At 63.6% G+C, this 57,671-nt stretch carries 48 protein-coding genes (2 of these 48 only partly in view); 16 read left to right on the top strand and 32 right to left on the bottom strand.

Annotation, left to right across the window (positions count from 1 at the left end):
• From J7E82_RS04270 to J7E82_RS04250, 5 genes are all read right to left on the bottom strand, one after another.
• A protein-coding gene (locus J7E82_RS04270) for an LCP family protein (RefSeq protein WP_251041411.1) crosses the window boundary here: on the bottom strand, nucleotides 1–612 show its beginning. The gene continues 849 nt to the left of window position 1, outside the view; 612 of the gene's 1,461 nt are visible here — the first part of the coding sequence; the start codon lies at nucleotides 610–612; its stop codon lies off the left edge, out of view.
• Between the two features lie 240 nt (nucleotides 613–852).
• Nucleotides 853–1,815 carry a GTPase Era gene (gene era, locus J7E82_RS04265; protein ID WP_308113611.1) on the bottom strand — a complete coding sequence of 321 codons (963 nt, stop codon included), beginning with the start codon at nucleotides 1,813–1,815 and terminating at the stop codon, nucleotides 853–855.
• The gene (locus J7E82_RS04260) at nucleotides 1,799–3,133 is read right to left on the bottom strand and encodes a hemolysin family protein (protein WP_214860735.1); all 1,335 of its coding nucleotides are present in this window, start codon (nucleotides 3,131–3,133) and stop codon (nucleotides 1,799–1,801) included. Before J7E82_RS04260 ends, era begins: the two co-directional genes overlap by 17 nt.
• Nucleotides 3,130–3,603, bottom strand: coding sequence for an rRNA maturation RNase YbeY (gene ybeY, locus J7E82_RS04255; protein WP_214860733.1), 474 nt, complete (start codon nucleotides 3,601–3,603; stop codon nucleotides 3,130–3,132). Before ybeY ends, J7E82_RS04260 begins: the two co-directional genes overlap by 4 nt.
• Nucleotides 3,600–4,691, bottom strand: coding sequence for a PhoH family protein (locus J7E82_RS04250; RefSeq protein ID WP_214860727.1), 1,092 nt, complete (start codon nucleotides 4,689–4,691; stop codon nucleotides 3,600–3,602). Before J7E82_RS04250 ends, ybeY begins: the two co-directional genes overlap by 4 nt.
• A gap of 282 nt (nucleotides 4,692–4,973) precedes the next feature.
• Between J7E82_RS04250 and J7E82_RS04245 the strand changes: the two genes are divergently transcribed.
• Nucleotides 4,974–5,951, top strand: a complete 978-nt coding sequence (locus J7E82_RS04245) for a GerMN domain-containing protein (protein WP_251041410.1) — start codon at nucleotides 4,974–4,976, stop codon at nucleotides 5,949–5,951.
• Between the two features lie 78 nt (nucleotides 5,952–6,029).
• Here J7E82_RS04245 and J7E82_RS04240 read toward each other — a convergent pair whose 3' ends face one another.
• The 3 genes from J7E82_RS04240 to hrcA are packed head-to-tail and all read right to left on the bottom strand — an operon-like array spanning nucleotide 6,030 to nucleotide 8,998.
• Nucleotides 6,030–6,803, bottom strand: coding sequence for a 16S rRNA (uracil(1498)-N(3))-methyltransferase (locus J7E82_RS04240; protein ID WP_214860725.1), 774 nt, complete (start codon nucleotides 6,801–6,803; stop codon nucleotides 6,030–6,032).
• Between the two features lie 2 nt (nucleotides 6,804–6,805).
• A complete protein-coding gene (gene dnaJ / locus J7E82_RS04235) occupies nucleotides 6,806–7,933 on the bottom strand; it encodes a molecular chaperone DnaJ (protein WP_214860724.1) in 1,128 nt (375 codons plus the stop codon).
• A gap of 51 nt (nucleotides 7,934–7,984) precedes the next feature.
• Nucleotides 7,985–8,998, bottom strand: coding sequence for a heat-inducible transcriptional repressor HrcA (hrcA, locus tag J7E82_RS04230; protein ID WP_214860722.1), 1,014 nt, complete (start codon nucleotides 8,996–8,998; stop codon nucleotides 7,985–7,987).
• A 138-nt stretch (nucleotides 8,999–9,136) separates the two neighbouring features.
• Between hrcA and J7E82_RS04225 the strand changes: the two genes are divergently transcribed.
• Together J7E82_RS04225 and J7E82_RS04220 are read left to right on the top strand one after the other, a co-directional pair.
• Nucleotides 9,137–10,000, top strand: coding sequence for a DUF3097 domain-containing protein (locus tag J7E82_RS04225; protein WP_214860720.1), 864 nt, complete (start codon nucleotides 9,137–9,139; stop codon nucleotides 9,998–10,000).
• 76 nt (nucleotides 10,001–10,076) lie between these two features.
• The gene (locus J7E82_RS04220; RefSeq protein ID WP_214860718.1) at nucleotides 10,077–10,490 is read left to right on the top strand and encodes a DUF4870 domain-containing protein; all 414 of its coding nucleotides are present in this window, start codon (nucleotides 10,077–10,079) and stop codon (nucleotides 10,488–10,490) included.
• Nucleotide 10,491: 1 nt separating this feature from the next.
• Here the strand turns inward: J7E82_RS04220 and hemW are convergent, their stop codons facing one another.
• Both hemW and lepA read right to left on the bottom strand, forming a co-directional pair.
• Nucleotides 10,492–11,721 (bottom strand): radical SAM family heme chaperone HemW, encoded by a 1,230-nt coding sequence (hemW, locus tag J7E82_RS04215; protein ID WP_214860716.1) that lies wholly within the window; start codon nucleotides 11,719–11,721, stop codon nucleotides 10,492–10,494.
• 36 nt (nucleotides 11,722–11,757) lie between these two features.
• Entirely contained in the window at nucleotides 11,758–13,611 is a 1,854-nt protein-coding gene (lepA, locus tag J7E82_RS04210; RefSeq protein ID WP_214860714.1) for a translation elongation factor 4, read from the bottom strand.
• 173 nt (nucleotides 13,612–13,784) lie between these two features.
• Here lepA and J7E82_RS04205 point away from each other — a divergent pair, with 173 nt between their 5' ends.
• Nucleotides 13,785–14,300, top strand: a complete 516-nt coding sequence (locus J7E82_RS04205; RefSeq protein ID WP_214860706.1) for a type II toxin-antitoxin system PemK/MazF family toxin — start codon at nucleotides 13,785–13,787, stop codon at nucleotides 14,298–14,300.
• 168 nt (nucleotides 14,301–14,468) lie between these two features.
• Nucleotides 14,469–14,729: a 30S ribosomal protein S20 gene (gene rpsT / locus J7E82_RS04200; protein ID WP_214860705.1), complete on the top strand. Its 261-nt coding sequence runs from the start codon at nucleotides 14,469–14,471 to the stop codon at nucleotides 14,727–14,729.
• 66 nt (nucleotides 14,730–14,795) lie between these two features.
• Here the strand turns inward: rpsT and holA are convergent, their stop codons facing one another.
• The gene (holA, locus tag J7E82_RS04195; protein ID WP_214860703.1) at nucleotides 14,796–15,812 is read right to left on the bottom strand and encodes a DNA polymerase III subunit delta; all 1,017 of its coding nucleotides are present in this window, start codon (nucleotides 15,810–15,812) and stop codon (nucleotides 14,796–14,798) included.
• Nucleotides 15,813–15,983: 171 nt separating this feature from the next.
• Between holA and J7E82_RS04190 the strand changes: the two genes are divergently transcribed.
• Entirely contained in the window at nucleotides 15,984–16,694 is a 711-nt protein-coding gene (locus tag J7E82_RS04190; protein ID WP_214860702.1) for a response regulator transcription factor, read from the top strand.
• Here the strand turns inward: J7E82_RS04190 and J7E82_RS04185 are convergent.
• Nucleotides 16,642–18,120 (bottom strand): cell wall metabolism sensor histidine kinase WalK, encoded by a 1,479-nt coding sequence (locus J7E82_RS04185; RefSeq protein WP_214860700.1) that lies wholly within the window; start codon nucleotides 18,118–18,120, stop codon nucleotides 16,642–16,644. The genes J7E82_RS04190 and J7E82_RS04185 overlap by 53 nt on opposite strands.
• A 224-nt stretch (nucleotides 18,121–18,344) precedes the next feature.
• Here J7E82_RS04185 and J7E82_RS04180 point away from each other — a divergent pair, with 224 nt between their 5' ends.
• Together J7E82_RS04180 and J7E82_RS04175 are read left to right on the top strand one after the other, a co-directional pair.
• Nucleotides 18,345–18,704 (top strand): hypothetical protein, encoded by a 360-nt coding sequence (locus J7E82_RS04180; RefSeq protein WP_214860698.1) that lies wholly within the window; start codon nucleotides 18,345–18,347, stop codon nucleotides 18,702–18,704.
• An 87-nt stretch (nucleotides 18,705–18,791) separates the two neighbouring features.
• Nucleotides 18,792–19,499: a hypothetical protein gene (locus J7E82_RS04175; protein WP_214860696.1), complete on the top strand. Its 708-nt coding sequence runs from the start codon at nucleotides 18,792–18,794 to the stop codon at nucleotides 19,497–19,499.
• Here the strand turns inward: J7E82_RS04175 and J7E82_RS04170 are convergent.
• From J7E82_RS04170 to leuS, 4 genes are all read right to left on the bottom strand, one after another.
• Nucleotides 19,412–21,061, bottom strand: a complete 1,650-nt coding sequence (locus J7E82_RS04170; protein WP_214860694.1) for a ComEC/Rec2 family competence protein — start codon at nucleotides 21,059–21,061, stop codon at nucleotides 19,412–19,414. The genes J7E82_RS04175 and J7E82_RS04170 overlap by 88 nt on opposite strands.
• 114 nt (nucleotides 21,062–21,175) lie before the next feature.
• A complete protein-coding gene (locus J7E82_RS04165) occupies nucleotides 21,176–22,084 on the bottom strand; it encodes a helix-hairpin-helix domain-containing protein (RefSeq protein ID WP_214860692.1) in 909 nt (302 codons plus the stop codon).
• A gap of 139 nt (nucleotides 22,085–22,223) precedes the next feature.
• Entirely contained in the window at nucleotides 22,224–23,225 is a 1,002-nt protein-coding gene (locus J7E82_RS04160) for a DegV family protein (RefSeq protein WP_214860688.1), read from the bottom strand.
• A gap of 54 nt (nucleotides 23,226–23,279) precedes the next feature.
• Entirely contained in the window at nucleotides 23,280–25,811 is a 2,532-nt protein-coding gene (gene leuS / locus J7E82_RS04155) for a leucine--tRNA ligase (protein ID WP_214860827.1), read from the bottom strand.
• A gap of 398 nt (nucleotides 25,812–26,209) precedes the next feature.
• Here leuS and J7E82_RS04150 point away from each other — a divergent pair, with 398 nt between their 5' ends.
• From J7E82_RS04150 to J7E82_RS04140, 3 genes are read left to right on the top strand one after another with little or no spacing between them, the layout of a single operon-like run.
• Nucleotides 26,210–29,377 (top strand): efflux RND transporter permease subunit, encoded by a 3,168-nt coding sequence (locus J7E82_RS04150; protein ID WP_214860681.1) that lies wholly within the window; start codon nucleotides 26,210–26,212, stop codon nucleotides 29,375–29,377.
• Nucleotides 29,374–29,847 (top strand): hypothetical protein, encoded by a 474-nt coding sequence (locus J7E82_RS04145; RefSeq protein WP_214860679.1) that lies wholly within the window; start codon nucleotides 29,374–29,376, stop codon nucleotides 29,845–29,847. Before J7E82_RS04150 ends, J7E82_RS04145 begins: the two co-directional genes overlap by 4 nt.
• Before the next feature lies 1 nt (nucleotide 29,848).
• Nucleotides 29,849–32,989 carry an efflux RND transporter permease subunit gene (locus J7E82_RS04140; RefSeq protein ID WP_214860677.1) on the top strand — a complete coding sequence of 1,047 codons (3,141 nt, stop codon included), beginning with the start codon at nucleotides 29,849–29,851 and terminating at the stop codon, nucleotides 32,987–32,989.
• A gap of 93 nt (nucleotides 32,990–33,082) precedes the next feature.
• On the opposite strand, the gene glpK is transcribed toward J7E82_RS04140, so the two are convergent.
• The 3 genes from glpK to J7E82_RS04125 form a co-directional block, all read right to left on the bottom strand.
• Nucleotides 33,083–34,597, bottom strand: coding sequence for a glycerol kinase GlpK (glpK, locus tag J7E82_RS04135; protein WP_214860675.1), 1,515 nt, complete (start codon nucleotides 34,595–34,597; stop codon nucleotides 33,083–33,085).
• 111 nt (nucleotides 34,598–34,708) lie between these two features.
• Nucleotides 34,709–35,458 carry an MIP/aquaporin family protein gene (locus J7E82_RS04130; protein WP_214860674.1) on the bottom strand — a complete coding sequence of 250 codons (750 nt, stop codon included), beginning with the start codon at nucleotides 35,456–35,458 and terminating at the stop codon, nucleotides 34,709–34,711.
• A gap of 97 nt (nucleotides 35,459–35,555) precedes the next feature.
• Complete coding sequence (locus tag J7E82_RS04125; RefSeq protein WP_374223587.1) at nucleotides 35,556–37,331, bottom strand: glycerol-3-phosphate dehydrogenase/oxidase; 1,776 nt, start codon at nucleotides 37,329–37,331, stop codon at nucleotides 35,556–35,558.
• Nucleotides 37,332–37,451: 120 nt separating this feature from the next.
• Here J7E82_RS04125 and J7E82_RS04120 point away from each other — a divergent pair, with 120 nt between their 5' ends.
• From J7E82_RS04120 to J7E82_RS04105, 4 genes are read left to right on the top strand one after another with little or no spacing between them, the layout of a single operon-like run.
• Nucleotides 37,452–38,408 carry a sugar-binding transcriptional regulator gene (locus J7E82_RS04120; RefSeq protein WP_214860671.1) on the top strand — a complete coding sequence of 319 codons (957 nt, stop codon included), beginning with the start codon at nucleotides 37,452–37,454 and terminating at the stop codon, nucleotides 38,406–38,408.
• Between the two features lie 57 nt (nucleotides 38,409–38,465).
• Nucleotides 38,466–39,344: an aldo/keto reductase gene (locus J7E82_RS04115; protein ID WP_214860669.1), complete on the top strand. Its 879-nt coding sequence runs from the start codon at nucleotides 38,466–38,468 to the stop codon at nucleotides 39,342–39,344.
• 10 nt (nucleotides 39,345–39,354) lie between these two features.
• Complete coding sequence (locus tag J7E82_RS04110) at nucleotides 39,355–40,299, top strand: alpha/beta fold hydrolase (RefSeq protein ID WP_214860667.1); 945 nt, start codon at nucleotides 39,355–39,357, stop codon at nucleotides 40,297–40,299.
• Nucleotides 40,296–41,378 carry a glycosyltransferase family 1 protein gene (locus tag J7E82_RS04105; RefSeq protein ID WP_214860665.1) on the top strand — a complete coding sequence of 361 codons (1,083 nt, stop codon included), beginning with the start codon at nucleotides 40,296–40,298 and terminating at the stop codon, nucleotides 41,376–41,378. The genes J7E82_RS04110 and J7E82_RS04105 overlap by 4 nt, the downstream gene beginning before the upstream one ends.
• Before the next feature lie 16 nt (nucleotides 41,379–41,394).
• Here J7E82_RS04105 and J7E82_RS04100 read toward each other — a convergent pair whose 3' ends face one another.
• From J7E82_RS04100 to pyrR, 13 genes are all read right to left on the bottom strand, one after another.
• On the bottom strand, nucleotides 41,395–43,569 hold the full coding sequence (locus J7E82_RS04100) for a primosomal protein N' (protein ID WP_214860663.1): 2,175 nt from the start codon (nucleotides 43,567–43,569) through the stop codon (nucleotides 41,395–41,397).
• A 19-nt stretch (nucleotides 43,570–43,588) separates the two neighbouring features.
• On the bottom strand, nucleotides 43,589–44,821 hold the full coding sequence (gene metK, locus J7E82_RS04095; RefSeq protein ID WP_214860660.1) for a methionine adenosyltransferase: 1,233 nt from the start codon (nucleotides 44,819–44,821) through the stop codon (nucleotides 43,589–43,591).
• 95 nt (nucleotides 44,822–44,916) lie between these two features.
• Nucleotides 44,917–46,209, bottom strand: a complete 1,293-nt coding sequence (locus tag J7E82_RS04090; RefSeq protein WP_214860658.1) for a phosphopantothenate--cysteine ligase family flavoprotein — start codon at nucleotides 46,207–46,209, stop codon at nucleotides 44,917–44,919.
• Between the two features lie 26 nt (nucleotides 46,210–46,235).
• Complete coding sequence (gene rpoZ / locus J7E82_RS04085) at nucleotides 46,236–46,496, bottom strand: DNA-directed RNA polymerase subunit omega (protein ID WP_017197559.1); 261 nt, start codon at nucleotides 46,494–46,496, stop codon at nucleotides 46,236–46,238.
• Between the two features lie 14 nt (nucleotides 46,497–46,510).
• Nucleotides 46,511–47,107, bottom strand: a complete 597-nt coding sequence (gene gmk, locus J7E82_RS04080) for a guanylate kinase (RefSeq protein WP_214860656.1) — start codon at nucleotides 47,105–47,107, stop codon at nucleotides 46,511–46,513.
• Nucleotides 47,108–47,137: 30 nt separating this feature from the next.
• The gene (gene mihF, locus J7E82_RS04075) at nucleotides 47,138–47,455 is read right to left on the bottom strand and encodes an integration host factor, actinobacterial type (RefSeq protein WP_214860654.1); all 318 of its coding nucleotides are present in this window, start codon (nucleotides 47,453–47,455) and stop codon (nucleotides 47,138–47,140) included.
• A 136-nt stretch (nucleotides 47,456–47,591) separates the two neighbouring features.
• Nucleotides 47,592–48,485 (bottom strand): orotidine-5'-phosphate decarboxylase, encoded by an 894-nt coding sequence (gene pyrF, locus J7E82_RS04070; protein WP_214860651.1) that lies wholly within the window; start codon nucleotides 48,483–48,485, stop codon nucleotides 47,592–47,594.
• Nucleotides 48,478–51,804, bottom strand: a complete 3,327-nt coding sequence (gene carB / locus J7E82_RS04065; RefSeq protein ID WP_214860649.1) for a carbamoyl-phosphate synthase large subunit — start codon at nucleotides 51,802–51,804, stop codon at nucleotides 48,478–48,480. Before carB ends, pyrF begins: the two co-directional genes overlap by 8 nt.
• Complete coding sequence (gene carA, locus J7E82_RS04060; RefSeq protein WP_251041431.1) at nucleotides 51,804–53,003, bottom strand: glutamine-hydrolyzing carbamoyl-phosphate synthase small subunit; 1,200 nt, start codon at nucleotides 53,001–53,003, stop codon at nucleotides 51,804–51,806. Before carA ends, carB begins: the two co-directional genes overlap by 1 nt.
• A 94-nt stretch (nucleotides 53,004–53,097) precedes the next feature.
• A complete protein-coding gene (locus J7E82_RS04055; protein WP_214860645.1) occupies nucleotides 53,098–53,616 on the bottom strand; it encodes a hypothetical protein in 519 nt (172 codons plus the stop codon).
• Entirely contained in the window at nucleotides 53,616–54,971 is a 1,356-nt protein-coding gene (locus tag J7E82_RS04050) for a dihydroorotase (RefSeq protein WP_214860643.1), read from the bottom strand. The genes J7E82_RS04055 and J7E82_RS04050 overlap by 1 nt, the downstream gene beginning before the upstream one ends.
• Entirely contained in the window at nucleotides 54,971–56,029 is a 1,059-nt protein-coding gene (locus J7E82_RS04045) for an aspartate carbamoyltransferase catalytic subunit (RefSeq protein ID WP_214860637.1), read from the bottom strand. Before J7E82_RS04045 ends, J7E82_RS04050 begins: the two co-directional genes overlap by 1 nt.
• Nucleotides 56,026–56,610, bottom strand: a complete 585-nt coding sequence (gene pyrR, locus J7E82_RS04040; protein ID WP_214860635.1) for a bifunctional pyr operon transcriptional regulator/uracil phosphoribosyltransferase PyrR — start codon at nucleotides 56,608–56,610, stop codon at nucleotides 56,026–56,028. Before pyrR ends, J7E82_RS04045 begins: the two co-directional genes overlap by 4 nt.
• 208 nt (nucleotides 56,611–56,818) lie before the next feature.
• On the opposite strand from pyrR, the gene J7E82_RS04035 reads away from it, so the two are divergent.
• Nucleotides 56,819–57,671, top strand: the 5' portion of a protein-coding gene (locus J7E82_RS04035) for a PrsW family intramembrane metalloprotease (protein WP_214860633.1). It continues 404 nt past the right edge of the window; only the first 853 of its 1,257 coding nucleotides appear in the window; its start codon is at nucleotides 56,819–56,821; its stop codon lies beyond the right edge, outside the window.

Here is a 57,671-nt window from a genome sequence, read left to right as displayed (position 1 = left end):
GCCTTTGGGAAGGCGCAGTCCGGAATCCGGATCAAAGACGGCGTCGCTGATGCAGACGTCGACGCCGCCGACCGTGGAGGAAAGCTCCTTCACGGCGTTGAAGTCCGCCATCATGAAGTGGTCGATTTTCATCCCGGTCAGCTCATTGATCGTATCCACAGCGCACCCGATGCCTGCCTCGGCCATTGCAGTATTGATCATCACGCCGCTGCGGGCCGGATACGTCTGCCCACTCTCATGGTCGATGCACTTTGGAATGTCGACCAACAGGTCACGTGGGAAGCTGACGACGCTGACCCGCTTATTGTCCTTCGATATGTCCAGGAGCATCATGACGTCCGACTGGCCATAGCCCGTAGAGTCCTCGGCCGAACCGTACTGGGAGTTCTTGCCGTCACGAGTGTCGGAGCCAAGAATCAGGATCTGCAGCCGGTCAGTCCTGTCATTAGTGTTCTCCAACTTCTCGCTTCCGGCGGACAGGGGTGCCTTCGAGATGTTCAGCTGGAGACGAATCACCCAGAAGGCTGCGAACGCGAGGCCGGCGACAACGAGCATGCAGGACGCCCAGGTGGTGACCTTGAGCCAGACTGGCCATCCCTTGATCCCGTTCATGTGACGGGCGGGCTCCATGCCACTCAGCTCCGAATGGCGTGCCGGTGCCCCGCTGGAGCCTGCGCCTGTTCCAGTCGCGCCGGCATCACTTCGTCGCACCACTCGGTAGACCTTTCCTCGAAAAACACGGTTCCGGCCATTTTAGGCGTCGAAACTGGGAGAACCCTCATTGGCCACTTCAACCGCTTGCTGAAGCACTGATTGAAGGCAGAGCTTGCCCTGAAAGGGCCTATTACGGGACTAGAAACCGAGTTTGACGAGCTGCTTGGGGTCCCGCTGCCAGTCCTTGGCAACCTTTACATGGAGGTCAAGGTAAATGCGGGTGCCCAGGAGTGCCTCAATGCCCTTCCTCGCGTTGGTCCCGACTTCCCGGAGGCGGCTGCCGCCCTTGCCAATGATGATGGCCTTCTGCGAGGGCCTTTCCACGTAGAGGTTCACGCGGACATCAAGCAGGGGATTGTCTTCGGTTCGGCCTTCGCGAGGCACGATCTCCTCGACGACGACGGCCAGCGAGTGGGGAAGCTCGTCCCGCACGCCTTCGAGGGCCGCCTCGCGGATTAGTTCGGCAACCATGACGGCTTCGGGTTCATCCGTGAGTTCGCCATCCGGATACAACGGCGGCGACGGCGGCATGTGCTTGATGAGGACATCGGCCACGGTGGAGACCTGGAATCCATCGCTGGCGGAAACCGGGACCACATCACTGAAGCCCTCGCCGCCCATAACCTCCCGCCCGAGTTCGTCGACGGCGATGAGCTGCTCTGTCAGCGCCTGGCGGTCCACGAGGTCGGTCTTGGTGACGATGGCGATGATCGGCTTTCGGCCGACGCCGGCGAGCTGGGCTGCAATGAACCTGTCGCCGGGTCCGATCTTTTCGTTTGCCGGCAGGCAAAATCCGATGGCATCCACTTCGGCGAGTGTGTCTGCAACGAGGTCGTTCAGGCGCTTTCCGAGGAGGGTGCGGGGGCGGTGGAGGCCAGGGGTGTCCACCAGGATCAGCTGGGCATCCTCGCGGTGGACGATGCCACGGATAGTGTGCCGCGTGGTTTGGGGTTTTGCGGAAGTGATCGCCACCTTCTGGCCAACGAGGGCGTTGGTGAGCGTCGACTTGCCTGCATTCGGCCTGCCGACCAGCACCGAAAAACCGGCGCGGAAGCCGCCGAAGTCCTCTTCGGCGTCGTGCTTCTTATTCTGCTTGCTCACGTGGAACTCCCTGTTGCGTTGTGTCTGCCTCGTCAAGAAGCTCTTCAAAGTCAGTGTCTTCCTTTGGAATGGCTGCCGCAATAATATGGCTGACCCGGTTCCGACGACCCTCCAGCCTATCGGCTTTTAGCGAGACGCCGCTGACTTCAACCGTGCTCCCGACGATCGGGACGCGACCCAGCGCCTTCGCCAGGAGCCCGCCCACTGTGTCCACCTCGTCGTCGTCGAGGTCGATATCGAACAGCTCCCCGAGGTCATCGATGCTCATACGGGCGCTGACCCGGTAACTGCCGTCACCGAGTTCAATTACTTCGGCTCCCGCGGAATCGTACTCGTCTACGATTTCTCCCACGAGTTCCTCGATGAGGTCCTCCAGCGTCACCAGCCCGGCCGTGCCGCCGTATTCATCAATCACAATGGCGACGTGCGTGGATTCCTTCTGCAGTTCGCGCAGCAGGTCGCTGACTGGTTTGGACTCTGGAACGTAGCGGGCCTCACGTGCCAGGGAGTCCACGTCATGGCGACGGTGGTTGTGTGGATCCAGACGGTGCAAAACTGCCGCCGCGTCCTTGAGGTAAAGGATGCCCCGAACGTCGTCGGCGTTCTCTCCGATGACGGGAATACGGGAGTATCCGGAGCGCAGGAAGAGCGCCATGGCCTGTTCAAGGGTGGAGCCGCTTTCAATGCAGACCATGTCGGTCCGGGGAACCATGACCGAACGAACCATGGTGTCGCCGAAATCGAAGACGGACTGGATGAGTTCGGCCTCGTTGTCCTCGATCATGTCCGACTCTGTCGCCCGGTCAACAAGCTCGCGGAATTCCTCTTCACTGAAGAACGCCTCGTCGCCACCCGGGGCGCCAGGCGCCACGGCCCGGCCAAGCGAGACGAGCCAGCTGGGAACGGGTCCCAGAATCCAGCAAAGGAACCGGATGAGGGGAGCCGTCGCGCGGACCACTCCGCCGGAGTGGACACGTCCGATTTGCCGGGGTGACACCCCCACCAGGACGAAGCCGATGACGGCCATGATCAAGGTGGCGGCGAGTCCGGCAAGCCAGACGTTGTCCAGGAGGCTGTGCAGCAGGACGGCGACGGCGACTGCGGCGGCCATCTCGAACCAGACCCGCCAAAAACGCAGCGCACGAACGTGGGCTACGGGTTGTTCGAGGATGCGGCGCAGTGCGGTGCCACGGCTCCTCAGGATCGCCTGTTCGGCTTCATGGCGCGGCAGGAGGTTGAAAGCAGCTTCCGCCGCGGTCAAGAGGGCTACGAAGCCCAGGAAGACCATGGCCATAACGACCAGGATCGCCGGGGTCACTGCATGGTCTCCATGGGGGCATCCTTGCCGAGGAAGGCCGAAAGGAGCTCGCGCTGCAGTCCGAACATCTCCTCTTTTTCTTCAGGCTCAGCGTGGTCAAAGCCGAGCAGGTGAAGGATCCCGTGGGTTGTCAGCAGGAGCATCTCGTCCTGCGTTGAGTGTCCTGCATTCCTGGCCTGGACTTCCGCCACCTGCGGGCAGATGGCAATATCGCCGAGCATCCCTTGGGGGGTGGGTTTGCCGGGTGTACCGGGGGTCAGCTCGTCCATCGGAACAGACAGCACATCGGTGGCACCCGGTTCATCCATGAGTTCGATATGGAGTTTTTCCATGGCCGGCTCATCGACGAGCAGGATGGACAGCTCCGCCTGGGGATGGATGTAGAGGCGTTCAAAAATGAAGCGGGACAGCGTCACCAGCTGCGTCTCATCCACCCGGACGCCGGATTCGTTGTTGACCTCAATGCTCACTGGTGATCCCCCCGCTTTTCCCGTGCCACCGCTGAATGCTTCGCGCGCAGCCGTTGCTTGTCGTCCCACGTGCTGTAGGCCGACACAATGTCCGCCACCAGCCTATGCCGCACGACGTCGGCGGCGTCCAGCATGGAGAAGTTCACCCCATCGATGCCCTCGAGGATGTCATGGACTATGCGCAAGCCCGAACGGGTACCAAACGGAAGGTCGACCTGCGTGACATCACCCGTGACCACCATCTTGGAACCGAAACCCAGGCGCGTGAGGAACATCTTCATTTGTTCCGGCGTGGTGTTCTGGGCCTCGTCGAGAATAATGAAGGCGTCATTGAGGGTACGCCCGCGCATGTAGGCCAACGGTGCAACCTCGATGGTTCCTGCGGCCATAAGCCTCGGTATGGACTCCGGGTCCATCATGTCGTGCAGGGCGTCATACAGCGGGCGAAGGTAAGGGTCGATCTTGTCGCTGAGGGTTCCTGGCAGGAAACCCAGCCGCTCCCCCGCTTCGACGGCGGGCCGGGTAAGGATGATCCTATTGACTTCCTTGAGCTGCAGGGCCTGCACCGCCTTGGCCACGGCAAGGTAAGTCTTGCCGGTGCCAGCCGGGCCTATTCCAAAGATGACCGTATTGTCATCGATGGCGTCCACGTAGTTCTTCTGGTTCAGCGTCTTGGGCCGGATGGTGCGACCCCTGCTGGACAGGATGTTATGGGTCAGGACATCGACAGGATTCTGCAGCGATTGGGTGCGGAGGAGAAGAACGAGCTGCTGGAGCACATCGGTGGTAATGATTGTGCCCTTGGCCACCAGGCCCCGGATCTCTTCAAGGAGCCGCATGATGCGGGGGACGTCCGCAGGCGGACCGCTGAGGGACAGTTCATTGCCGCGGACATGGAAGTCGACGCCGGGAAACTGCTCCTCGATAAACCGCAGCGCCTCATCGTGGCTGCCAAGCGACTGAACCATTTGATCGGAGCTGTCGAAGACGACTACTTCCGTTCGAACTCCCGGAATGCTATGCGGAAATTCGCCCGCGCCAGCCTCCCCCGCTGTGGCCTTGGGCCTTGAATTCACTGATTCAGTCATGGTGTTGGCCGATTGGCCTGCGCTCCTCCGGTCGGACTTAGGAATGCTATCCATCCTACGCCAGCGCGCCCGGCCCGGAACCCTCACGAGGCAGCCGGAAACCAGCCGGGTTCCCGCATTTTGGTATCAACTCCATATCGGCCTCATATCAATACTGTTGCAGTTCCAGCGCTCTCCCGGATTGCCGCTCAGGCTGCCCAAAGCGTGTGTCAAGCTGGCAATACGCGAACCGAAGAACGCCCACGGAACCGCTGCAGTGACGTCCCCCAACCTTCGTCAACGATGCAACGCCAACCAAGCAAGGAAACCAGCACCATCGAGCAGTCAATCAACCAGGCCCCGGCACGGCGCACCCGGATTCGCTCTGGCGTGCTCGCTGCCTGCTGCGCTGTGGCCATGGCATTGACGGGCTGCATCGCGGACAGCGGACCCCGGACCGGAGCGTCTCCGAATCCCACCCCAACAGTTGCAGCAGGTGGCCCCACAGTCTCTGCCAGTAACGCCCCCCTGGAAACGACCCCGGCCTCCAATCGCGTCCCGGTGTACTGGATTGGCCGAAGCGACGGCAAGGCCTATCTCTACCGCGAGTTCCGTGAGTCCTCGGGCCAGGAAAATCCCGTGACCATCGCGCTGCGAACCATGATGTCGCAGAAGCCGCTTGATCCGGATTACTTCACGCCCTGGCAGGAACCTGAAAGCCTTGCGACCTCTGTTTCCGGCAAGAACGTGATCACGGTTGACGTGTCCAAGGGCGCGTTCAACAGCAACCTCGACGCCGACATGGCACAGCGTGCCGTGCAGCAGCTTGTCTACACTGCGTCGGCCGCCGCTGCGAGTTCCGGCCTGATCGATTCCGGCCAGCAGATCCAGGTGGTCATTCTGGTAGACGGACACACCGGGTTCGAGGCGTTTGGCCATGTCCAGCTGGGCGAACCCATGGCAAGGGACGTTTCGCTGGTTGCGCCTGTCTGGATCATCGATCCGCAGGAAGGCGTATCGCTGCCTGCCGGGGCGGTGAAAATCAACGGCCGAAGCGTCGCTCCGTCGGTCCCTGTGCGATGGCAGATCCTCCGCGAAGACGGGAACGGCGAAAAAAACGTCTTCCTCAACGGCCAGGCCTTGCCGTCGACTGAAGCAGGGCAGGGCGGAGCTTTTTCCTTCACGGTTGGCCTGGCGAGCGGCAAGTACGTGCTGCGCATGGGCATGCTGGAGGGTGAATCGGAACGCGAATCCGATACCAGGACGTTCAGCGTCCGGTAACAAAACCGTTCAGCGTCCGGTAACAATACCGTTCAGCGTCCTGTAACAATACCGTTCAGCGTCCGCTAGCTATACCCGCTACCAGCGGCCCAGCACGTCACTGGCCAGTACGACGGCGGCGGGTCCCGCCGTCGACGACCGCAGCACATGGGAGCCCAGCAGTGCTGTGACCGCCCCGGCGTCGCACAGCCTGGTTACTTCCCTAGGTGAGATGCCGCCTTCAGGACCCACAATCAGAAGCACTTCGCGCGGGAGTTCCGCTTCCGCCGCAAGTGCCCCGTCCCAGGCCTGCAGGATATCGCGCAGTCTCGTCTTGGCTGCCTCATGCAGGATGATCGCCAGGCCTGCGACCTCCACGGCCTTGGCCAGTCCGGAGCTGTCGACGGCGTTCCGCACCTCCGGAATCCATGCGCGGCGGGCCTGCTTGGCCGCCGCCGTCACGACTGACTGCCATTTGGCATGTGCCTTGGCCGCACGCTCACCCTTCCAGCGAACAATGGAGCGTTCGGCCTGCCACGGAATCACGGCATCAACACCGAGCTCCGTGGCGGTTTCGATGGCCAGTTCGTCGCGATCGCCCTTGGCCAGGGCCTGGACGAGCACCAGCCGGACGCTGGGCTGCGGCTCCTCTACCAGTTCGGAGGCAAGCACAGTAAGACTTCCTCCATTGGCGTGGGAGACCGTACCCGTCAGGCGTTTTCCGGCGCCGTCTGCGATGTCCACCGCCTCGCCGGGAGCCAGCCGCTTAACGGTGATGGCGTGGCGCGCCTCAATGCCCTCAAGGACAAATTCGGCGCCGGGCGCCAGATCGTCGAGCGCGCCGACAGGGGCGAAGAAGACGGGATTGCTCACCGCTACAGGTTACCGAGCTTGTCCCGGAGCTTGGCGAACATGCCGCCGCTGGCAACCAGCTTTCCTTCCGTGAACTGCTCGCCGCGCAGCTTCGCCAGCTGCCTCAGGAGGTCTTCCTGGGCCGGGTCCAGCTTGCCGGGAGTCTCGACATGGAGGTGCACTTTGAGGTCGCCGCGCCCGTAGCCGCGCAGGTGGGTAACGCCCAGTCCCCTAAGCGTGATCACCTCTCCAGACTGCGTGCCCGCCTTGACGTCGATTTCCTGGATACCGTCAAAGGTCTCCAGGGTCAGTTCGGTGCCCAGGGCGGCCGCAGTCATAGGTACGCTGAGCGTGGCGTGCAAGTCATCGCCGTCGCGAATGTATGTGGGATCGTTGTTGACGCGGATCTCGACGTAAAGGTCGCCCGTGGGTCCGCCGGCCGGGCCTGCTTCGCCCTGGCCCGACAGCTGGATGCGGGTACCGGTTGCGACGCCGGCGGGGACCTTGATGGTCAACGACCGACGGCTCCGGATGCGCCCCTGGCCGTTGCACTCGTTGCAAGGATCCTTGATGATAGTGCCGAATCCTTCGCAGGAGCCGCACGGTGCAGCCGTCATGACCTGGCCCAGGATGGAACGAACGGCCCGCTGTACCTGGCCGCTGCCGCCACAAATATCGCAGCGCACCGGGTGGGTGCCCTCGCGGCAGCAGGAGCCGTTGCAGGTGGGGCATACGACGCCGGTGTCGACCTCGAGCTTCTTGTTGGCGCCGAAAACGGCATCCCGAAGGTCGATGCGGACGCTGATCAGTGCGTCCTGGCCGCGGCGGGTCCTGGAGGCGGGTCCTGCCGATCCGCCACCGCCGCCAAAGAAGGTGTCGAAGATGTCTTGGAAGGCGAACCCCTGCCCTGCGTATCCGCCGCCGAACCCGTTGTCGGTGCCGTTCTCGTTGCCTGTGGTGTCATAGACCCGGCGTTTTTGCGGATCCGACAGGACCTCATAGGCGTGGGTGACCGCTTTGAAGCGTTCCGCGGCATCGTCTCCGTCGTTGACGTCCGGGTGCAGGGAGCGCGCTAGCTTTCGGTACGCCTTCTTGATCTCCTCGCCGGTGGCTTCCGGGGAGACTCCCAAAACGTCATAGTGGCTGCTCAAAATGCGTATCTCTTCCTGTTGTTACTGCCGTGGGCCGGGCTGCTGGGCAGCTCAGCCGGCCAGAATGCGTGACAAGTAGCGTGCGACGGCGCGAACGGCCGCCATGGTAGTGGGATAGTCCATGCGGGTGGGCCCGAGGATGCCGATCTTGGCGCTGGCGCCCGGCCCGTAGCCGGTGGCTACCACGGAGGCCTCGGACAGTCCGTCGTAGGGGTTTTCCCGGCCAATGCTGACTGCAACCCCCCGTGAATCCTCCGCCATTTCGGTCAGGAGTCGCAGCATGACCACCTGCTCTTCAAGGGCTTCCAGCACCGGACCTATGCTCAGCGGGAAATCGACATTCGAGCGGGCCAGGTTGGCTGTTCCCGCCATGACCATGCGTTCGTCCCTGCTGTTGGCCGCCAGCAGCTCGAGCCCGTGGGCCAGAGCCTTGGCGATGCCGCGAACAGCTGGCGGACAGAGGGCCACGATCGACGGCAGGACCTGGGGCAGCAGGTTGAGCTGCGAGCCGGCTGCTCCTCCGAGGAAGCGGGTACGGAGCGATTTCAGGGTGTCGTCGCTGACGTCACTTCCGACGTCGATGACTTTCTGCTCCACGCGTCCGGTGTCCGCAATCAGGACAACGAGAACCCGCCGGGGCGCGAGCAGGACGAATTCGATGTGGCGGACCAGGGCGCGATTCAGGTGCGGGTACTGCACAACCGCCACCTGGTTGGTCAGCTGGGACAGCAGCCTGACTGTCCGCTCAAGGATGTCGTCGAGGTCGCCGGCTCCTTCGAGCAACGAGTGGATGGCCCGCTTTTCCGGGGCGGACAGCGGCTTCACTGCGGAGATGCGATCCACAAAGAGCCGGTACCCCTTATCCGTGGGGATGCGGCCCGCGCTGGTATGGGGCGCCGCAATCAACCCTTCCTCTTCCAGTGCTGCCATATCGTTACGGATAGTCGCACTGGACACGCCCAGATGGTGACGTTCCACGAGCGCCTTGGAGCCCACGGGTTCGCGGGAGTGGACATAGTCCTCCACGATTGCCCGCAATACCTCGAGCTTGCGCTGCTCGCTCACTGTCCACCTCCGATCCGCCAATCCTTAGCACTCAACATGCCTAAGTGCTAATAAGTCTATTATGGGCCACGCCGTTGCTAGCATTGAAACCCGGCTCCCGCCGGTCCTGATCCTTCGAGCAAAAGTGGTGGAAATATCTTGTCCTTCGAGAACTGGGGTCCGCAGGACATCTCCTCCCCCGCCCGGCAGCAGCCACTCCCCGAGGTTGCGGTTGAACGTGGGATGGTCCTGGAGGATGTCCAGTCAGGCTGGGTCGGGGCCGTGACACGGTTCGAGAAGTCCGGCGGCATGCATATCGTGGCGCTCGAGGACAGGCGCGGAAAGTCCCGCTCCTTCCCGCTCGGCTTCGGATTCCTGCTGGACGGCCGGCCGATCCGGCTCATAGCGCCGGCGCCGCGCTCCGCTGCCGGAAGCCCGAAGCAGGACAGGACGGCTTCCGGTTCCGTTCGGGTGGCCAGCCAGCGGGCCCAGACTGCCAAGGCTTCCCGGATCTGGGTCGAGGGAAAGCACGACGCCGAACTGGTTGAGAAGGTCTGGGGCGACGACCTCCGAGTTGAAGGAATCGTCGTCGAACCCCTCCACGGTATTGACGACCTCAAAGCGGCCATTGCCGCCTTCTCCCCCGGCCCGGCCAGGCGCCTCGGAATCCTCGTTGACCACCTGGTTCCCGGCTCGAAGGAATTCCGTATCGCCGAGGATGCGATGAAGCTGCCGGGGGCCGCGCGAAACGTGCTGATTGTCGGCCATCCCTATGTGGATGTGTGGCAGGCCATCCGGCCAAAGGTGCTTGGCATCGAACGCTGGCCGGAGGTACCGCATGGCGGGGATTGGAAAACCGGCATCCTGAAGGCATTCGGCTGGCCGCATTCCACCCCTGAGGACATCGGCCTCGGCTGGCAGAAGCTCCTGGGCGCCGTCCGCAGCTATGCGGACCTGGAGGCCTCGCTCCTCGGACGGGTGGAGGAGGTCATCGACTTCCTCACGGCGCCTGACCCTGCGTGACAGGTTGTTAATCGCGGACCCAGTATTCTTGGAACCGCACCACCGCACCATCAGGATAATCGTAAGGACAAGAACCGTGGCAGAAGATGCTCGTGAAGAACGGGACAACGCAGCCGGCCAGCCGCAGTACCATGGCGTACCTGCCAACGCCCTGCCATTGACCGCCAGCGAGGATCGGCAGTGGGCGACGCTGGCCCACTTTGGCGGGATCCTGGGCTGTGTGCCGTCCCTCCTGATCTACCTGATCTTCCGGGAGCGCGGACCGTTCACAGCCCAGGAGTCAAAGGAAGCTTTGAACTTCACGCTGCCGCCCACCATCGCGGCCGTAATCGCCAACATCCTTGTGATTGTCCCCGTAGTGGGTAACCTCTTCGCCGTCATCGCCACGGCCATCTGGATTGCCCTGACGTGCTTCGCCGTCTCCGCCGGGATCCATGTCAACCACGGCCAGCCCCACCGCTACCGCTACAACCTGCGCTGGATCAAATAGCTCAATCCGGAAGGATTCTCCGGACCACGGCGTCGGCAAGAAGCCGGCCCTTCAACGTGAGGACCAGTCGGCCATGGAAGGCCTGCACCGGCTCCACGAGTCCGTCCGCGATCAGCCCGGCGATGGCGTGCCGGCCGGCGACGTCGAGGGCATCCAATTGGAGCCCAGTGCCAAGCCGTGCCTCAAGCATGATTCGCTCCACTTCGCGGGTGGCGGGGTCCAGCGTTTCCCGCCCGGCAGCCGGTGACGCCCCGGCGGCAAGCCGTGAAGCATAGGCAGTGGGATGCTTAACGTTCCACCAGCGGACTCCACCGAAATGCGAATGGGCACCCGGCCCGATACCCCACCAGTCATCGCCGCGCCAGTAGGCAAGGTTGTGCCTGCACGCCTGTTCCGAAGTGCGCGACCAGTTGCTGACCTCATACCAGCCAAGGCCAGCATTGGTGATCAGCTCGTCGGCGAGCTCGTACTTGGCGGCATGGTCGTCGTCGTCGATACCGGGCACCTCCCCGCGGCGGATCTGGGCTGCAAGCTTGGTGCCGTCCTCAACGATCAATGCATAGGCACTGATGTGATCCGGATCGTAGGACAGGGCAGTTTCGAGGGACACACGCCAGTCGTCAAGGGATTCGCCGGGAGTTCCGTAGATGAGGTCCAGGCTCACGTTCAGGCCGGCGTCGCGCGCCCATTGCACCACCTGGGGTACCCTTTCGGGCAAGTGCGTCCGGTCCAGCACCTTCAAGACATGAGGTACGGCCGACTGCATCCCGAAAGAAACCCTGGTGAATCCGGCGTCGGCCAGCAGCTGCAGGGATTCCGGGGTCACGGAGTCGGGGTTGGCCTCGGTAGTCACTTCGGCGCCTGCCTCGATGCCCCATTGCCCAACGGCGGCCCGCAGGATAGCGGCGAGATCCTCCGCGGGCAGGAGGGTGGGCGTTCCGCCGCCGAAGAAGACCGTACTGAGCGGGCGTGCGTGGACGCCTGAAGCCTCAAGAGCGCGACCGGCGAACTTCACCTCCGAGATGGCCGTGGCCGCGTAGGCGTCCTGGGAGGCGCCACCACCGAGCTCCGTTGCCGTATACGTGTTGAAATCGCAATAGCCGCAGCGCACAGCGCAGAAGGGAATGTGGACGTACAGGCCGAAGTTGCGTGCCGCGACGTCGTCGAGCACCTGCGGAGGCAGCAATCCGTCCGCAGGTGCCGGGTCACCGAGGGGAAGGGCGCTAGGCATGTTCGTCGCCTGTGGCCCGTCCCGCATAGCGGTTCACTATTTCTTGGCCTTGTCCTTGGATTCGTCCGTGGTGAGCGCTGCGATGAAGGCTTCCTGGGGCACTTCCACCCGGCCCACCATCTTCATGCGCTTCTTGCCTTCCTTCTGCTTCTCGAGCAGTTTGCGCTTACGGGTGATGTCACCGCCGTAGCACTTGGCAAGGACGTCCTTGCGGATGGCGCGGATGTTTTCGCGGGCAATGATGCGTGAGCCGATCGCGGCCTGGATGGGGACTTCGAACTGCTGCCTCGGAATGAGTTCCCGCAGCTTGGAGGTCATCATGACGCCGTACGAATAGGCCTTGTCGCGGTGGGTGATGGCGCTGAACGCATCCACCTGTTCGCCCTGCAGCAGGATGTCGACTTTCACCAGATCGGCGACCTGATCGCCGTCGGCCTTCCAGTCCAGTGACGCGTAACCGCGGGTCTTTGACTTCAGCTGGTCGAAGAAGTCGAACACGATCTCGGCCAGCGGGATCCAGTAACGCATTTCCACGCGGTCCTCAGACAGGTAGTCCATCCCCCGCATTTGTCCGCGCCTGCCCTGGCAGAGTTCCATGATGGCGCCGACGAACTCGTTGGGAGCCAGGATGGTCGCAGCGACCATGGGTTCCCGGACCTCGCTGACCTTGCCTGTTGGGAATTCGGACGGGTTAGTGACCGTGGCCACGGACTTGTCCTCGAGCGTGACTTCGTACACGACGTTGGGAGCCGTGGAAATGAGGTCGAGGTTGAATTCACGTTCCAGGCGTTCACGCACGATTTCGAGGTGCAGCAGGCCGAGGAAGCCTACGCGGAAGCCAAAGCCAAGGGCTGCGGAGGTCTCGGGTTCGTAGACCAGGGCGGCATCGTTGAGCTTGAGCTTGTCCAGTGCCTCACGCAGGTTCGGGTAGTCCGTGCCGTCCAGCGGGTACAAGCCCGAGAAGACCATGGGCTTGGGATCCTGGTAGCCACCCAGGGACTTGGTGGCTGGCTTGGCAAGGTTGGTTACGGTGTCGCCGACCTTGGATTGCCGCACGTCCTTGACGCCCGTGATCAGGTAGCCCACTTCCCCGACGCCCAGGCCCTTGGACGGGACGGGTTCGGGAGAGCTCACGCCGATTTCGAGGAGTTCATGGCTGGCCTTGGTAGACATCATCTGGATCCGCTCGCGCGGGCTCAAGTGGCCGTCCACCACACGGACATACGTCACGACGCCGCGATAGGTGTCGTAGACGGAGTCGAAGATCATGGCCCGCGCCGGGGCGTCGGCGTCCCCGACGGGGTTTGGAATGTCCCGGACGATGCGGTCCAACAGGGCTTCTACTCCGACGCCGGTCTTGCCGGAAACCTTCAGGACATCCTCCGGGTCGCCGCCGATCAGGTTGGCGAGCTCTTCCGCGTACTTCTCCGGCTGGGCGGCCGGGAGGTCGATCTTGTTCAGCACCGGGATGATGGTCAGGTCGTTTTCCATGGCAAGGTACAGGTTCGCCAAGGTCTGGGCTTCGATACCCTGCGCCGCGTCCACAAGCAGGACAGCTCCCTCGCAGGCCGCCAGGGATCGTGACACTTCATAGGTGAAGTCGACGTGGCCGGGAGTGTCGATCATGTTCAGGGCATAGGCCGTGTTGTCGACCTCCCAGGGCATGCGCACGGCCTGGGATTTGATGGTGATGCCACGCTCACGCTCGATGTCCATGCGGTCCAGGTACTGGGCCTTCATGTCACGTGCCTGTACAACGCCGGTGAACTGCAGCATGCGATCTGCCAGCGTCGACTTACCGTGGTCGATGTGGGCAATAATGCAGAAGTTCCGGATGATGGCCGGATCTGTTGCGGCAGGCACCGGGGCGGTGCGGGCCATGGGAGACACGCAGTGGTCCTTACTGTCGACATTCACGCGGCCGGACTCCGGATCGGTTGCTCCGTCCGGTAAATGCCGCATATCTGAACCTATAGTCTCCCACGTTCAGAGCCCTGGCTGTACATTGCTGCCCGATCCCGACGCTGCCCGATCCCGACGCATTCGCACAGTACCGTAGAGCCATGCCATTGGACTTCAGTTCGTTCCGCAAACTGCTTCGCCGTTCCCTGCGCCTCCTGGAGAGCCCGCCTCGGCCGAGTAAGGTCCCTGCACGGGCAGGTGTCACGGGGCCGGGAGGAACATATCCCGGCGATTTCGCCGGGAGGACCTCCGTCAGGTACTCGCCGGAACTGGACGGCAATCCGGACCCGGGCGAAATCGTGTGGACTTGGGTGCCCTTCGAGGAGGACCACACCCAAGGCAAGGACAGGCCCGTCCTTCTTGTCGGCCATGACCAGTCGTGGCTGCTGGGCGTGATGCTCACCAGCAAGGATCACGACAACGGCCACAGCCGCAACGAGGACTACGTGGACATCGGCGCGGGGGCGTGGGATCCACAGCGACGCCCTAGCGAGGCAAAGCTGGACAGGATCATCAGGGTGGACCCATCAAGGGTGCGCCGGGAGGGGGCAATTTTGGATAAAGAGCACTTCCAGGTGGTCACCCGGCACCTCAAGGCGCGACACGGCTGGTCCTAGCCATCAAATCCTAAGCAGAGGCGCGCATCTGGTACGATTTATAGCTGTGTGTCCGTGCAGGTCGACGGCCACTGATGGTTGGCTGCCATAGGTATCCCCACGCCGCTCAGTCGATGGCCAACCTGAAAGCCCTCTAGACCATTTCCGCAATAAAAAGAGAGTTCACACGTGGCTAATATCAAGTCCCAGAAGAAGCGCATCCTGACCAACGAAAAGGCTCGCCTGCGCAACAACGCAGTCAAGTCCGAGCTGAAGACCGCCATCCGCGCAGTCACCACCGCCGTTGAGTCCTCTGACAAGGATGCCGCTGCTACTGCTCTTGTTGCTGCCAGCCGGAAGCTCGACAAGGCTGTAAGCAAGGGCGTTGTTCACAAGAACAACGCTGCAAACCGCAAGTCGGCGATCTCCAAGAAGGTCAACGCACTCTAAGGTTTCCAGTTCGCTTTGAACTGATCAATGTGGCCGGCACCCAGTGCCGGCCACATGCGTTTTAAGTCAGCCCCTGCGGGCGGAGTTTGCAATCACGGTCACTGCGTATTCGACGGCGTAAACCGGATCGCGGGATAGTCCTTTCACCTGGGCATCGGCCTCCGCGGTTGCCCGGATGGAGGCGATCAGCCCTTCCGGCGTCCAGCGCCTGACATCCCGTTGCGCCTGCTCAACCAGCCACGGCTGCATGCCAAGCTGCTTGGCGATCTGGGCCGAGGACCCCGAGGCCCCGGCAACCTTCGCCACCGTGCGTAGCTTGGCGGCAAGCGCGGCTACGAGTGGCACGGGATCGACGCCGGTATCCAGCGCGTGCCTGAGGCTGGACAAGGCGAGGGTTGCGTTACCTGCCATCGCAGCATCAGCAACCTTGAAGGCAGTGGCTTCCACCCTTTCCCCGTAGTACTTCTCCACAGTGGCGGAATCCACTGTGGTGCTTGCGTCCGCGATCAGCTGGCTGCAGGCAGCCGCAAGCTCGGACAGGCTTGCACCGACGGCGTTCACCAGGGCAGCAACCGCATCCGGCTCAATCCTGCGGCCCCCTGCCTTGAACTCGGCCACTACGAACGCAGTCTTTTCGGTGTCCTTCTTCAGCGGCTGGCAGTCCACCACCGGCCAGCCCGCCGCCTTGACGGCGTCGAGCAGTTTCTTTCCCCGCACTCCGCCCGCGTGGTGCAGGACCAGCACCACATCCTCTTGGGGCTGGCGGAGATAGGTCAATGCATCGGCGAGAAAGGCATCATTCATGGATTCGAGGCCTTCGACCTCGACGAGCTTGCCCTCGCCGAACAGCGAAGGAGCAACAGCCATGGCCAAGGCCCCGGCCTCGTAGCTGGCGGCATTGAGCTTAGTGACTTCGACGTCGGGAGTAGCGTCCCTGACCTGCCTCCGGATCCTGTCCATCGACCTGATTCCGAGGAATTCCTCTGGTCCCGTGATCAGGACCACTGGAGCAGGTGCAGCGTCCCGCCAGCCGGCGACACTCGCCGCGGAGCTTCTGGAGCGGGCGTTTTGGGCAGCTGCCACGGATGGTCCTCCCGGGATTCGATTTGTTGCTTTCCAGTCTCCCACGGGCACCACCCCGAAGGCGCACCGCAAGTAGCACAGCCCGACCCAGATGCTTACGCTCGTAGTGCATGGAAATGAGGTTCCTGTACCCGCCCCGGCGCCGGCGGGTATTAACAGGGAGGTACAGTCATGAAGGTTCTAATCGTCGAAGACGAAAAGATGCTGGCCGAAACGGTTCGCCGCGGGCTGTCCAATGAGGGATTCGTCGTGGATGTAGTAAACGACGGCGTCAGCGGCGTACGGGCAGCGAAAGAGAAGCGCTATGACGTGATCCTGCTGGATCTTATGCTGCCCCTGAAGAACGGCTACGACGTGCTGAAGGAGATCCGGGAACACCGGATCTGGACTCCCGTGTTGATGCTGACAGCAAAGGACGGCGAGTACGACCAGACGGATGCATTCGATCTCGGGGCCGACGACTACCTGACCAAGCCCTTCAGCTTCCTCGTTTTGGTCGCTCGGATCAGGGCATTGATGCGCCGTGGGGCCCCCGAGCGGCCGGTCGTCCTCTCCATAGGAACCTTGAGCCTGGATCCAGTGAGCCGCAATGTTCGCCGCGGTGATACCCCCCTGAGTCTCACAGCCAAGGAGTATGGGCTGCTGCATTACTTGATGCGCAGGCACGGCCAGGTGGTTTCCAAGTCCGAGATTCTCGATAATGTCTGGGATTCGGCCTTCGAGGGCGGGGATAACGTCATTGAGGTCTACATAGGCTACCTGCGGCGCAAGATCGATACACCCTTCGGGCTGCATACCCTCACGACTATCCGGGGAATGGGGTACATGCTCAACCCCGACCGCCCTGCGCCGGCGGGCTCCCCGGACCCTGCAGCAGAGTGAGCTGCTGGGGTTGGTCTTTCGCAGTGGATTTCATTTGACCGGGGAACGCCAGCTCGAACCGGCACCCGCCGCCAGGAGCCTCCCTTGACAGGATCCGGCCCCCGTGGGCGCTCATGATTGCGGATGTGATGGCCAGACCCAAGCCGCTGCCACCGCTTTCGCGGGATCGGCTTTCGTCAAGCCGTACGAAGCGTTCGAAGATTCGCTCCCGTTCGGCGATCGGCACGGGCGGACCATCGTTGTCGATAGTGAGTAGGATTCCGTCAGCTGAATTTCGCACCTGGATGTTAATCTGAGACTCCGCGTGCCGCACCGCGTTGTCCAGGACATTCCGGATTGCCTGGCTGAGGCGGCGGACGTCACCGGTGACCCGTGCAGGTTCAAGACGCGCTTCTATCTTATGGCTGGTCATCGAGCGTAGACGGCGGACCTCTTCATCCAGGACGTCATCCAGATCCACGTCTGCCATGTCCAGATTCAGGCCCCCGTCGTTGGTCTTTGCAAGGGTCAGAAGGTCCTCGACCAGGTAACGCATCCGCGCCGTCTCTCCGGCCAGAACCTCCTTCATCTCCTCCCACATAGCCCCCGACGAGTCAGCGGCCGCGATTTCCACGCCCGCACTGAGTGTTGCCAAGGGGCTGCGCAGTTCGTGACTTGCATCAGAGACAAAGCGTCGCTGCTCCCGGTCTGAAGCCTGTAGCCGGTCCAGCATCATGTTCATCGTCAGTGCCAAAGCCTGGATCTCGTCGGACGTCTGGGGCACCTCGACACGGCTGTCGAGCCTCTGGGCATTGATACCCGCGACCTGGCCCCGGATCCGCTCAACCTGGCGCAGCGACCGCCCCGCCAGTATCCAGACACCGACGCCGACCCCAGCCAGCAACAGTGGTGCGGCGCCAAGCATAAACCATGCCACGGTAGCAACCGTCTCGGACTGGACCTGCACCGTGGCCGCAACAGCGACGGTATAGACCTTCTCGTCCTCTCCGACACCCGTTGCAACAACGAACAGTTCATCGTCAAAAAGGCTATTCACCCCAGAAACATGCTGGAACAGCGTTTGCTTGGCATGCGGACGCAGTGTTGTGATCGGCGTCGCGGCCGTGGCAGGGACTGACGCGGCAAAGACCGATCCGTTGGGATCTATGATCTGGACGTACTGGCCGGGGCGGGCCGAGGACCTAACGTACCGGGCCGCTTCATCAAGGTCCTGTTCAGCAATTCGGGCAATCACGTCCTCTGCCTGCAGACGGGTAAGTGTTTCTGTTGACACCACCAGGGCTTTCTGAAGCAGCAGCAGGAGGATCAGTCCGCCTACGAGCAGCGCGGCCGCCACAACACCGATTGCCGTGGCAGTGGCGCGCTTGCGCACACCCCAACGGGTGCGCACCGTTGCAGGGTGAGGTGACACCTTAACGGCATCCATGCACCAAGGATGCGTCCTCGTTCCACCAGAAACAAACCCCTCGCCGATACTGCTCAGTTCGGTCACATGTGTTGACGTGGCGTCGGAAGAGAGGCTGTGCGTTGGCTGAGACAGGCTGTGCGGCGGCTGAGAATTGTCCGGTGAATGATGGTGGCCGAGAAGCCTTGAGAGCAAACTGGCTATATAGATCGGAAGTTGCTGGGGCGACAAAGCAGGAGACTCTCATGGGCAGGAAAATCCTTTTAATCGCCGGCGCCGCTTCGGTGGCTGTTGCCCTTGGCGGAGCATCTGTCGCTGCGGCCAGCAACACCCTTGGCGATGATCAGCCATCATTCCAGGTAGTGACGGTCGAGAGCGGGGATAACGACGACTCATCACAGCCGTTGAGCGCCGCCGACCGAGACAAGGCCGGACATGCTGCTCTAGCGCAAGTCGGCAGAGGCCGCGTCGGCGAAGTGGAGCGCGAGAATAATGGGGCGTCCGCCTTTGAAGTGGAGGTCGTCCTCGACGACGCAACCAACATCGACGTCGAACTCGGAGCGGATTTCCAGGTCCTGCATACAGGAGCTCCTGAGAGCGATTGATCCGACGACGCTATGGCCTAGGCCAAACCGCGGGGACCACCAACGACGTCGGCAATCCTTGCGGGAGCACTCCTTCAGGAGGGTTCCATGTACAACATCCGGATTGTCCGGTATAGCAGTGTCTGCTCCATACTGGGCGGTCTGCTGTGGTCCATGACGGCGGTTATCCACGCTCTGAGGACGTGGTGCATAGACATGAGCTGCTCCGCTGCCGGCCCACCGCCGGAAGGATGGGATTTCCTGGACACCATAACCGTATTCTCGATCGTTCTGATGGCGTCAGGCATTGCAGGATTGGTGGCCTTGTCACGCAATGAGGAACTGTTGAGCAGAACCGGCGCCGTTGGGGCCGCCCTGGGCACCGCCGGTCTTGGGACGCTAATTCTCGCCGCGCTCCTATCCTCGGCTTCCTTCCCCGGCCTTTCCTGGATGCCTCTCGCCATCCTCCCTGGTGCCTTGGTCGCGCTGGTGGGCTTCGCCCTGTTCGGGGTGGCCATAGCGTGGTCAGGACTCTTGCCCTACCGGCTGGAGGCCCAATTGATGGCGGCTTCACTTCTCCTTCTCGCGGCAGACGAGCAAACGGTCGCCATTCTCTTTGCCGCTCCCTTGGGGCTCGCGTGGGCAGCACTCGGACAAATGCTGTGGTTCTGGTCCGCGTCGGCGGAGACCATGCTCAGAGCTGCCTACGACGCAGAACTACCTGTCGCTCAAAATCGTTCTAGTCGTACGGATCGGTTGAGTGTTTCATCACCTTCGTTTGGAACGCCCGGCACATCCTTCCCAATCGGCAAGTGACTGACCCAGTGCGCGTGGAGGCGAAGCACCCGCAGCAACACGGCGGCCGGGTGTGTGATGGCCCAGACGAAGCCTAGGGTTAGGACGGACATGAGCGCCATGGCTCCTATTCCGGGTAAACCTTCGGCCCACGGGAGCATGGCGCCGGGCGAGCCGGCGAAGAACCTGGCGACGGCGGCAACGCAGCCGGCACAGAATCCGGCGACGGCGATAAGGACATGCCCCGCCCCATGCCACACCGGGAGCAATGGCAGCGCTGCGGTGCCGAGCAGCGTCACCGGAGCGACGAATGGCGCCGCGACGATGTTCGCGATGAGCGCGTAGCTGGAAAATCCCGGCTGGAGCGCCACTATGGCCGGAGAGCAGAAGAGCTGGGCAGAGAGCGGCACCGATACCGCCGCCGCGAGGGGCAGGGGCAGGATGTAGTTCAACCAGGAGGCAATCCGCGCGCCCAGCAGCACAATGCCCAACGTCGCCAGGACTGACAGGAGAAAGCCGTAGGTGGCCCCCAAGCGCGGGTCCAGAAGCAGGAGGCCGATCACTGCCAGGCAGAGGAACCCCAGGCTCCTGCCCCTGCGGCCCGAGGCAAGTGCCACCACCCCTATGGCGCCCATCAGGGCGGCACGCAGGACGCTTGGATCGGGCCCGACGATGAGCACGAAACAGCCAAGCCCTGACACTGCCGCGGAAGCCGCGAGGGGCCTCGCCAGCCGCAGCGTCCTGGCGAGGAGCAGCAGGCTACCCAGCACGAGGCTGCAATTGGCCCCGCTAACGGCGGTCAGATGCGTCATGCCCACAGGTTTCATCGCCGCCTCGAGATCCTCAGCCAGGCCCTCGATATCACCTGTGACCATGCCCGGAAGAAGGCCCGCGGCATCGGGCGGCAGCCAGGCGGAGGCTTCCCGGAGTGCTTCCCTGAGCTGGCTTGGAAGCGAAAGGGGACCAGCCGGCTGTTCTACGACGCCGGGCTTTGAGGAAGCCGAGAGAATGGCAGTTTCCGGCTGGCCAGGCCTGGACTCCTTGAGCCTCCCTGTGGCACGCAGGCGCTGACCGGGCATCGCCTCTGCCCAGGGCTGGCTGCCCATGACTGTCAGCCGTGCGTCCTCCCTGATATTGAGGCCTCCGGCCCGGACGTGCACGACTTGCACGGTCACGGCCCATCGTCCGTCTTCACCTGACTGGCCGCGCCCGCCCAGTGCCCGGGGCGTTCCCGTCACAACGACGTCCACCACGGCCTGGGCATGGTCGGCGGCGAGGTCCGCGGTGGGACTGTTCTCGCGCTCTACTCCGAGGACGACGTTATGCCCCGTAACGCCTGCAGCCAGCATGCACGCCAGCCCGAGCGTCGAGCGAAGGGAGTTGGCCGAACGTTTCATCGGCTTTCGTTTCGGGCGCGAGATATGCGGCCATCGTCGCTTGCTCGGCGTAGCCCAGTGGAGGAAGAAGATGCTGGCCACGATCAAGAAGCCACCCAGCACGAGCAGCCAGCCCGCGGGAAGATACGTGCCCGCGACGGCGCTGCCCCACGCGAGCAGCGCGGCCGGAACAAGCCTCAGGTCCATGCGTCGAAGCGGTTCTTCCCGTGCGGCGTTTTCTGACCTTCCGCCACTCCAGCGTTTCCGTAGGGTCTCGCCCAACTGCTCCACCAAGACCCTGCTCCCACTGCGGATGACCACCTAGACCACAACCAGCGGGAGCAGGGATTCCAACATTTTTGGCCCGACGCCCTCCACTGCATCCAGCTCCTCAACGCTCTTGAAGGGGCCCTGCTCCTTGCGCCAGTCGATGATTCTCTGCGCGAGGACCGGTCCTACGCGAGGAAGCGTGCCGAGCTCTTCAAGGCTTGCCGTGTTCAGGTTGACCTTTTTGCCCGAACCCCCGCTTGAGCCCTGGGAGCCGGTGCCGATCCCCGATCCGTCGGGCTTCCCGTTCGAAGTCCCAGTGCTATCCGGACTCTGGGCACCGGACAGGACTTCCCCCTGGTGGGGCACCTGGATTTTTGTGCCATCCTGCACCGGCTCGGCTAGGTTCAGGAGATTGAGGTCGGCAGAGCCAAGCGGCCCGCCCGCCGCGGAGATCGCCTCAAATACCCTGCTCCCCGCCGGGAGCTGGACAATTCCGGGTTTGGACACCGCACCGGCGATGTGGACTACAAGAGGCTTTGCGGCTCCTGCCTGGTTCGGCTCGCCCTGATGGCTGCTCTCTGGTTGACCTTCCTCGGTGTTTCGGCCGGGCGCTTCGGAGACGTCCCCCAAAGGCAACACGATGGGTTGGGACGCAAATCCCTGCCAGATAAGCCAGGCAAGAAACAGCACGACGGGCACGGCCACGAGGAGACCCACTCTGCGGGTGGTTCTCCAGCGGTAGCGTGCCTCAAGCGGGGAGGCTTCAGTCGGGGAGCCGGATTCGGCGGGGAAAGCCGCTCCCGCCAGCTCCCGTGCCTGAATGTTAGCCAGCGGCAGTAGGTGCTCCCCGCTGCCAGGGACCTCGTCCCCGCCTACGTCAGGAACTCCAAGAGTGGCAGTCAGCCGGTGGCGGGCAGACGCAGCCGCGCCGGCTGCTGCTCCCCTTGTCCGCCATGGCATGGGAACCACAATAGGAACTCGCGGGAACCGCGGACACCGCCGTAGAGGGCTATGTGGAAAGTCCGGTAAACCGGCCGGTGTGGAGGATAAGTGCCTGCCGAGGAATCAGTGCTGGCCAAGGAACTGTGTTCGAAGAAGATCAGTCCCCGAAGGCGCTGCTTCCGCCCACGATGACGGCGAGGACTCCAAGCCCGGCGTGGGCGGCAAGGACCGCAGGCAGCGCGCTGATCTGGGGGGCCGGACAGCCCGGGCAGCTCTCTGCGAGGCGGGCTGCGAGTTCCTCGGCGGCAGCAAGATTCCCGAAATGATGCACTGCCAGGCGAGCCTGTCCCCCGGTCCTCGATCCCACGTCGGCGGCGACGATCTCTTCAAGCCGGGCTATCGCCCGTGGTCCGGAACGGACCTTCTCCAACGGCACGATCCTGCCACCGTCGACCGCCAGGATGGGTTTGATCGCGAGGACCGTGCCAAGCAGCGAGGCCGCGGTGCCGATCCTTCCGCCCCTGCGCAGTTGCTCAAGGCTGGGAACGTAGAAGTAGACCCGTGTCTGCTTGAGTTGATCTTCCGCGAAGCTTCGAACCTCCGAGGCACCGCGCCCCTCAGCCGCAGCGGTCAAGGCACTCTGGACGCCCATTCCCTGGGCCATGCCGACGGTTCGCGAATCCAGCACTTCCACGGGGATGCCCACTCGACCTGCGGCCAATCGTGCCGCGTCAGCCGTCCCTGACAGTTCACCGGAGATGTGGATGGACACAATGGCCTCGAAACCCCGTTCTTGAACGCCGAGGTAGGCCTGCTCAAACTGGCCGGGAGAGGGCCGGGAGGTCTTCACCGGAATACCCGATGCCAGCGCTATGGCAAGCCTCTCGGCGATATCGTCCTCGCCCTCGCCATAGATTTCCTCGCCCACCATGACAGGCATGGGAACCACGCTGAGGCGTCCATCGGCGGCCAGGGACTTCACCCAATCGACCGGCAGTGCTGCGGCGGAATCAGTCACCACAGCCACACGCACGACGGCGGCGGGACCGGCAGCGCCGGCACGTCCCTGTGCTGTTTGCTGGCGGAGTGTCGTTTGCTGGCGGAGTCGGGCAAGCTTCTCCTTGACCCACACCCAGCCGGCCGGCACCCGTTCCGTCACCGACTCCTCCTCCGGTCAAGGCGGCCGCCGGGGTTGCCGGAGGCCCTCACCCGGCTAGGCCGGGACGATGTTGACCAGTTTAGGCGCCCGCACGATCACTGTTCGGATTTCGCGGCCATCAAGGGCGCGCCTCACGTTTTCCGAAGCCAGCGCCTGCTCGCGCAGTTCGTCTTCGCTCACGTCGGGCGGAACTTCGAGGCGGTCACGGACCTTGCCCTGGACCTGGACGACGGCGGTGACCGTGTCCTGGACGAGCAGGGCGGGGTCGAATGTGGGCCACCCTGCATTCGCGACGGAAGCGGGGTGACCTAGCAGGCTCCACAGATCCTCGGCTGTGTAGGGGGCAAAGAGGCTCAGGATCACAGCCACCGCCTCCGTGGCTTCACGGACGGCAGGGTCGGACCCGCCTGCTCCGGAGTCGATGGTCTTGCGGGTGGCGTTGACCAGTTCCATGAGCTTGGCGACAACGACGTTGAACTTGTTGCTGTCCAGCAGTTCAGTCGCGTCGGCGATGGTGCGATGGGTGACGGTACGGAGGGCACGGTCGCCCTTCGTGAAATCGACGCCGGAACTGGACGTAACGTCCTGCCCCAGACGCCAAGACCGCGCCAGGAACTTCGCTGACCCGGACGGCGAAACATCGGCCCAGTCCACATCGTCCTCTGGCGGCGACGCGAAGATCATGGTCAGGCGGACGGCGTCGACGCCGAACTTGTCCAACTGTTCGCCCAGGTCCACGCCATTGCCGAGCGACTTGCTCATGGCCTTGCCGCCGTTGAGGACCTGGCCCTGGTTCAGCAGGGCGGTGAACGGCTCGTTGACCTTGATCAGGCCGAGGTCGTTGATGACCTTGGTGAAGAACCGTGCGTAGAGCAGGTGCAGGATGGCGTGCTCGACGCCGCCGACGTACTGTCCTACGGGCATCCAGTCGTTGATCTTCTTGGGGTCGAAGGGGCCCTCGGTGTAGTGCGGGGACACGAAGCGCAGGAAGTACCACGACGAGTCAACGAACGTGTCCATGGTGTCGGTGTCCCTCTTGGCCGCGCCGTGGCAATTGGGGCATTCGACGTTGACCCAGGACTCTGCGGCGGCCAGCGGGGACGTGCCCTTCGGGGCCAGGTCCTCTCCGCGCAGGTCCGAAGGCAGCGTGACCGGCAGCTGCTCATCCGGGACGGGGACCTCGCCGCAGTTCGGGCAGTGGATGATGGGGATGGGAGTGCCCCAGAACCGCTGGCGGCTGAGCAGCCAGTCGCGCAACCGGAAGTTCACGAACTTCTCGCCCGTCCCCAGCTTCTCTAGGATCTCGATGGCCGCCGGAATCGCCTCGGCCTTGGAGAGGCCGTCCAGGGAACCCGAATTCATGAGGGTGCCCTCGCCTGCCGTGGCTATTCCGGACACCGCGGGGTCTTCCTCGCCGGTGTTGAGGACAGCCCTCACCGGCAGGTCGAAGGTCCGCGCAAAATCGAGGTCGCGCTGGTCGTGGGCGGGAACAGCCATGATGGCTCCGGTGCCGTAGTCAGCCAGCACGTAGTCTGCAGCCCAGACCGGCAGCTTTTCCCCGTTCAGGGGGTTAATGGCGTAACGGCCGGTGAAGACGCCTGTCTTCTCGCGTTCGGTGGACTGGCGTTCGATCTCGGACAGCCCCTTGACCTTGTCCAGGTATTCGTCCAAGGCAGCCGCGTGTTCCTCGGTGACCAGTTCCAGGGCCAGTGCCGCGTCGGCTGCAACAACGAAGAACGTTGCGCCGTAGAGGGTGTCCGGGCGAGTGGTGAAGACCGTAACGTCCTTGGCCGACTTGCCGCCGTCGGCCTCGATGACAAAGGTGACGTGGGCACCTTCGGAGCGCCCAATCCAGTTCCTCTGCATAGCCAGCACGCGCTCGGGCCAATGTCCGCGGAGCTGATCCATGTCGTCAAGCAGCCTGTCCGCGTATTCGGTGATCTTGAAGTACCACTGGTTCAGGGACTTCTTGGTGACCGCGGTTCCACAGCGCTCGCAGGCACCGTTGACTACCTGTTCGTTGGCCAGGACGGTCTGGTCCTTGGGGCACCAGTTGACCGGGTGGTTCTTGCGGTAGGCCAGGCCGCGCTCGTAGAAACGGTTGAAGAGCCACTGCGTCCAGCGGTAGTACTCCGGATCGGAGGTGTGCAGCCTTCGGGACCAGTCTGCGGAGATCGCATAGCGCTTGAACGACGCGGCCTGGGTCTCGATGTTCTTGTATGTCCACTCGCTCGGGTGGGCGTTGCGTTTGATCGCCGCATTTTCGGCGGGCAGGCCGAAGGAGTCCCAGCCGATCGGGTGCAGGACGTCATAGCCCTTCTGGCGGAGATAACGCGCGACGACGTCTCCCATAGCGAAGGCCTCGGCATGCCCCATGTGGAGGTCACCGGAAGGGTAGGGAAACATGTCCAGGACATAACGCCGCTCACGCGAGCCGTCGTCAACCGGCGTAAAGACCTTGAGGTCTTCCCAGACCTGCGGCCACTTCGCTTCCATAGTGGCGAAGCTGTAGCTGCCGTCACCGGGAGTTTCCGCTGCGCCTGCTGCCTGTGCTGTTCCGGTCTCTGTCTCCGGCTGAACGCTCACTGCTGCCCTCTTCTGTTCTTCCATGACGGTGTTGCCTCCTGCTGCGCTCCGGAAGAGCCCGGACACACAAAAGCCCCTCAACAGGGAGGGGCGGCCGCTCGGTGTTGATCTGGCACCGGGCGGCTAGCTAAGCAGGAGGATCGCATGCATAGAACTACTTTAGCCGCTCCATTCAGGAGGTAGCTAAAACGCCGTGGCGAACGCGAGTACAACCCCCGAAATTCGAGTACTCACGCGGGAAAATCGAGTACACATCCCAATTGTGCAAAAGCCGGAACAGGACCACCATGTGGAGGAAGGGCTGGGGGAAGACTGTCATCGGTCTCAGCTTGGGAGCCTGAAATGTATATTTGGTTGTCAAAGTCCAGCACTGACCCCACTCGACGCGGGGTTTAGCCGTGTTCGGCGCATTTGCGAGGTTAAGCCTTCAATTCCGGATCCTAGTTCTCGCGCTAGCGGCCGGAATCATCGCATTCGGGATAATCAACGTTCCCCGCATGGCCGTCGATGGCCTCCCCGAATTCGCCCCTGCCCACGTTGAAATCCAAACGGAGGCACTGGGCCTGTCCGCGCTTGAGGTAGAACAACTTATCACCGTACCGATGGAGGCCGACCTGCTTCACGGAGTGGCCTGGCTGGAGGAAATCCGGTCCAAGTCCGTTCCCGGCCTGTCCTCTATCGAGCTCGTCTTCCGTCCGGGCACAGACTTGATGCGTGCAAGGCAACTGGTGGCCGAACGCATGACCCAGGCGCATGCCTTGCCGAATGTGTCCTCTCCCCCGCTGATCATGCAGCCCCTGTCCTCCACCAGCCGGCTTCTGATGGTGCGGATGTCCTCCAAGGAGCTGTCCGGCATCGATATGTCGGTCCTGGCACGCTGGAAGATCAAGCCGAGGCTCCTTGGCGTCCAGGGCGTGGCCAACGTGTCCATCTGGGGCCAGCGTGAACAACAGCTCCAGGTGGAAGTCAACCCCAACACCTTGCGGGACAAGGGCCTAACCCTTGAGCAAATTGTCAAATCCACCGGCAATGCCGTCTGGGTCTCGCCCCTGAGCTTCCTGGAGGCATCGACGCCGGGCACCGGAGGCTTCATCGAGTCGAACAACCAGCGCCTCGGCATCCAGCACGTCCTGCCGATTAGCACCCCGCAGGAACTGGCGCAGGTGCACGTGGAGGAATCCGATCCATCTGTGAAGCTCGGCGACGTGGCCACCGTGAAGGAAGACCACCAGCCGCTCATCGGCGATGCCGTCATCGGGCAGGACCCGGGGCTCCTGCTGGTCATTGAGAAGTTCCCGAACGCCAATACCCTCCAGGTAACCAAGGATGTCGAAGCAGCGCTGAAGGATCTCGAACCGGGCCTGACCGGGGTCGAACTGGACACGTCGATCTATCGGCCGGCCTCCGCACTGCAGGAGACGGTGGACCGGCTTGGCCTCGCGCTCCTGGTTAGCCTCATCGTGCTGGTGGCCCTCTTCTGGCTCTTGTTCAGGTCCTGGCGTGCCGCCCTAGTGGCCTTCGTTTCACTGACGACGTCGGTGACCGCCGCCGTCCTGGTCCTTGAATTGCAGGGGGCGACGCTGAACGTCACAGTCCTGGTGGGTATCCTCCTCGCCGTGACGCTCATCGTGGGAGATATGGTCGAGGACGTCAACGCCCAGCTGCGCGGCTCGCCGGGACCAATAGGAGCTCAACAAAACGGAGACTTTAGGTCTTTCGTGGCAGCTACGGTCCGGTGGGTGCGCACGCCACTGCTCCTCGCCTCCCTCACCCTCGTCCTGGTCATGGTGCCTGTCCTGTTCGACGCAGGGATCAGTGTCAACTTCTTCAGTCCCCTCGTGTGGGCCATGGCCCTGGCACTTCTGGCAGCATTCGCCGTCGGGATTAGCGTGACGCCTGTCATGGCGCACTTGCTGCTGAAGCGTGACGCATTGCGGCAACCCCCATCCAGCCGCTACGAGAATGTCCGCCGCTACTATGGCCAGACCCTGGACCGTGGACGCCGGATGCTTCCCATCGGAGTGGCGGCGGTGGCGGTCGTCGGGCTCGCGGGCCTTCTGGCCGCGTCGCAACTGACTGGCAATCGCGCCGTCGTCCCAACGCTGCCGGACCGGACCCTCCTTGTCCAATGGGACGCCATGGCCGGGACCTCCACCTCCGAAGTGAGCAGGATCGCGGCAAGGGCCGCAGATGAGCTCCGCACCATCTCCGGCGTCACCAGGGTTGGCGGGCACGTGGGACGCGCCATCACTTCTGACCAGGTGGTCGGCAACAGCTCAGCGGAGCTTTGGGTCACCGTGGCCCAGAATGCCGATTACTCGCGGGTTGAGAGCGCGGTCCGGGAGATCGTCAATGGCTATCCCGGAATCGCCCATAACGTCCTCAACTACTCACAACAGCAAATCGGTGAAATTCGGTCTGGCATGGAGCCCGGCTTCGCGGTCCGCGTTTATGGTACGGAAATGACGGTCCTCCGTGAAAAGGCCGAGGAAGTCCGCAAGGCCTTGACCGGTATCCAGGGACTGAACTCTCCGCAGATCAAGTCCACCCCCCAGCTTCCTGTCCTGGAGGTTGAAGTGGATCTGGCCGCGGCCCAGAAGGCCGGCATCAAGCCTGGTGACGCCCGACGGGCAGCAGCAACCCTGGTCCAGGGTATCGTGGTGGGCAACCTTTTCGAGCAGCAAAAGGTTTTTGAGGTGGTTGTTCGGGGAACCTTTGATGTCAGGGACGACCTGACCAGCGTGCGCGAGCTGCTGCTGGACACCCCTACTGGCGGCCATGTGAGGCTCGGCGAAATCGCCACGGTCCGACTCGTGCCGAACGAAACAGTGATCACCCACAGTTCCACATTCAGGCACATAGACATCGTCGCGGATGTTAGCGGCCGCCCGCTTGGCGACGTGGAACGCGACATCCAAGCCGCGATCAAGACTGTGCAGTTCCCCGTGGAGTACCACGCCGAGATCCCCACGAAGTACGCCGACCTGCAGAACGCCGATCTGCTCGTCATGGGCATAGGGGTCACCGCACTCCTGGGCGTGCTGATCCTGCTGCAGACTGCGGTCCGCAATTGGAAGACCGCGTTGGCTGTCTTCCTCGGCCTCCCGGCAGCGCTGTCCGGCGGCTTCCTGGCAGCCTTCCTTGCGGGACACTCTGTGTCCTGGATATCGCTGACCGCACTGGCCGTCCTGCTGGCCATCACCGTCCGCAATACAGCGGTCTTCGCCGCAATCTGCGATCGTGGCTGGCGGGAGCATCCCGGCACCTCGCGCGCCAAGGTAGTCATGGCGGCCGCCAAGGAACGTATCGCTCCCGTACTCAAGGCCGCCGCCATTACCGCCGTGGTACTCATCCCGATTGCCCTCCTTGGCGGGGCGGCCGGCTCGGGTGTCGTGGCCCCGATGGCTCTCATCATCGTCTGTGGCCTGGTGACCACGACGCTGTTCGCTCTCCTGGTGGTTCCCCTGGTGCTGCTGTGGTTCGGTCCCGAGCATGGTCCGGAGGACTGGGAAGCGATCTCCCGTATGGATGTCCCTGCGACGCAGGAGAAGGTGGAAGTAAAATGACACGTCGTCCTTCGACCGGCCGCCAAGTGGTGGCCGGTGCGGCCAGTTCCCTCTGGCTGGTGCTCGGATTGTTCTTCGTATCGGGCTGCAGCCAGACGTCGTCGGTCGCATCCTCGCCGTCATCCGTGGACCAGCCCGCCAAAGTCGAAAAGAACGCCTCGACCGGAATTGCCAAGATCACGCTCTCTGAAAAGGCCATCAGCCGCCTGGACCTCAAGACCGCGACGGTCCAGCCCGGATCGGGCGGGACTACGATCACCCTGCCCTACGAGGCTCTTCTCTATGACGCTCACGGGGCAACGTGGGTCTACACGAATCCCGAGCCACGGGTCTACCAACGGCACCCGGTCGCTGTGACACGCGTTGAAGGCGCCACGGTTCTCGCTTCCGCCGGGCCGCCAGTGGGAACCGTGATCGTGACCACCGCAGCTGCCGAGCTCTTCGGCGCCGAATTCGACACGGCACACTGACATGCGCCGCCTTGTTGCCGCCAGCTTGAGGTTCCGCTCGATCATCCTGGCGCTCGCAGCTGTACTCATGGTGGTCGGCAGCGGTCAGCTAAGCACGGCATCCGTGGACGTGTTCCCGGAGTTCGCTCCGCCGCGCATCGAAGTCCAGACGGCTTGCCTGGGGCTGACCGCCTCCGAGGTCGAACAGCTGGTCACCGTGCCGTTGGAAGAGGCATTCAACGGCGTGGATGGCCTGACCGAGCTGCGATCCAAGTCGGTCTCGCAGCTGTCCTCCGTCCTCCTGCTCTTCAAGCCGGGTACGGATCTGCTGACCGCGAGACAGCTTGTATCGGAGAGAATGGCAACGGTCATCCCGACGTTGCCCACGTGGGCGGCCCCTCCGATAATGCTGCAGCCGTTGTCCTCGACCAGCCGGGTGATGAAGATCGGGCTGTCATCCGAGTCACGGTCCCTCATCGAAATGTCCATGATTACCTACTGGAATATCCGGGCGCACCTGCTTCGTGTGCCCGGAGTAGCCAACGTGGCCATCTGGGGTGAACGGATCCAGATGCTCACGGTCCAGTCGGATCCGGAGCGGATGAAGGCTCACAACGTCAGCCTGGAATCGGTCATGACTGCGACGTCGGAAGCGCTCGACTCCGGGCTCCTCCAATACACACCCGGTTCGCTCACTGGGACCGGTGGGGCCTTGGAGACCGGCAACCAGTCCCTTGGCATCCGACATGTCCAAGCCATCACGAGCCCGGCAGACCTGGCGCAGATCCCGGTGGGGCAAGGGCCGGACGGTGCACTGAAGCTCGGGGACGTGGCAAATGTCGTCGAGGACCACCAGCAACTGATCGGTGACGCCGTGATCGACGGCGGCCCCGGACTCATGCTGATCGTGGAGAAGCTGCCCTGGGGAAACACCTTGGAAGTCACGCGTGGCGTCGAGGAAGTGCTCCAGCAGATTCAGCCTGGCCTGAGCGACATCAAGGTGGATACAACCCTGTTCCGGCCGGCCACGTTCATCGAGCAGTCCATCCATAATCTCAGCCTGGCGCTCCTCTTTGGATGCCTCCTGGTCATCATGGTGCTCAGCCTCTTCCTGTTCCAGTGGCGGACGGCCTTTGTCAGCGTGGTGGCCATCCCGTTGTCCCTCCTGGCCGCAGGTCTTGTCCTGTACTGGACAGGAGGCACGGTCAACACCATGGTGCTGGCCGGACTGGTCATTGCGGTTGGTGTCGTCGTCGATGACGCCATCATCGACGTCGAAAATATCGTCCGGCGACTCCGTAAACACCGGGCGGAAGGTGACGGCTCCATGACGGCACGGGTGGTGGTGGATGCCTGCGTCGAAGTCCGCGGCCCTATCGTGTATGCGACGCTCATCATCATCGCCGCGACGGTACCCATCTTCTTCCTGGATGGCCTCACCGGCGCCTTCTTCCGGCCCCTGGCCATTTCCTACACCCTGGCCGTGCTGGCCTCGATGGTCGTCGCCCTCACGGTGACACCAGCGCTCGCCTACATCTTCCTGCGCCACGCACCACTGGAAGACAAGGATCCGCCGGTGGTCCGGGTGCTGAAGCGTTGGTACCACAAGGTGCTCCAGCCCGCCGTCAAGCGTCCCGTTCCGGGCTATGCGGCCGTAGGCGTGCTGGCCGTAGCAGGCATCGTGACCGCACCGCTGCTGGGGCAGTCCCTGCTCCCGGACTTCAAGGAACGCGACTTCCTGATGCACTGGGTCACCCAACCGGGTACATCCAACGGGGAGGAGGTCAGGATCAGCCAAGCCGCGTGCAATGAGCTAATGACCATCCCTGGCGTCCGTAACTGCGGCGCGCACATCGGCCAGGCCCTGGTCGCCGACGAAGTGGTAGGCGTGAACTTCGGTGAAAACTGGATCAGCGTCGACCCGGCAGTGGACTACGACAAGACACTGGCCTCCGTCCAGGAAGTGGTGGAAGGCTATCCGGGCATCTACCGCGATGTGCAGACGTACCTCAAGGAACGTATCCGCGAAGTCCTGACAGGTACCAGCTACGCGGTCGTCGTCCGTGTCTTCGGTGACGACCTGATCGAACTACGGACACAAGCCGAGAAGGTCAAGAAAGTCCTAGGCGAGGTACCGGGCACACTTGGCGCCAAGGTGTCCCTCCAAGTGGACGTACCGCAGATCGATGTCGAGGTGGACCTGGCCAAGGCCAGCCAGTACGGGGTCAAGCCAGGCGACGTCCGCCGCGCCGCGGCCACCATGGTGGCGGGCGAGGAAGCTGGCGACGTCTTCCGCGACGGCAAAGCCTACGACGTGCAGGTTTGGAGTGCTCCGGCCATCCGCACCAGCGTTACGAGCATTGAAAACCTTCCGATCGACACACCGTCCGGCCAACAGATTCGCATCGGGGACGTGGCTTCGGTGCAGGTCAAACCGACGCCGAACGTTATTGAGCGGACAGGTGGTTCCCGCCGGATCGACGTCAGCGCCAACGTCAAGCAAGGCGACCTTGCCGCCGTCGTCGACAAACTCAACGCCGGACTCGCGACGGTTAAGTTCCCCACGGGCTACCACGCAGAAGTGCTTGGCGAGTACGTCGAACGCCAGGCGGCGTCCCAGCGGCTGTTGATATTCGCCGGCGCAGCGGTGGTTGTGATCTTCCTGCTCCTGCAAGCCGCATTCCGTAGCTGGCGCTTGGCGACGCTCATCATGCTGACACTCCCGGTGGCACTGGTGGGAGGCATCCTGGCGGCGCTGCTGGGCGGCGGCGTCCTATCCCTCGGATCGTTGGTGGGCTTCCTCACAGTGATGGGTATCGCTGCCCGCAACGGCATCCTGCTGATCAACCACTGCCAGTATTTGGAGGACCACGAGGGCGAGAAGTTCGGGCGTGAGCTCGTCATGCGGGGCGCGGCAGAACGTCTCTCACCAATCCTGATGACCACGTTGGCAACAGGCCTCGCCCTGGTCCCCCTCGTGGTTATGGGTAGCCTCCCTGGCCACGAGATCGAGCACCCCATGGCCGTAGTGATTCTCGGCGGCCTGGTGACGTCCACCCTCGTCAACCTGTTCGTCGTTCCCTCGCTATACCTGCGGTTCGCCAAGCCAAAGGACCGCGGCAACCGAGGCAAGACGGAGCCGGTGCCGGTCGCGGCGGGCTGATTGATTGGAAAGAGAGGCATCAAACGAAGGTGCCCGGGTTCGTGAACTTTCACGGACCCGGGCACCTTCTTTATGGAGTCAACTTCTGATGCATCAGCGCACGTCCTGGTCAACCCAGTCCATCGCCTTGGTGACGGCCTTCTTCCAGAGCCGCAACTGCCGCTCCTGCTCCGCCGGGTCAAGCTGGGGTTCCCAGCGCTTGTCCTCACCCCAGTTGGCACTGAGCTCGCCAAGGTCCTTCCAGAAGCCGACCGCGAGGCCGGCTGCGTAAGCGGCGCCCAGTGCCGTGGTCTCCACGACCTTGGGGCGAACCACCGGGACGCCGAGGATGTCGGCCTGGAACTGCATGAGGGCCTCGTTGGCTACCATGCCGCCGTCGACCTTGAGCTCGGTCAGGGGGACCCCCGAGTCCGCGTTAACGGCGTCCAGCACCTCACGGGTCTGGAACGCGGTGGCTTCCAGGGCCGCCCTGGCAATATGGCCCCTGTTGGCGAACCGGGTCAGCCCAACGATGGCACCCCGTGCATCAGACCTCCAATACGGCGCGAAGAGTCCGGAGAACGCCGGCACAATGTATACCCCGCCACTGTCGTCCACGGATTTCGCGAGTTCCTCTACCTCTGGCGCCGACTTGATCATGCCCAGGTTGTCCCGCAGCCACTGGATGAGTGAACCCGTGACGGCGATCGATCCCTCCAGGGCATAGTGCGGCTTGTCGTCGCCGAGCTTGTAGCCCAGGGTGGTCAGCAGCCCATTCTTGGAATGGACGATCTCCTCCCCTGTGTTGAAGATCAGGAAGCAGCCCGTGCCATAGGTGTTCTTGGCCTCGCCCGGCTGGAAGGCCGCCTGGCCGAACGTAGCGGCCTGTTGGTCGCCGAGGATGCCTGCCACGGGAACTTCGCGCAGCAACTGGGAGGTGTGGACTTGCCCGTAAACCTCAGAGGACGATTTGATGCTGGGCATCATCGAGGCCGGAACGCCGAAGGCATCAAGGATGTCCTGGTCCCATTGCAGGGTGTCAAGGTCCATGAACATGGTCCGCGAGGCATTGGTCACGTCGGTGACGTGCACACCGCCGTCGGTACCGCCCGTCAGGTTCCACAGCACCCAGGCGTCTGTGTTGCCGAACAGCAGGTCCCCGGCTTCAGCGCGCTCGCGGGCTCCGTCCACGTTGTCCAGGATCCACTTGATCTTGGTTCCGGAGAAGTAGGTTGCCAGGGGCAGGCCAACCTTTTGCTTGAATCGCTCCGGTCCGCCGTCACGGGCCAGCTCATCCACGATGGGCTGGGTGCGGGTGTCCTGCCAGACGATGGCGTTGTAGACGGGCTCGCCGGTGTTCTTGTCCCACACCACCGCGGTTTCGCGCTGGTTGGTGATGCCGACGGCGGCAATATCGTGGCGGGTCAGGTTCGCCTTGGACAGCGCCGAGCCGACGACCTCCCGCGTGTTGTCCCAGATTTCCTTCGGGTTGTGTTCAACCCAGCCCGCCTGCGGGAAAATCTGCTCATGCTCCATCTGGCCGCTGGAAACGATGTTTCCGGCGTGGTCAAACACGATAGCCCGGGAGCTGGTAGTTCCCTGGTCGATGGCGATTACGTATTGCGACATTTCTTGACGTCCTTGTCCTGGTTCATTGCTGGGTGTCTGGTTCATTGAAGGGTGTCTTGGTTTTGCTGGATGAATATTCCTAAGGCCGCTTTCGGCCTCGCGGCCGGCCGATCAGGTTGCCGCCGTCGCGATGATCGGAAGGTAGCGGGCCGCAATGCCGGCCACAATACCGCCGACGAGTGGCCCCACCACCGGGACCCAGGAGTAGCCCCAGTCGCTTGACCCCTTGCCCTTGATCGGCAGGATGGCGTGGGCGATGCGGGGACCAAGGTCACGTGCGGGGTTGATGGCATAGCCCGTTGGTCCGCCGAGCGAGACGCCGATGCCGACGACCAGGAGCGCAACTGCCAGGGGGCCAAGCCCCGACGGGGTTCCGCCAAAGGTGAGGATGACGAACACGAGGACGAAGGTGCCAATGATCTCGGTCACAAGGTTCCAGGGGGCCGAGCGGATAGCTGGTCCCGTTGAGAACACACCCAGCTTGTTTGCTTCCATCGGTTCGGCGTCGAAGTGCTGCTTGTGCGCCAGCCATGCCAGGACGGCGCCCAGGAAGGCACCGGCCATTTCGCCGCCCAGGTAGGTGAAGGTCGAAGCGGGGTCGATGGGGACGCCCGGGGCGTACTCGGCCCTGCCAAACATGAGCAGCCCGATCGTGACTGCGGGATTAAGGTGCGCACCGGACCGGGCGGCCACGAAGACGCCGGCGAAGACGGCAATCCCCCACCCCCACGTCACCATCAGGAAGCCACCGCTGTTTCCCTTGGTGCCTTTGAGCGCGACGTTGGCCACGACGCCGCAACCCAGCAGGGTCAGCATCATGGTTCCGAATAATTCGGAAAGGAAAACAATTCCAAGAGACATCTTTGACTCCTCTATTTTTAGTTGTCTGCCCTCGTGTTTGAGGGCAATTGGTGGCCGGATCCATCGGCGCCGGCCACCGCCACGTAGTTCAGGATGCTCAAGCCACCAGGCTGGGCACCTTGACTCCGTGGAGGCGTTCCAGGACTTCCACGGCGTGCCTGACCTCGGCTTGCCGTGTTTCCTGGTCCCAGCCGAGGTGCCCGGCGAGTTCTTCCGCCACCTCGTTCAAAAGCTCGCCCGTCACAAGGCCCCGGAAGGCCAGGGACGTGCGACGGATGAGTACGTCTACCAAATGTCCGATCTGCTCATGGGCGGCCATGAAAGCGAGCTCGCGGACACTGAGTTCGTGCGTGGAATGCAGCAGGCGGTCGGTGCCGGCGTTCAGGTACGAGATCACTTCCTCGGCGCGTGTTCCGTAACGGGTCAGCAGCCCTGCTACCCGTTCGGCGTCGAGTCCCGGTGCTATATGCCGTTTGATCCATTCCTGGATTCCCTCTTCGGTCTCCGGGAAGCCTGCGCCCCCGCCGATGGCGAGCTTCGCCGTCGAAAGCCGCCGTTCCATCCCCAGTTCGGCGAGGACGTCGTTGCTGAGATGCTCTGCCAGGGCCCGGAACGTAGTCCACTTCCCGCCCACCAGTGAAAGCACGACGCCGGTGCTGCCGCCGGCGCTCGCAGGACGCTCGCTCCGTTCGATCCGGTAATCGCGGGATACGAATCCCGGCTGCGTGGCGTCGTGCCTTGGCAGCGGACGCACTCCCGAGAAGCTGTAGACGATCTGGTCGCGCTGCACGTGGATGGAGGGGAAGACGTGCCCAACGAGATCGAAGAAGTAATCGATCTCCTCCTCGGTGCAGACGGCGTCCTCAGCCATATCGGCGTCAACGTCTGTGGTGCCTACAAGAACGCGGTCCCCCATCGGGTAGACCAGGACGATCCGGCCGTCGGTGTGCTCGAAGAAGATCTCGCGGCCATTGCACGCTTCCAGCAGTTCGGGATGGTCCAGCACGACGTGTGAACCCTTGGTGCCGCCCATGAAGCGGGAGGGACTCCCCATGGCCGCGTTCGTCAGGTCCACCCAGGCACCGGTCGTGTTCACGATGACGTCGGCGGCGAAGGAGAATTCCTCGCCGGTCAGCTCATCGCGCAGCCGCACGCCGTCGTCGTCCATGGACACCAGCGAGACGTAATTGCTGGCCCTTGCGGTTCCGGCGGAAAGGCCGCCTTGGAGGTTTCCGGTCAGGCCGGCCTTTTCGCCGTCCTGCAGGACATCCAGGGTGAGCCGCTCTGGATTATGGACGGAGGCGTCGAAGTAGGTTGCGGTGTATTTGATGCCGGGATGCAGGCGGGGCAGTTCCGCCAGGGCCTTGTCCCGTCCGCGGAACTGATGGCGCGGGACGCTCCCGCCGTCACGGGAGAAGAAGTCGTAGATGCTGAGGCCCAGTTTGATCAGGAACGCCCCGCGCTCCTTCGGCTTGCCCTGCTTGTGGGTCAGGAAACGGCCCGGCGCCGAGAGGATCCCGGAGAACGTGCTGAAGATGGGGATGGTGGTCTGCAGCGGCTTCACGTAGTGGGGGGCGATCCGCAGGAGCCTGTTCCGCTCCACCACCGACTCCTGCACAAGGCGGAACTCACCGTTCTCGAGGTAGCGGATGCCGCCGTGAATCATGTGGGAGGAAGCACCGCTTGCCCCCTGGCAATAGTCGCCGCGTTCCACGAGTGCAACATCGACTCCCTGCAGGGCCAGGTCCCTGAACGTACCGACGCCGTTGATACCGCCGCCGATCACTAATACCTGGGCGCGGGGCCTCTGTCGTAGGGCCGCGGCCGCAGCACGCGGCATGGGTGTGGTCCTGGAATTCTTGTTGGTTCCCAAAACAGCTCCTTTGGGCTGGGTCTGTGAGCTGCGCCATGCGCTGCACCTTTCTCCACTAATCTTTAGAAGACTGGAAAATGGAGTCAAGCCAAATGCACAGACGTGCAGATAGGAGGAAGCGTGCCGCGCTCCCGCCATTCCGATGCCCTTCGGGCAGCACAGATGTATTACCTGCAGGACCTGACGATGGATGCCATTGCCCGGGAACTGCGAACCTCGCGCTCCACGGTCTCCCGGCTGCTGTCCTCGGCCAGGGACACAGGCCTCGTGCAGATCCAGATCCGCAGCCCTCTGGATACCGGGCCGGAGCTGGAGGGAACGATCCGTGAGCAATACGGTGTGGACGTGCACGTTGTGCCGGTCCTGGACACCCTGAACGAAGCCGAGACCCTGGACCGGGTGGCCATGCAGGCAGCCCGTACGATCGGCCCGCTGGTGGACTCCAATGCCATCATCGGCATCGCTTGGGGCGCCACCCTCAGCGCCGTGAGCCGCCACCTGACCCGAAAGATCACCCATGACAGCATCGTCGTGCAACTGAACGGTGCGGGCAATATGCAAACCACAGGAATTACCTACGCCAGCGACATCATGCGCCGTTTCGGAAACGCATATGGGGCCCGCGTGGAACAATTTCCCGTTCCTGCCTTCTTTGACCATGCTTCCACCAAGACGGCTATGTGGAATGAGCGCAGCGTGCAGCGAATCCTCGAAGTCCAGGCGCGAATGAGCATCGCCATCTTCGGCGTGGGCTCGGTGGACTCGGACTATCCCAGCCATGTCTACGCCGGTGGTTACCTGGACGAGAGCGACCTGAACCTGCTGGCCGGATCCGATGTTGTGGGCGACGTTGCAACGGTCTTCTTCCGCGCTGACGGGTCCTCCGACGGCATCACCTTGAACGAACGTTCCACCGGGCCCAGCCATGAACAGCTGCGCCAGGTCCGGCGCCGCATTTGTGTGGTGTCCGGCGCCTCGAAGATTGAAGGACTGCGCGGGGCACTGGCTGCACGCCTCGCCACTGACCTGATCCTGGACGAGGCAACGGCCCGTCGGCTGGTGAGTTTCGGCGGTTAGTGCGTCTTACTGGGTCCTCCTGAAGGATTTGCGGGACGAGTAGGTAAAGTCTTTGCTATGAAACCCTCGCCCCGGATCAGTCTCAACAACGGTGTCCTGATCGACCAGCTGGGCTTTGGGCTCTACAAGGTTCCGCCGGGCGAGGCCGCAACACTCGTCAACATCGCCCTTGGCGAGGGCTACCGGCACTTCGATACGGCGGCGATGTACGGCAACGAAAGCGGAGTAGGCCGTGCCATTGGCGGCGCCGTGCGCCACACGAATGGTGTTCTCGAGACCGGAGGGTCCGGAGAGGCCATGCACTGGCTCGATCGGGAAGATGTGTTCATCACCACCAAGGTGTGGAACGACGACCAGGGCTACGATGCCACCCTCAAGGCATTCGATGCCTCAATGGTCAACCTGGGCCTGGAATACATCGATCTTTACCTGATCCACTGGCCCTGCCCGGCGCGCGGACTCTTCCTGGAAACGTATAAAGCCATGGAAACCCTCTATCGGGAGGGCAAAGTCCGCGCGATCGGCGTCTGCAACTTCCAACCCGGGCATCTGGAGGCCCTGATGGAGTACGCGGAGGTGGTTCCTGCCGTCAACCAGATCGAGCTCCACCCCTGGCTGCAGCAGTCGCGACTGCGCACCCTTCACGAACAGCTCAGAATCCGAACCGAAGCATGGAGCCCCCTGGGCAGGGGGCAGGTCCTGGAGGACCCCGGCATAAAGGACCTGGCAGCCAAATACCATCGAACACCAGCGCAGATAGTCATCCGCTGGCACATCCAGCTGGGAAACATAGTCATTCCCAAGGCCAGTTCGGCGCCCCGGATCCGGGAAAACTTCAACGTCTTCAATTTTGAACTGGATGCCGAGGACATGGACGGCCTGTCAACTCTTGAACGCCACCACCGCACGGGCTCGCACCCGGACAACGTAAATTAGGATCCGCAGCATGGAACAAGTGGACACGGCGCACTCGCCCGAGCCCGCAGGGAGCCCCGGCAGCTTCTTCAGCCCGGCACTGGCGGGACGCATCCACGCCTCGGACATCGATCTGGACGGCAGTAACGTTGCCTACTGGGCCTATGAGCCGGTCGAGCAAACCCTGGACACCAGAACCATCCTGGTCATCCACGGCTTCAGGGGTGACCATCATGGCCTGCTCCGCGTCGTCGACCACCTGCCCGAGATGCGCATCATCATGCCGGACCTGCCGGGCTTCGGCAGTTCCGAAGCGTTCGTCGGGGACGAACACTCCGTGGAGCGCTATGGCAGCTTCATCAGCAGTTTCATGGAAGCGCTCGGGCTTGGAACTGACACTGTGCTGCTCGGTCATTCCTTCGGATCCATCATCGCCAGCCATTTTGCCGCGGCACATCCCGGCGCCATTTACCCGCTGGTCCTGGTCAATCCAATCGCAGGCCCGGCGCTGGAGGGCACCAAGGGACTCATGACCAAGTTGGCCGTCCTGTACTACCAGCTGTCCGCGCGGCTCCCCCAGCGCATCGGACTGGCGGTCCTGCGCAACCGGCTCATCGTGCGCATCATGAGTGTGTCGATGGCGAAGACGCGGGACAGGCACCTGCGAAGGTTTATCCACGGCCAGCACGATGCCTATTTCAGCGCGTTCGCTGACCGGGAAAGCCTCTTGGAGTCCTTCCGGGCATCCGTATCCGCGAATGCTGCTGAGGTGGCCCCGAAGCTGACGCTTCCTGTACTGCTGATTGCCGGCGAAAAGGATGAAATTGCCACCCTGCCGGACCAGCGCAAGCTGCTGGAGCAGCTGCCGGACGGGACCTTGCAGGTGATCCCCGGCGTCGGGCATCTCATCCACTATGAAACGCCCGCCCCGGCCGCAGACTCCATTCGCAGCTTCCTGAAGGACCATCCAGCGTGAAAATTGTCATCGATGCCCGCTTCACCAAGACGGACCACCACGATGGGATCAGCCGCTATGGGGCGAGCCTGATAGCAGCCACCGCCAAAATTGCCGACGTAACCATGCTCGTCTCGGACCGGAAGCAGCTCGCGCTGCTTCCGGATGTTCCCTACGAGCTGATCAGCAGTCCGTTGTCGCCGCTGGAGCTGTTCGTGGCGCGCAAGGTGAACAAGCTCAGGCCTGACGTAGTGGTCTCTCCCATGCAAACGATGGGCACCTGGGGCCGCAACTACGCACTGATCCTGACCCTGCATGACCTCATCTACTACGAGCACACCGCCCCGCCGGGCTTCCTGCCGGCGCCGGTCCGCCTCTTGTGGAGGCTCTATCACAAGGCCTACTGGCCACAGCGAATGCTGCTGGACAGGGCCGATGTCGTGGCGACCATCAGCCATACCACCAAAGCACTGATTGCGAAGTATCGCCTTACCAGGCGGCCTGTCCGGATCGTGGGAAACGCGCCGCAGCCAGGACAACTGCCGCGGGATCCCGAGGCCGGGGCGGACAGGACGCTCGTCTACATGGGCTCCTTCATGGAGTACAAGAACGTGGAAACCATGATCCGCGGCATGGCTTCGCTAGACGGCTATACCCTGCACCTGCTCAGCCGAATCTCGCCGGCGCGCAGGGTTGAGCTGGAGGCGATGGTGCCGGCCGGGGCCAAGGTGGAGTTCCACAACGGCGTCACGGATGTGGAATATGAGGCCCTGCTCAACCGCGCGACCGCCCTCGTCAGCCTTTCACGAGCCGAGGGTTACGGCCTGCCCCTCGTGGAGGCTATGGCCCTGGGGACTCCCGTTATTGCCAGCGACATACCGATCTTCCGCGAAGTGGGTGCCGACGCCGCGAGTTTCGTCGATCCTGACTCGCCTGCCGAGTTCGCCGCGGCCGTCACCGCCCTCGATGACCCTGCCCATTGGGCAGCATGCTCGCGCCGTTCCGTGGAGCGCGCAGCGGAATTCAGTTGGGAGCATTCTGCGGCCCAGCTTCTCGCCGCGGCCGAAGAAGCCGTCGCACTTCGCAGCCGACGGCGCTGATGAGGACGTCGACAACCTAAAGGACGTCGACGCCGTCGAGCCGCAGTTGCACTGGCCCTGCCGTCCGCCTCGCGGCGGTCGCGGCCTTGACGGCGCGCATGGTGCGTGTGGCTTCGGCCGCACGGGCGTACGGGATGAACAGAAGGGTGCGGCTTTCCGTCCCGCCGCCGGAAGCGGCAGTCCCGGGATCGCCTCCTCCGCCTGGTTTTGCGGCAAATGACTGCATCATGGGGGCTGGTCCGACGGAGCGAAGGCCAAGGCCGGCGAGGGCTGCGGTGAAGTGCTCAACGTCGGCCCTGTGGCCGGTGATTGAGGCGATCCGCACTGCGGGGGGCAGCTGTAGTTCCTGCCGAAGGGCCAGTTCCCGCGCGGCGAAGCCCGGGGTGTCCCAGCGGACCAGCGCGCCGGTGGCGGGCTGATCGTCGGCGGTAACCACCACCAGGCCTCCTTCCGGGGCCGGGCGCACGAGGGCGGCCGCATTGAACCACCGGCGGACGGTGTCCTCGCCCGCCCGCAGGTTCTCCCGGCGGAGCAGCGAGTTGCCGTCCAGCAGCAGGGCCGCTGCGTAACCGCCGTCGGCCACGGGTTCCGCACCAACCGTTGCCACAACGAGGGCTTTGGCGTCGCTCACGGCGGCCTTAACGTGGTCACCTGAGGACGTCACAACTGTCCTGCCGGGGAAGGCCCTTCCCAGCTCCTCTGCTGTGCGGAGCACGCCCGCCGCGCCCCGGCGCAGCCGACCTGCCCCACAGTGGCTGCAGCGCCATTCGGGTGCCGGCGTGGAGCACCACCTGCACTGCGGAATCGATGCGGGCTTCAGGTTGGAGGGGTTCAGATTGGAGGAGTTCGGTCCGGAGACAGCCAGCGGCCCCTGGCAGTGGTTGCAGCGGGCGGCCTCGCGGCAGTTTTCGCACACCAATGACGGAGCGTAGCCGGCACGGGCAACCTGGACCAGGACGGGGCCGCGTTCCAGGCCTTCCTGGGCAGCGCGCCATGCCGCCCCGGGCAGCCTCGCCATGCGCGCCAAGGGATCGCGTTCCTGTTCAAAGGAGTCCGCCGTGTTGACGACCCTCGGCACCCTGGAACGGACGGTGGGACGTTCTGCCACCACCGGCACGGCCCAACCGCTCTCCACGAGCCGCTGAACCTCAGTGCTTCGGCTGTGACCGGCCAGGAGGCAAGCGGCACCATCCTGCTCGGCGCGGAGGAGGAGCACTTCGCGGCTATGGACGTAGGGGGCCCTCTGGTCGATATGCAGGTCATCCCCGTCATCCCAGCAGGCAACAAGTCCGAGGTCCACAACAGGGGCAAAGGCTGCCGAACGGGTGCCGACAGCGACCCTTGCCGTTCCCTCCAGCAGCCGCAGGAAGCTCCGGTACCGCGGGGTCGGTCCGTCCTCTGCGGTGAGCCGGGCGACGTCGGACTCCGGAAGCACATCGGTGAGGGCCTTTTCCATGCGGTCCAGGTCGCGGTAGTCCGGGACGACGACGACGGCGCCGCGGCCTGAAGCGCGCACCGCCGCCACCGCTGTGGCGATCAGGGCAGGCCACCCCTCCGGTCCATAGCCCCGGAGGGCCGTCAGAGCGGCGCGGGGCGATCCTCCCGAGGACAGGTGCTGAAGGTAGGAGCGGCCATTGGTGAGACTGTCCCAGGATGAGAAGGCGCCAGGGTTTGTCTCGGGAGCGTCCGTAGGGGCGTCCTTGGGAGTATCCGTGGGGGCGTCCTTGGGAGTATCCGTGGGGGCGTCCTTGGCGAGAAACTCCTTCTCCAGCCGGGCTACCCGCGGCGGGACTGCCGCCCTAAGGACATCGCTCAGCGTTCCCGCGTACCGGGCCGCGACCCGACGGGACAGCTCGAGCACCCCGGGACTGAGGACCTGTACCGGAGACACCACTTTGTACAGCGGGGCAAGTGCGTGGTCGCCCGTGGATTCAGGCAGCCGCTCAAGGATGAAGCCGCCAAGCTCCTGCCCGTTGAAGCGGACTTTGACGCGAGCTCCCGGAAGAGCGGTTTCTGCAAGATCCGCGGGAACGCTGTAGTCGAAGGGCCGGTCCAAATGGGGCAGCGGCGACTCCACCACCACAGAGGCCACGGGGTTGACGGCTGCAAGCCTGGGTCCGGAACGGCCTTGGGCAGGCGCCGGAAATCCCTGGAGCAGCGAAGGCTGAACGGCAGGGTCCATGGCAGCCATGGGAACGTGGTCGGGAAGCCTAGGCGTTGAAGAATTCCTTCAGCTCATCCACCCGGTCCAGACGCTCCCAGGTGAAGTCGGGCTCGTCGCGGCCGAAGTGTCCGTGTGCCGCCGTCTTGGTGTAGATGGGCCGCTTCAGGTCCAGGGCGTCGATGATGGCGCGGGGACGGAGATCGAAAATCTCCGAGATGGCGTCGCTGATCCTGGCCGGGTCCACTGTTTCGGTACCGAACGTCTCAACGTAAGTGCCGACGGGACGTGCCTGGCCAATGGCGTAGGCGATCTGGATCTCCGCACGCTTGGCCAGTCCTGCCGCCACCACATTCTTGGCCACCCAGCGCATGGCATAGGCCGCCGAACGGTCCACCTTGGACGGGTCCTTGCCGGAGAACGCGCCGCCCCCGTGGCGGGAGAAGCCGCCGTAGGTGTCAACAATAATCTTGCGGCCCGTCAGGCCCGCATCGCCTACCGGTCCGCCGATGACAAAGGCGCCGGCTGGATTGAGGATGTTCCTCGTGCGGGAGATGTCCAGGTTCGATGCGGCGAGGACGGGATCGATCACGTGGCTTGCGAGGTCGGCCCGGAGTTGTTCCAGGAGCGTGCCTTCGGCGTGCTGGCTTGAAATGACGACCGTTTCGACGGAGACGGGGCGATCCCCGTCATAGCCCACCGTTACCTGGGTCTTTCCGTCGGGGCGGAGGTAGGCCAGCTCGCCGCTCTTGCGCACCTCGGTAAGGCGCTCGGACAGCCTGTGGGCCAGCCAGATGGGAGTAGGCATGTACGACGCCGTTTCATCGCTGGCGTAACCGAACATGATGCCCTGGTCTCCGGCGCCCTGGAGGTCGTAGTCGTCTTCCTGGCGGCCTTCGCGGGCCTCGAGGGAGTTGAAGACGCCGCCGGCGATGTCATTGGACTGCTGGCCGATGGAGACCGACACTCCACAACGGGCGCCGTCGAATCCGTTGGCCGAAGAATCATAGCCGATGCCGAGGATGGTTTCGCGGACGATCTGCGGGATCTCCACATAGGCATCGGTGGTGACTTCGCCTGCAACATGGACCAGGCCGGTGGTGGCCATGGTTTCCACGGCAACACGCGATTCGGGGTCTTCGGCAAGGAGGGCGTCGAGGATCGCATCGCTGATCTGGTCGCAGATCTTGTCGGGATGCCCTTCGGTTACCGACTCTGAGGTAAAGAGCCGGAGCTTTGAATGGGCCCCGGGGGCTTCAGCATGGTGCAGCGGTAAAGTCACTCGACTACCTTACTGGTTGGTGGACCGGCAACTGGCGGCATATGTCCCTCTGCTAAGGAAACGATTGCGTTTGCCGGTCAGGCGGAAGGGGAAACTCAGGTGGCAGGAGACACACGATTCAGTTCGGCAGCCACGCGCTCGATGACTGCGGCGGCAACATCGGCCTTAGAGCCGGTTGCCGGCTGCGGCGTATCGCCGCGCTGGGACAGGATGACCACGGAATTGTCCTCCTGTCCGAACACCCGGCCCACGCCGACATGGTTCACCACGAGCAGGTCGCAGCCCTTGCGCCGGAGCTTGTCCATTGCATGTTGGAGGACGTCGCCGTCGTCGTCGCCGGTTTCGGCCGCAAAACCGACGATCAGCTGCCCGCCTCCGCCCGAGTCCCGCACTTCCACGAGCTCATGCAGGATGTCGGGATTGCGGACCAGGTGAACCACCGGGGCGTCCTCGCCGTCGCGCTTTTTGATTTTGGTGTCCGAAACTTGCGCCGGGCGGAAGTCCGCCACGGCCGCCGCCATGATCACGACGTCGGAATCGACTGCCGCTTTCAGCGCGGCATCACGAAGTTCCAGGGCTGATTCAACCCTCACAAGCTCGACTCCAGCAGGCGGTTCGACGTCCATATGCGCCGCAAGGAACCTCACGGTGGCGCCGGCCTCGAGCGCCGCTGCAGCCAGCGCGGCCCCCTGCTTTCCTGAGGATCTGTTGCCCAGGAACCGGACGGGGTCGAGGGCTTCCCGCGTGCCGCCAGCCGAAATGGTCACAATCCTGCCGGCCAGGGGTGTTTCGGAGGAGGTGTTGCCGGCCAACACATCGGCCACACCGGTGATACTTTCGTTGCTGTCCACAACGCCCTCGGCCAAATCCGCAAGGGCAAGCGCGGCCTCGAAGATCGCCTCCGGTTCCGGGAGTCGACCTGGGCCGGAATCGGCTCCTGTCAACCGGCCGACGGCCGGCTCAAGGACCGTGGCTCCACGGCTCCTCAATGTTTCGACGTTGGCGCATGTTGCGGGGTGCTGCCACATTTCGCTGTGCATAGCCGGAGCAAAGAGGACCGGGCCGTGTGCCATCAGCAGTGTGTTGGTCAGCAGATCGTTGGCCTGGCCGGTGGCAGCCTTCGCCAGGAGGTCCGCTGTGGCGGGGGCTACGACGATAAGATCCGCTTCGTGCCCAAGCCTCACATGGTTGACTTTGTCGACGTCGTCGAAGACGTTGTTGGTCACCGGGTTACCCGACAGGGCCTCCCATGTGGCTATGCCCACAAACCGGGTGGCCGCCTCCGTGGGGATGACGGTCACTTTATGACCGGCTTCAGTAAAAAGCCGGAGGAGCGATGCAACCTTGTAGGCTGCGATCCCTCCCCCGACTCCGAGCACTATGCGCACGTGACCTCCGTCAACAGGCGGGTTGCTTATTCTGCAGGTTCAATCGGCGTGGAAACAAGCAGGCCCTCGTTGATCTCGCGCAGGGCGATCGACAGGGACTTTTCGTTCAGCTTGGTGTCTACCAGGGGGCCAACGTACTCGAAGAGGCCTTCGTGCAGCTGTGCGTAGTAGGCGTTGATCTGGCGCGCACGCTTGGCGCCGAAGATCACCAGGCCGTACTTCGAATCGGCTGCCTCAAGCAGCGAGTCGATCGGCGGGTTGATGATGCCTTCAAGGTTCGTGGACACGAAATCTCCAAATTCTAGCGGGCCGACGTTTCCGGCGCTTGGCGCTGGTGCGGGGTAAGCCCCATGAGTGAAACAAGCTCGTCCGCTGCCCGTTGGACGTCATCATTGATGACTGTATGGTCAAACTCCGGTTCAGCGGCAAGTTCCAGTTTAGCGGTTTCCAGCCTGCGCTGCTGTTCCTCAGGGGTTTCCGTGCCTCGGCCCACCAGTCGACGGACCATTTCCTCCCAGCTGGGAGGGGCAAGGAAGACGAACTGCGCATCCGGAACGGCCGCTTTCACCTGCCTGGCCCCCTGGAGGTCGATTTCGAGGAGCACCGAGCGGCCCTCCTCAATGGCGGCTTCAACAGTGCTGCGCAGCGTACCGTATCGGTTGCGTCCATGGACTACAGCCCACTCCAGGAACTCGCCCTGTTCGATGAGGGTGTCGAACTCGTCGATGGACTTGAAGAAGTAGTGGACGCCGTCCTCCTCCCCTGGGCGCGGCGGGCGTGTGGTTGCCGACACGGAGAGCCAGACTTCGGGATAGTTGTCCCTGATGTAGGTGGATACCGTTCCCTTGCCCACAGCGGTGGGACCTGCAAGGACTGTCAGTCCCGGTTTCGTGCTCACGTATTCCTTAGGGGAAGTGCGTACAACTGTTTACTTTTCGTCAATAAAATCTACCAGCGCCCGGGCCTGGTGAATTCCCAGGCCGCGGACCCGGCGAGAGGCCGCTATCCCGACGTCGGCCATGATGGCCGCCGCGCGGACCGGCCCGATGCCGGGCAATGCCTCCAGCAGTTCCACGACACGCATTCGGGCAATCGCTTCCTCCGCATGGGCCCGCTCCAGGAGGTCGGCAATGCTTAGTTGGCCGCTCTTCAGCTGCTCCTTCGCAGTTGCCCGTATGGCCCGGGCCTTGGCTGCCTTGATAAGGGCTTCAGCGCGTTCCTCTGGAGTCAGGGCCTTTAGGCTCACGGATCTATCCCCCTGCCGCCGGATCGGGCCGCCTGGGCATGCTTGCCTGGGCGCGTACCGGACTGATTGGACTGATCCCGAACCTACCTGTACGAAGTGACGGAAATCAATGTTCGGGACGTATCAGCCGACGGACTCAGCTGTCAACCAGGCCGGTCAGCGTCTCTTTCGTCGCCGACCGCAGGGCAACGGCGTCGGGACCGGCGGCGAGGATGCCTCGGCTCGAGGTACCAAGAACCAGCGGATATGCCTCGCCAAACGTGCGGCGCAGGTCAGCCGGGTTAGCGCCTTGGGCCCCAAGGCCCGGCGCGAGCACCGGCCCGCGGACCGCGTTCAGGTCGATGTCAAGGTCCTGTAAAGCCGAACCAATGGTTGCACCCACCACGAGCCCCACCGAACCCATGGCTCCGTCATAGCGTTGATTCTCGACGGCGGCGGCCGCCGCGATACGGCGCGCCACCGAATCCGTTCCGCCGACGTGCTGGACCGACTGGCCTTCGGGATTCGACGTGAGGGCCAGGACAAACACTCCCCGGCCGTTTTCGGCAGCAAGGTCAAGGGCCGGACGCAGGGATTCGAAGCCCAGGTAAGGACTGAGGGTCACGGAATCGGCGGCGAGGGAGGAGCCGTCCCACAGCCATGCGTCCGCATAGGCCGCCATCGTGGATCCGATGTCGCCGCGCTTGGCGTCGGCAATGGTCAGGACCCCTGCGTCGGCGGCGGCGGCCAGGGTGCGTTCCAAGACAGCCATTCCGGCCGAGCCATGGCGCTCGTAGAGTGCCACCTGTGGCTTGACCGCGGCAGCGAGGTCGGCCACCGCCTCAACAACGGTGAGTGAGAACCGCTCCAGCCCGGCGACGTCGTCGTTCAGGCGCCAGTCCGCCAGCAGGCCGGGATGCGGGTCGATGCCCACGCAGAGGGGACCCTTCGACGCCATGGCCGCGGCAAGCCGGGAACCAAACGGTTCCCGGACTGCCGGTCCTTCCGAAATGCCCGGAGCAGATGGCTCAGACGCCGTTGGCTCAGGCATGGACGGTGTCCTTGGCTGCCTGTGCCTCGGCGGAAGCCGTCAGCGCCGCGGCGTGCTCCTGCAGGCTCGTGACCGACCACGCGTAGGTGCGCTGGGCCTCGATCGCCTGGACGGCGGCGTTGAATTCCGCCACCGTGGTGATGCAGGGGATGCCGATGGACGTTGCTGCTGCACGCAGTTCGTAGCCGTCACTGCGTGCCTCGCCGCCGGAGGGGGTGTTGAAGACCATGTCGATCTCACCGGCAACCACCATGTCGGCGATGGTGCCTTCGCCCTCGGCGCTGCTGCCTTCAGCGACCTTCCGGACTGGTGTTGCCTGGATGCCATTGCGGCGCAGGACGTCGGCGGTGCCTCCGGTGGAGACGATCTCGAAGCCGAGGTCCGAGAGCCGCTTGACGCCCATGATCACCGAGCGCTTGTCGCGGTTGGCCACGGAGACGAAGATCTTGCCTTCAGTGGGCAGTGCATTGTTCGCCGCGGCCTGGCTCTTGGCGAAGGCTGTGTCGAAGTGCTTGTCGATGCCCATGACCTCGCCGGTGGAGCGCATTTCAGGTCCAAGCAGGGAGTCGACGACCTTGCCTTCGAGGGTCCGGAACCTGCTGAACGGCAGCACGGCCTCCTTCACGGCGACGGGCGCGTCAAGCGGCAGCGTAGAGCCGTCGCCGGTCTCCGGCAGCATCTTGTAGGCACTGCGGAGCTGGTTGATGGTGATGCCGGTGCCGATGAGCGCGGCAGCCTTGGCCATTTGCACGCCTGTGGCCTTCGACACGAACGGAACCGTGCGGGAGGCACGGGGGTTGGCTTCGAGGACGTACAGGACGTCGGATGCCAGGGCGAACTGGATGTTGATGAGGCCGCGAACGCCCACCCCTTCGGCAATGGCGCGCGTGGCGGTGCGAACACGCTCGATCACATTCTTGCCGAGGGTGATGGGAGGCAGGACGCAGGCGGAGTCACCGGAGTGAATGCCGGCTTCCTCGATGTGCTCCATGATTCCGCCGAGGTACATGTCGTTGCCGTCGAAAAGGGCGTCGACGTCGATTTCGACGGCGTCCTCCAGGAAGCGGTCGATCAGCACCGGATGGTCCGGCGTGATCTCCGTGGCGTTGGCGATATAGCGGGACAGATTGGCCTCGTCGTAGACGATCTCCATGCCGCGGCCGCCCAGGACGTACGACGGGCGGACCAGCACCGGGTAGCCGATTTCGTCCGCGATCTTCTTGGCGTCCTCGAAGGAGACTGCGGTGCCGTTCTTCGGGGAGGTCAGGCCGGCCTCGTCGAGCACCCGGGCAAACGCGCCGCGGTGTTCGGCGAGGTCGATGGCCTCCGGAGACGTGCCGAGGATCGGGACGCCGGCGTCGGCGAGCTGCTGGGCAAGCTTGAGCGGCGTCTGGCCGCCGAGCTGCACGAAGACGCCCATGACGCCGCCGGTGCGTTCCTCGGCCGCAATGACCTCCAGGACGTCCTCGAGCGTCAGGGGTTCGAAGTACAGGCGGGTTGAGACGTCGTAGTCCGTCGAGACGGTCTCCGGGTTGCAGTTGACCATGACGGTCTCGTACCCGGCCTTGCGCAGGGCCATGGAGGCATGCACGCAGGAGTAGTCGAACTCGATGCCTTGGCCGATACGGTTGGGTCCGGAGCCGAGGATGATGACGGAGGGCTTGGCGTGCAGGCCAACCTCGTCTTCCTCGTCGTAAGCAGAGTAGTGGTAGGGGGTGTACGCGGCAAATTCGGCGGCGCAGGTGTCCACCGTCTTGTAGACAGGACGGATGCCCAGTGCCTGGCGAACACCGCGGACGACTGCCTCGGGGTTGTGCGTCAGGGCACCGATCTGCTCGTCCGAGAAGCCGTGGCGCTTCGCATTGCGCAGCATGGGCTCGCCCAGGACTCCAGCCTTGCGGATTTCCTGCGAGGTCTCGTTGAGCAGCTGGAGCTGGTCCAGGAACCAGGGATCGATCTTGGTAGCTTCGTAGAGCTCCTCGACCGTAGCTCCGCCGAGGAGGGCACGCTGCACCTGGTACAGCCGTTCGATGGTGGGGCGCTTGGCCTTTTCAACGAGCTCGGGGACTTCCCATTCGGGAACCGGGCTGAAGTCCAGCTGCGAGCCCTTCTGCTCCAGGGACCGGAGGGCTTTCTGGAGCGCCTCGGTGAAGTTGCGGCCCATGGCCATGGCCTCGCCGACGGACTTCATGGTGGTGGTCAGCGTTGGGTCTGCGGCCGGGAACTTCTCGAAGGCGAAGCGCGGAACCTTGACCACAACGTAGTCGAGGGTCGGCTCGAACGACGCCGGGGTCTTCTGGGTGATGTCGTTGGGGATCTCGTCCAGCGTGTAGCCCAAGGAGAGCTTCGTGGCGATCTTGGCGATGGCGAAGCCGGTGGCCTTGGAGGCCAGCGCCGAGGAACGCGAAACGCGGGGGTTCATTTCGATGACGACAACGCGACCAGTGTCCGGATGGATCGCGAACTGGATGTTGCAGCCGCCCGTGTCCACCCCGACTTCACGGATGACGGCGATCGCGACGTCGCGCAGCTTCTGGTATTCGCGGTCAGTCAGCGTCAGCGCCGGTGCCACAGTGATGGAGTCACCGGTGTGCACGCCAACGGGGTCGAAGTTCTCGATGGAGCAGACAACAACGACGTTGTCGTTCTTGTCGCGCATCATCTCGAGCTCGTATTCCTTCCAGCCAAGGATGCTCTCTTCAAGCAGGACCTCGGTGGTGGGGCTGTACTGCAGGCCCTGGCCCACGATGCGGCGAAGGTCGTCCTCGTTGTAGGCAAGGCCGGAACCGAGGCCGCCCATGGTGAACGAGGGACGGACCACCATCGGATAACCGAGGTCCTTGGCCGCCTCGAAGGCCTCATCCATAGAGTGGATAATGTGGCTGCGGGCGGATTCGGCGCCGCAGCGCTCCACGACGCCCTTGAACTTTTCCCGGTCCTCGCCGAGCTCAATGGCGGCAATGTTGGCCCCGATGAGTTCGACGTTGTACTTCTCCAGGACCCCGTTCTTGTCCAGGGCGATGGCCGTATTGAGGGCCGTCTGGCCACCCAGGGTGGGCAGCACGGCGTCGGGACGCTCCTTGGCGATGATCTTTTCGACCACTTCCGGGGTGATCGGCTCAACGTACGTGGCGTCGGCGAATTCCGGGTCGGTCATGATCGTGGCCGGGTTGGAGTTGACGAGGATGACCCGCAGGCCTTCCTCCTTCAGCACCCGCAGCGCCTGCGTGCCGGAATAGTCGAATTCGGCGGCCTGGCCGATGACGATCGGGCCGGATCCAATGACGAGGACGCTCTTGAGGTCTGTACGTTTCGGCATTACTTCTTGTCCTCAGTCTCGTTGTCAGTTTTCTGCGGTTCGGCCGGATTGTGGACGGCATCGACAGGCTCCTTCGAGAGCCCGGCGGTCCTGCCGTCGCGGGTGCCTTCCATTAGTTCAATGAACCGGTCAAACAGGTAGGCGGCGTCGTGCGGGCCCGCTGCGGCCTCGGGGTGGTACTGGACCGAGAACGCCGGGATGTCCAGGCAGGCGAGGCCTTCTACGACGTCGTCGTTCAGGCTCACGTGGCTGACCTCCACGCGGCCGAAGCGTTCCTCCGGGGCAACGGTGGCACCGTTCATCGGGGCGTCGACGGCGAAGCCGTGGTTCTGCGAGGTGATCTCGACCTTGCCGGTGCGGCGGTCCATGACGGGCTGGTTGATACCCCGGTGGCCGTACTTCAGCTTGTAGGTTCCAAAGCCGAGGGCCCGGCCCAGGATCTGGTTGCCGAAGCAGATGCCGAAGTAGGGCATCTTCTCGTCCAGGACGGACCTGAGCAGCTTTACCTGCGCGTCGGCGGTGGCGGGGTCGCCGGGGCCATTGGACATAAAGAAGCCGTCCGGGTTCACCGCTTTGACGTCTTCCAGGGTTGCCGTCGCCGGGAGGACATGTACGCGCACGCCACGCTCGGCGAAGCGGACGGGCGTCATGGCCTTGATGCCGAGGTCGATCGCGGCGATCGTGAGCCTGGCCTCCCCGTCCCAGCCGTGGTCCGCCGGTTCAACGACGTACGCTTCGTCGATGCTGACTTCCTCGGCAAGGCGTGCCCCTTCCATCGGAGCGCTGGCCAGGACGGCGTCGAGGAGTTCCTTGTCCGTGGCTGCGGCGGCATCGCCGGAGAAGATGCCGGCACGCATGGTCTTGTTCTCGCGCAGGTGGCGCGTGATGGCGCGGGTGTCCACACCTTGGATGCCGACGATGCCCTGCTCCACCAGTTCGTCGTCGAGGCTGCGTTCGGAGCGCCAGTTGGAGGGGCGGCGTGCCGCGTCGCGGACAATGTAGCCGGCCACCCAGATGCGGCGGGATTCGGCGTCGTCGCTGTTCACACCGGTGTTGCCAATGTGCGGGGCGGTCTGCACCACCAGCTGGCGAGCGTAGGAGGGGTCCGTGATGGTCTCCTGGTAGCCCGTCATGCCGGTGGCAAACACGGCCTCGCCCAAGGCTGTGCCCGTGGCGCCGTAGCTGCGGCCACGGAACATGCGTCCGTCTTCGAGGACCAGCACGGCCGGGGCGGAAGCTGACTTGCTTCCTGCTGCACTGGATGTTGTCACTGAGTTACTGTCCGTCACTGTGTTACTTTCCACTATCGGCGTCGGCCTGAGGGGCTGCGGAGATCAATTCTTGGAGTGCTTCGAGGAGGGGCTGTTTGTCAGCGCCCCGGCGGGTTCTGAAGCCGGTGTCGAGTTCGCGGCTGCCCAAGGTCCAGCTCACAACCACGAGTCCGTCCTTTTCGACGAACTTGCCGGTTATGCCGCTGTCCTGGCGGGAGCCGGAAAGGGATTGGCGGGGTATGAACAACGGCCCTGCACCTGTGCGGTCGAACAGGACCCCTTCGGCGTGGACGCTGACTTCAGCATTGGTGCGGACGCCCAGGCCTTGGGCCGCAATGCGGTCCAGCCAGTCACCGGCCGTTGTGGTGGCGACATACTGTCCGTCAACGACGGCGGTGGCCGGGGTCAGCTTCGCCGGTACCTCGGGGAGGCTTCCGACGTCGGACTGCCTCTTCAGGCGGCTGCGCCAGCCGAGCGCCACGAGGGCGAAGGCCACCGCGATGATGGACAGGACTGCGAGTCCCGGAACGATTTTGTCCATCAGTTCCCGCTTGCCCTGGTATTGCCATTGCCGGCGGTTCCCGGGTAGCGGTAAGGCGTGTTGAGCTGGCCGTCCAGCACCGTGGGGTGGCCCTTGAAAAATGTGGCGACGACCGTACCCGGAAGTTCCTTGCCCTTGAAGGGTGAGTTTCGGCCCATGGTGGCCATTTTATGGGGATCGACGGTCCAGCGCGCAGCCGGGTCCACGAGAATGAGGTTGGCAGGCTCTCCCGCCTCGAGCGGGCGTCCCTGGTCCGTCAGGCGGCCGATAGCCGCCGGCGAGGTGGACGTCACCCTCGCGAAGTCTGCCCAGGTCATGAGGCCGGTTTCGACCATGGTTTCCTGGACCACGGAGAGGGCCGTTTCCAGTCCGGTCATGCCCATTGCCGCCTGTGCCCACTCACATTCCTTGTGTTCGCTCGGGTGCGGAGCGTGGTCGGTTCCGACGACGTCGATGGTGCCGTCCGCGAGGCCCGCACGCAGTGCCTGCACGTCATCGTTGGTGCGCAGCGGCGGGTTGACCTTGAACACGGGGTCATAGCTGCGGACGAGTTCGTCAGTGAGCAGCAGGTGATGGGGCGTGACTTCGGCGGTGACATTGATGCCGCGCTCCTTGGCCCAGCGAATGATCTCTACCGAACCTGCCGTGGACACGTGGCACACGTGTAGGCGGGAGCCGACATGCTGGGCCAGGAGGACGTCGCGGGCGATGATGCTCTCTTCGGCGACGGCGGGCCAACCGGTGAGTCCGAGGACGGCGGACACCGCGCCTTCATTCATCTGGGCTCCGGCGGTGAGGCGGGGCTCCTGCGCATGCTGGGCGACGACGCCGTCGAACGCCTTCACGTACTCGAGGGCACGGCGCATGAGCACGGGGTCGTGGACACAGATCCCGTCGTCGGAGAACATCCGAACCTGGGCCCGGGAATCGGCCATCGCTCCGAGTTCGGCCAGCTGTTCGCCGGCGAGGCCTACCGTAACGGCTCCAACCGGGCGGACGTCCACCCAGCCAGAGGCGCGGCCGAGGCTGTGCACCTGTTCGACGACGCCTGCGGTGTCGGCAACAGGGTTGCTGTTCGCCATGGCGTGGACGGCGGTGAAGCCTCCCAGCGCCGCGGCACGGGTCCCGGTTTCCACGGTTTCGGCGTCCTCGCGACCCGGCTCCCGGAGGTGTGTATGCACATCCACCATGCCCGGCAGCGCCACAAGGCCGGCGGCCTCAATGACCGTGGCGTCGTCGGCTGAGAGGCCCGTACCGCGCTCGGCGATGCTGCCGTCCCGGATCAGGAGGTCTTCAGCCTCTCCGCCAAGGATCGCCGCACCGCGGATCAGGTAGGTTCCGTTGGTGGCGGTCATCAGTTGCTCTCCTTGTTGGAATGGGCAGTGGTGGATCGGGCAGTGTTGGAAGGGGCTGCATTTGAAGGGGCTGGGCCCGAAGTTGGGGCTGCTTCGCGGGTATCTCCGGACAGCAGCAGGTACAGGGCAGCCATGCGGACGGAGACGCCGTTCCGGACCTGGGCCAGGACGGTGGACCGCGGCGAGTCCGCCGCCGCGGACGATATCTCGAGCCCGCGGTTCATGGGACCCGGATGCATGATGATGGTGTCCTTGAGGCCGAGGTCGTCCAGGGCGCGAAGGCGGGCGTCATCGAAGCCCCAGCGTCGGGAGTACTCCCGGGTGGACGGGAAGAACGAGGCGTTCATTCGCTCGCCTTGGACGCGGAGCATCATCATGGCGTCTACGCCGTCCTCGAGGGTTTCGTCCAAGTTATAGCTGACCTTGCAGGGCCAGTGTTCGACGCCGATGGGCAGCAGGGTGGGCGGCGCAACCAGGGTAACTTCGGCTCCGAGGGTGCGCAGGAGCCACACATTGGAGCGGGCAACACGCGAGTGCAGCACATCCCCGACGATCGCGACCCGCATTCCCCTAAGATCCGCGCCCGTTGACGCTGTTCCTTTCAGGGTGGACCAATGCCGCCGCATCGTAAAGGCGTCAAGGAGTGCCTGGGTGGGATGTTCGTGGGTTCCGTCGCCCGCGTTGACCACAGCGGCGTCAATCCAGTCTGTGGCCGCCAGGCGGTGTGGGGCACCGGAGGCCCAATGGCGAATGACGACGGCGTCCGCCCCCATGGCGGCGAGGGTCTGGGCGGTGTCCTTAAGTGATTCGCCCTTGGAAACCGATGAGCCCTTGGCGGCGAAGTTGATGACGTCGGCAGAGAGACGCTTTGCCGCTGCTTCGAAAGAAATGCGGGTCCGGGTGGAGTCCTCGAAGAAGAGGTTCACTACCGTGCGGCCGCGCAGTGCGGGGAGCTTCTTCACCTCGCGATCGCCCACGGCCGACATTTCTTCGGCAGTATCGAGGATGCGGATCGCGTTGTGGGAGCTGAGGTCTTCAGTGGAGAGGAGATGCTTCACGCGCCGGCCTCGATCACGACTTCGTTGACGGGCTTGCCGTCCACCGTGTCAGTTTCCTCCAGGTGTACACGGACCTTCTCGACTGAGGACGTCGGCAGGTTCTTTCCTACGTGGTCCGCCCGAATGGGAAGTTCGCGGTGTCCGCGGTCCACCAGGACGGCAAGGCGGACGATCCGGGGTCGACCGAGGTCCGTGATGGCGTCCAGGGCGGCCCTGATGGTGCGCCCGGAGTAGAGCACGTCATCGATGAGGACAACCACTTTGTTGTCGATACCGGACAGGGGAAGCCGTGTGTGGTGTGGGGGCCGGGTGGGCTGGCGGGAAAGATCGTCCCGAAACATGGTGACGTCCAATTGGCCCACGACGGTGGCGGCGTCGACAGTAGGATCGGCTGCGGCGATCTTCTTTGCGAGCCTTACGGCCAGCGGATAGCCGCGCCGGGGAATGCCCAGGAGGACCAGGTCCTTGGAGCCCTTGTTGGCTTCGAGAATCTCGTGGGCGATACGAGTGAGTGCACGGTCAATGTCCGCCTGGTTGAGGACAACCCTGGACGGAACCTGTGCTGCAGTGACTTCAGTCATCGCTCGTCTCCCCTTTCCCCGCCTCACGGGACGGAATTAAAAAAGGAACATTGCCCCTCAAAACTACCACACGGGCAACGCCTGTAAGCCCGCCCCAAGTCGGAGCAGCAGGCGTTCCAGCTCACACCGCGCGGCGTCGAAGACACAGCGGACGACGACGGTCGTGGCGCCTTGGTTGCCTGGCAGTTGCAGCCGTAGGCTCGGACGTATGACGAGCAACGGCCCTTGGCGCGACACGGGACGGCAGGAAAACCGCGCACCCTACGTCGAGGCGGGCACGAACCCCACCTGGATCGGCCACGTCGACCCGCATGATTATCGTCCGGCACCTGGAAATACCGCCGGATCCGTACGGCCGATCTTCCGGGCATCGCCGCCACCTTCCCGTGGCGCCACCCGCGGCGCATTACTGCCCCTACTCCTGGGCGGTGGCGGGCTGGCCCTGCTGAGCCTCGTTGTGGTGGTGCCATTCCTGCTAAGCAATACGGGCGTGGCGGGCTTCACGGTTGGCTTCGTGGCTTCCCTCGTGCCGCTTTCCGCGGTGCTCCTCACCGTCTATTTCATTGACCGTTGGGAACCTGAGCCCACGCGGCTCCTCATTTTCGCCTTCACCTGGGGAGCGGCAGTCTCGATTGCCGTTACCCTGCTGATCCAGCCCTTGTTCGCCGTGGTGGCTCCGCGAACCAGCGAGGCCGAGTTCCGGTTCTTCATGGCCACAGTGCAAGCGCCCATAGCGGAAGAGTTCGCCAAGGCGCTGGGGCTGCTCTTGCTGCTGCTGGCCACACGGCGGTATTTCGACGGGCCGGTGGACGGTGTGGTGTTCGCTTTCACCATTGCCGGCGGCTTCGCCTTTACCGAGAACATCCTGTACTTCGGCAGTGAAATCGCCAACTCGAGAAATCCGGGCGGAGACTTCATCCAGGTCTTTATCCTCCGCGGGATCATGTCGCCCTTCGCGCACGCCATCTTCACGGGTACTACCGGACTCATCATGGGCTTCGCCGCCCGGCGCTGGCATTCCGGGCAGTCGATCCTGGCCTTCTTTGTCGGACTGATTCCGG

Origin of the sequence: Arthrobacter sp. ISL-30, from assembly GCF_018613855.1 — a bacterium.
Taxonomy (GTDB): domain Bacteria; phylum Actinomycetota; class Actinomycetes; order Actinomycetales; family Micrococcaceae; genus Arthrobacter.
The sequence above is the reverse complement of the archived record's forward strand: the minus strand, read 5'-3'. Positions and strand labels throughout refer to the sequence as shown.

Excerpts from the sequence above, each read along its gene's own strand:
- J7E82_RS04050 (WP_214860643.1), bottom strand. The coding sequence starts at position 54,971 with ATGACCGCCACCAACGGAACCTACCTGATCCGCGGTGCGGCGATCCTT.
- glpK (WP_214860675.1), bottom strand. The coding sequence starts at position 34,597 with ATGTCGCAATACGTAATCGCCATCGACCAGGGAACTACCAGCTCCCGG.
- J7E82_RS04170 (WP_214860694.1), bottom strand. The coding sequence starts at position 21,061 with ATGGACCTGAGGCTTGTTCCGGCCGCGCTGCTCGCGTGGGGCAGCGCC.
- carB (WP_214860649.1), bottom strand. The coding sequence starts at position 51,804 with ATGCCGAAACGTACAGACCTCAAGAGCGTCCTCGTCATTGGATCCGGC.
- J7E82_RS04190 (WP_214860702.1), top strand. The coding sequence starts at position 15,984 with ATGAAGGTTCTAATCGTCGAAGACGAAAAGATGCTGGCCGAAACGGTT.
- J7E82_RS04100 (WP_214860663.1), bottom strand. The coding sequence starts at position 43,569 with ATGGCTGCCATGGACCCTGCCGTTCAGCCTTCGCTGCTCCAGGGATTT.
- J7E82_RS04165 (WP_214860692.1), bottom strand. The coding sequence starts at position 22,084 with ATGCCATGGCGGACAAGGGGAGCAGCAGCCGGCGCGGCTGCGTCTGCC.
- J7E82_RS04245 (WP_251041410.1), top strand. The coding sequence starts at position 4,974 with ATGCAACGCCAACCAAGCAAGGAAACCAGCACCATCGAGCAGTCAATC.
- J7E82_RS04110 (WP_214860667.1), top strand. The coding sequence starts at position 39,355 with ATGGAACAAGTGGACACGGCGCACTCGCCCGAGCCCGCAGGGAGCCCC.
- hemW (WP_214860716.1), bottom strand. The coding sequence starts at position 11,721 with ATGCCTAGCGCCCTTCCCCTCGGTGACCCGGCACCTGCGGACGGATTG.
- J7E82_RS04145 (WP_214860679.1), top strand. The coding sequence starts at position 29,374 with ATGACACGTCGTCCTTCGACCGGCCGCCAAGTGGTGGCCGGTGCGGCC.
- J7E82_RS04130 (WP_214860674.1), bottom strand. The coding sequence starts at position 35,458 with ATGTCTCTTGGAATTGTTTTCCTTTCCGAATTATTCGGAACCATGATG.
- carA (WP_251041431.1), bottom strand. The coding sequence starts at position 53,003 with ATGTTCCGTGGCCGCAGCTACGGCGCCACGGGCACAGCCTTGGGCGAG.
- J7E82_RS04055 (WP_214860645.1), bottom strand. The coding sequence starts at position 53,616 with ATGGACAAAATCGTTCCGGGACTCGCAGTCCTGTCCATCATCGCGGTG.
- J7E82_RS04180 (WP_214860698.1), top strand. The coding sequence starts at position 18,345 with ATGGGCAGGAAAATCCTTTTAATCGCCGGCGCCGCTTCGGTGGCTGTT.
- J7E82_RS04185 (WP_214860700.1), bottom strand. The coding sequence starts at position 18,120 with ATGGATGCCGTTAAGGTGTCACCTCACCCTGCAACGGTGCGCACCCGT.
- J7E82_RS04115 (WP_214860669.1), top strand. The coding sequence starts at position 38,466 with ATGAAACCCTCGCCCCGGATCAGTCTCAACAACGGTGTCCTGATCGAC.
- pyrF (WP_214860651.1), bottom strand. The coding sequence starts at position 48,485 with ATGCCTGAGCCAACGGCGTCTGAGCCATCTGCTCCGGGCATTTCGGAA.
- J7E82_RS04175 (WP_214860696.1), top strand. The coding sequence starts at position 18,792 with ATGTACAACATCCGGATTGTCCGGTATAGCAGTGTCTGCTCCATACTG.
- J7E82_RS04250 (WP_214860727.1), bottom strand. The coding sequence starts at position 4,691 with ATGACTGAATCAGTGAATTCAAGGCCCAAGGCCACAGCGGGGGAGGCT.
- pyrR (WP_214860635.1), bottom strand. The coding sequence starts at position 56,610 with ATGACTGAAGTCACTGCAGCACAGGTTCCGTCCAGGGTTGTCCTCAAC.
- J7E82_RS04140 (WP_214860677.1), top strand. The coding sequence starts at position 29,849 with ATGCGCCGCCTTGTTGCCGCCAGCTTGAGGTTCCGCTCGATCATCCTG.
- J7E82_RS04205 (WP_214860706.1), top strand. The coding sequence starts at position 13,785 with ATGCCATTGGACTTCAGTTCGTTCCGCAAACTGCTTCGCCGTTCCCTG.